This window comes from Bailinhaonella thermotolerans, assembly GCF_003594875.1.
GTDB lineage: Bacteria > Actinomycetota > Actinomycetes > Streptosporangiales > Streptosporangiaceae > Bailinhaonella > Bailinhaonella thermotolerans.
This window is the reverse complement of the sequence record NZ_QZEY01000025.1, coordinates 57,672-113,758: the sequence shown is the minus strand read 5'-3', so window position 1 is coordinate 113,758 and position 56,087 is coordinate 57,672. Positions and strand designations below refer to the sequence as shown.

General features: G+C 72.5%; 54 protein-coding genes and 1 tRNA gene (1 of these 55 only partly in view). 31 read left to right on the top strand and 24 right to left on the bottom strand.

The genetic code is table 11. The annotated features are described in order from the left end of the window. The first annotated feature begins 167 nt into the window (after positions 1-167). Positions 168-1,775, top strand: coding sequence for an alkaline phosphatase D family protein (locus D5H75_RS37650; protein WP_119931394.1), 1,608 nt, complete (start codon positions 168-170; stop codon positions 1,773-1,775). On the opposite strand, the gene D5H75_RS41060 is transcribed toward D5H75_RS37650, so the two are convergent. Continuing rightward, a complete protein-coding gene (locus D5H75_RS41060; RefSeq protein WP_147425415.1) occupies positions 1,756-2,028 on the bottom strand; it encodes a hypothetical protein in 273 nt (90 codons plus the stop codon). The genes D5H75_RS37650 and D5H75_RS41060 overlap by 20 nt on opposite strands. Positions 2,029-2,256: 228 nt before the next feature. Between D5H75_RS41060 and ddaH the strand changes: the two genes are divergently transcribed. Both ddaH and rocD read left to right on the top strand, forming a co-directional pair. Then, a complete protein-coding gene (gene ddaH / locus D5H75_RS37645) occupies positions 2,257-3,033 on the top strand; it encodes a dimethylargininase (protein WP_119931406.1) in 777 nt (258 codons plus the stop codon). Then, positions 3,030-4,259 (top strand): ornithine--oxo-acid transaminase, encoded by a 1,230-nt coding sequence (rocD, locus tag D5H75_RS37640; RefSeq protein WP_119931393.1) that lies wholly within the window; start codon positions 3,030-3,032, stop codon positions 4,257-4,259. The genes ddaH and rocD overlap by 4 nt, the downstream gene beginning before the upstream one ends. A 215-nt stretch (positions 4,260-4,474) precedes the next feature. Here the strand turns inward: rocD and D5H75_RS37635 are convergent, their stop codons facing one another. From D5H75_RS37635 to D5H75_RS37620, 4 genes are all read right to left on the bottom strand, one after another. Continuing rightward, positions 4,475-5,314 carry a sugar phosphate isomerase/epimerase family protein gene (locus D5H75_RS37635; protein ID WP_119931392.1) on the bottom strand — a complete coding sequence of 280 codons (840 nt, stop codon included), beginning with the start codon at positions 5,312-5,314 and terminating at the stop codon, positions 4,475-4,477. Positions 5,315-5,448: 134 nt separating this feature from the next. After that, entirely contained in the window at positions 5,449-6,285 is an 837-nt protein-coding gene (locus D5H75_RS37630) for a carbohydrate ABC transporter permease (RefSeq protein ID WP_119931391.1), read from the bottom strand. Next, positions 6,279-7,154 (bottom strand): carbohydrate ABC transporter permease, encoded by an 876-nt coding sequence (locus D5H75_RS37625; protein WP_119931405.1) that lies wholly within the window; start codon positions 7,152-7,154, stop codon positions 6,279-6,281. Before D5H75_RS37625 ends, D5H75_RS37630 begins: the two co-directional genes overlap by 7 nt. Before the next feature lie 24 nt (positions 7,155-7,178). Further along, positions 7,179-8,498: an ABC transporter substrate-binding protein gene (locus D5H75_RS37620; RefSeq protein ID WP_119931390.1), complete on the bottom strand. Its 1,320-nt coding sequence runs from the start codon at positions 8,496-8,498 to the stop codon at positions 7,179-7,181. Between the two features lie 336 nt (positions 8,499-8,834). On the opposite strand from D5H75_RS37620, the gene D5H75_RS37615 reads away from it, so the two are divergent. The 5 genes from D5H75_RS37615 (at position 8,835) to D5H75_RS37595 (ending at position 14,525) form a co-directional block, all read left to right on the top strand. After that, positions 8,835-9,839, top strand: coding sequence for an SIS domain-containing protein (locus tag D5H75_RS37615; RefSeq protein ID WP_242454751.1), 1,005 nt, complete (start codon positions 8,835-8,837; stop codon positions 9,837-9,839). Positions 9,840-10,034: 195 nt separating this feature from the next. Continuing rightward, entirely contained in the window at positions 10,035-10,910 is an 876-nt protein-coding gene (locus tag D5H75_RS37610) for a PfkB family carbohydrate kinase (RefSeq protein WP_119931388.1), read from the top strand. A gap of 47 nt (positions 10,911-10,957) precedes the next feature. Then, on the top strand, positions 10,958-12,046 hold the full coding sequence (locus D5H75_RS37605; RefSeq protein ID WP_119931387.1) for a LacI family DNA-binding transcriptional regulator: 1,089 nt from the start codon (positions 10,958-10,960) through the stop codon (positions 12,044-12,046). 206 nt (positions 12,047-12,252) lie between these two features. After that, positions 12,253-13,197 (top strand): DMT family transporter, encoded by a 945-nt coding sequence (locus tag D5H75_RS37600; RefSeq protein ID WP_119931386.1) that lies wholly within the window; start codon positions 12,253-12,255, stop codon positions 13,195-13,197. Between the two features lie 194 nt (positions 13,198-13,391). After that, positions 13,392-14,525: a serine hydrolase domain-containing protein gene (locus tag D5H75_RS37595; protein WP_202638899.1), complete on the top strand. Its 1,134-nt coding sequence runs from the start codon at positions 13,392-13,394 to the stop codon at positions 14,523-14,525. Positions 14,526-14,814: 289 nt separating this feature from the next. On the opposite strand, the gene D5H75_RS41055 is transcribed toward D5H75_RS37595, so the two are convergent. Both D5H75_RS41055 and D5H75_RS37590 read right to left on the bottom strand, forming a co-directional pair. After that, a complete protein-coding gene (locus D5H75_RS41055; RefSeq protein ID WP_147425414.1) occupies positions 14,815-15,279 on the bottom strand; it encodes a hypothetical protein in 465 nt (154 codons plus the stop codon). After that, positions 15,276-15,542 carry a hypothetical protein gene (locus D5H75_RS37590; protein WP_147425413.1) on the bottom strand — a complete coding sequence of 89 codons (267 nt, stop codon included), beginning with the start codon at positions 15,540-15,542 and terminating at the stop codon, positions 15,276-15,278. The genes D5H75_RS41055 and D5H75_RS37590 overlap by 4 nt, the downstream gene beginning before the upstream one ends. Positions 15,543-15,884: 342 nt before the next feature. On the opposite strand from D5H75_RS37590, the gene D5H75_RS37585 reads away from it, so the two are divergent. Both D5H75_RS37585 and D5H75_RS37580 read left to right on the top strand, forming a co-directional pair. After that, positions 15,885-16,898, top strand: a complete 1,014-nt coding sequence (locus tag D5H75_RS37585) for a hypothetical protein (RefSeq protein ID WP_147425412.1) — start codon at positions 15,885-15,887, stop codon at positions 16,896-16,898. Between the two features lie 19 nt (positions 16,899-16,917). After that, positions 16,918-17,847 carry an inositol monophosphatase family protein gene (locus D5H75_RS37580; RefSeq protein WP_119931382.1) on the top strand — a complete coding sequence of 310 codons (930 nt, stop codon included), beginning with the start codon at positions 16,918-16,920 and terminating at the stop codon, positions 17,845-17,847. 347 nt (positions 17,848-18,194) lie between these two features. Here the strand turns inward: D5H75_RS37580 and D5H75_RS37575 are convergent, their stop codons facing one another. After that, positions 18,195-18,662, bottom strand: coding sequence for an Lrp/AsnC family transcriptional regulator (locus D5H75_RS37575; protein ID WP_119931381.1), 468 nt, complete (start codon positions 18,660-18,662; stop codon positions 18,195-18,197). Positions 18,663-18,765: 103 nt separating this feature from the next. Here D5H75_RS37575 and recO point away from each other — a divergent pair, with 103 nt between their 5' ends. Further along, a complete protein-coding gene (gene recO / locus D5H75_RS37570) occupies positions 18,766-19,494 on the top strand; it encodes a DNA repair protein RecO (RefSeq protein ID WP_119931380.1) in 729 nt (242 codons plus the stop codon). 11 nt (positions 19,495-19,505) lie between these two features. Further along, positions 19,506-20,309, top strand: a complete 804-nt coding sequence (locus tag D5H75_RS37565) for an isoprenyl transferase (protein ID WP_119931379.1) — start codon at positions 19,506-19,508, stop codon at positions 20,307-20,309. A 192-nt stretch (positions 20,310-20,501) separates the two neighbouring features. Here D5H75_RS37565 and D5H75_RS37560 read toward each other — a convergent pair whose 3' ends face one another. From D5H75_RS37560 to D5H75_RS37535, 6 genes are all read right to left on the bottom strand, one after another. Beyond that, positions 20,502-21,029, bottom strand: a complete 528-nt coding sequence (locus D5H75_RS37560) for a CGNR zinc finger domain-containing protein (protein ID WP_119931378.1) — start codon at positions 21,027-21,029, stop codon at positions 20,502-20,504. A gap of 137 nt (positions 21,030-21,166) precedes the next feature. After that, positions 21,167-21,553, bottom strand: a complete 387-nt coding sequence (locus D5H75_RS37555) for a Fur family transcriptional regulator (RefSeq protein WP_119931377.1) — start codon at positions 21,551-21,553, stop codon at positions 21,167-21,169. Further along, on the bottom strand, positions 21,550-22,395 hold the full coding sequence (locus tag D5H75_RS37550) for a metal ABC transporter permease (RefSeq protein ID WP_119931376.1): 846 nt from the start codon (positions 22,393-22,395) through the stop codon (positions 21,550-21,552). Before D5H75_RS37550 ends, D5H75_RS37555 begins: the two co-directional genes overlap by 4 nt. Next, positions 22,392-23,132: a metal ABC transporter ATP-binding protein gene (locus tag D5H75_RS37545; RefSeq protein WP_119931404.1), complete on the bottom strand. Its 741-nt coding sequence runs from the start codon at positions 23,130-23,132 to the stop codon at positions 22,392-22,394. The genes D5H75_RS37550 and D5H75_RS37545 overlap by 4 nt, the downstream gene beginning before the upstream one ends. Before the next feature lie 35 nt (positions 23,133-23,167). Further along, positions 23,168-24,178 (bottom strand): metal ABC transporter substrate-binding protein, encoded by a 1,011-nt coding sequence (locus D5H75_RS37540; RefSeq protein ID WP_242454750.1) that lies wholly within the window; start codon positions 24,176-24,178, stop codon positions 23,168-23,170. A 197-nt stretch (positions 24,179-24,375) separates the two neighbouring features. After that, positions 24,376-24,786, bottom strand: a complete 411-nt coding sequence (locus D5H75_RS37535; protein WP_119931374.1) for a DUF6703 family protein — start codon at positions 24,784-24,786, stop codon at positions 24,376-24,378. Between the two features lie 102 nt (positions 24,787-24,888). Here D5H75_RS37535 and D5H75_RS37530 point away from each other — a divergent pair, with 102 nt between their 5' ends. Together D5H75_RS37530 and D5H75_RS37525 are read left to right on the top strand one after the other, a co-directional pair. Next, positions 24,889-25,173 (top strand): antibiotic biosynthesis monooxygenase family protein, encoded by a 285-nt coding sequence (locus D5H75_RS37530; RefSeq protein ID WP_119931373.1) that lies wholly within the window; start codon positions 24,889-24,891, stop codon positions 25,171-25,173. Between the two features lie 268 nt (positions 25,174-25,441). Then, positions 25,442-26,809: a glycine--tRNA ligase gene (locus tag D5H75_RS37525; protein WP_119931372.1), complete on the top strand. Its 1,368-nt coding sequence runs from the start codon at positions 25,442-25,444 to the stop codon at positions 26,807-26,809. A gap of 254 nt (positions 26,810-27,063) precedes the next feature. Here the strand turns inward: D5H75_RS37525 and qcrB are convergent, their stop codons facing one another. Then, on the bottom strand, positions 27,064-28,413 hold the full coding sequence (gene qcrB, locus D5H75_RS37520; protein ID WP_202638898.1) for a cytochrome bc1 complex cytochrome b subunit: 1,350 nt from the start codon (positions 28,411-28,413) through the stop codon (positions 27,064-27,066). A 247-nt stretch (positions 28,414-28,660) separates the two neighbouring features. On the opposite strand from qcrB, the gene ppdK reads away from it, so the two are divergent. The 3 genes from ppdK (at position 28,661) to D5H75_RS37505 (ending at position 34,039) form a co-directional block, all read left to right on the top strand. Then, positions 28,661-31,318, top strand: coding sequence for a pyruvate, phosphate dikinase (gene ppdK / locus D5H75_RS37515; protein WP_119931370.1), 2,658 nt, complete (start codon positions 28,661-28,663; stop codon positions 31,316-31,318). Positions 31,319-31,524: 206 nt separating this feature from the next. Then, positions 31,525-32,739, top strand: coding sequence for a deoxyguanosinetriphosphate triphosphohydrolase (locus D5H75_RS37510; RefSeq protein ID WP_119931369.1), 1,215 nt, complete (start codon positions 31,525-31,527; stop codon positions 32,737-32,739). Between the two features lie 109 nt (positions 32,740-32,848). Then, positions 32,849-34,039, top strand: a complete 1,191-nt coding sequence (locus tag D5H75_RS37505; RefSeq protein ID WP_119931368.1) for an NAD(P)/FAD-dependent oxidoreductase — start codon at positions 32,849-32,851, stop codon at positions 34,037-34,039. Between the two features lie 145 nt (positions 34,040-34,184). Here the strand turns inward: D5H75_RS37505 and D5H75_RS37500 are convergent, their stop codons facing one another. Further along, complete coding sequence (locus D5H75_RS37500) at positions 34,185-35,069, bottom strand: M23 family metallopeptidase (RefSeq protein WP_119931403.1); 885 nt, start codon at positions 35,067-35,069, stop codon at positions 34,185-34,187. A gap of 138 nt (positions 35,070-35,207) precedes the next feature. On the opposite strand from D5H75_RS37500, the gene dnaG reads away from it, so the two are divergent. After that, positions 35,208-37,058, top strand: coding sequence for a DNA primase (gene dnaG, locus D5H75_RS37495; protein ID WP_119931367.1), 1,851 nt, complete (start codon positions 35,208-35,210; stop codon positions 37,056-37,058). 145 nt (positions 37,059-37,203) lie between these two features. Next, the gene (rpoD, locus tag D5H75_RS37490) at positions 37,204-38,340 is read left to right on the top strand and encodes an RNA polymerase sigma factor RpoD (protein WP_202638904.1); all 1,137 of its coding nucleotides are present in this window, start codon (positions 37,204-37,206) and stop codon (positions 38,338-38,340) included. A 228-nt stretch (positions 38,341-38,568) separates the two neighbouring features. On the opposite strand, the gene surE is transcribed toward rpoD, so the two are convergent. Beyond that, the gene (surE, locus tag D5H75_RS37485) at positions 38,569-39,522 is read right to left on the bottom strand and encodes a 5'/3'-nucleotidase SurE (RefSeq protein ID WP_119931365.1); all 954 of its coding nucleotides are present in this window, start codon (positions 39,520-39,522) and stop codon (positions 38,569-38,571) included. Positions 39,523-39,673: 151 nt separating this feature from the next. On the opposite strand from surE, the gene D5H75_RS42370 reads away from it, so the two are divergent. From D5H75_RS42370 to D5H75_RS37460, 4 genes are all read left to right on the top strand, one after another. Next, a complete protein-coding gene (locus D5H75_RS42370) occupies positions 39,674-40,258 on the top strand; it encodes a TetR/AcrR family transcriptional regulator (protein WP_202638897.1) in 585 nt (194 codons plus the stop codon). A gap of 219 nt (positions 40,259-40,477) precedes the next feature. Further along, positions 40,478-41,656 carry an iron uptake system protein EfeO gene (gene efeO, locus D5H75_RS37470; protein ID WP_119931363.1) on the top strand — a complete coding sequence of 393 codons (1,179 nt, stop codon included), beginning with the start codon at positions 40,478-40,480 and terminating at the stop codon, positions 41,654-41,656. A gap of 162 nt (positions 41,657-41,818) precedes the next feature. Beyond that, positions 41,819-43,108 (top strand): MGH1-like glycoside hydrolase domain-containing protein, encoded by a 1,290-nt coding sequence (locus tag D5H75_RS37465; RefSeq protein ID WP_119931362.1) that lies wholly within the window; start codon positions 41,819-41,821, stop codon positions 43,106-43,108. Positions 43,109-43,117: 9 nt separating this feature from the next. Further along, positions 43,118-43,606: a hypothetical protein gene (locus D5H75_RS37460; RefSeq protein ID WP_119931361.1), complete on the top strand. Its 489-nt coding sequence runs from the start codon at positions 43,118-43,120 to the stop codon at positions 43,604-43,606. A gap of 109 nt (positions 43,607-43,715) precedes the next feature. Here D5H75_RS37460 and D5H75_RS37455 read toward each other — a convergent pair whose 3' ends face one another. Continuing rightward, on the bottom strand, positions 43,716-44,003 hold the full coding sequence (locus D5H75_RS37455; protein WP_119931360.1) for a YtxH domain-containing protein: 288 nt from the start codon (positions 44,001-44,003) through the stop codon (positions 43,716-43,718). A gap of 132 nt (positions 44,004-44,135) precedes the next feature. Between D5H75_RS37455 and D5H75_RS37450 the strand changes: the two genes are divergently transcribed. Both D5H75_RS37450 and D5H75_RS37445 read left to right on the top strand, forming a co-directional pair. After that, positions 44,136-44,211 (top strand) — tRNA-Asn (locus D5H75_RS37450). A 237-nt stretch (positions 44,212-44,448) separates the two neighbouring features. After that, on the top strand, positions 44,449-44,751 hold the full coding sequence (locus D5H75_RS37445) for a 4a-hydroxytetrahydrobiopterin dehydratase (protein WP_119931359.1): 303 nt from the start codon (positions 44,449-44,451) through the stop codon (positions 44,749-44,751). Here the strand turns inward: D5H75_RS37445 and D5H75_RS37440 are convergent. Beyond that, positions 44,720-45,814, bottom strand: a complete 1,095-nt coding sequence (locus D5H75_RS37440) for a VanZ family protein (RefSeq protein ID WP_202638896.1) — start codon at positions 45,812-45,814, stop codon at positions 44,720-44,722. The genes D5H75_RS37445 and D5H75_RS37440 overlap by 32 nt on opposite strands. Before the next feature lie 124 nt (positions 45,815-45,938). Here D5H75_RS37440 and D5H75_RS37435 point away from each other — a divergent pair, with 124 nt between their 5' ends. From D5H75_RS37435 to D5H75_RS37425, 3 genes are read left to right on the top strand one after another with little or no spacing between them, the layout of a single operon-like run. After that, complete coding sequence (locus D5H75_RS37435; protein ID WP_202638895.1) at positions 45,939-47,243, top strand: ABC transporter substrate-binding protein; 1,305 nt, start codon at positions 45,939-45,941, stop codon at positions 47,241-47,243. Beyond that, on the top strand, positions 47,240-48,088 hold the full coding sequence (locus D5H75_RS37430; protein ID WP_119931356.1) for a carbohydrate ABC transporter permease: 849 nt from the start codon (positions 47,240-47,242) through the stop codon (positions 48,086-48,088). The genes D5H75_RS37435 and D5H75_RS37430 overlap by 4 nt, the downstream gene beginning before the upstream one ends. Further along, entirely contained in the window at positions 48,085-48,924 is an 840-nt protein-coding gene (locus D5H75_RS37425; protein WP_242454749.1) for a carbohydrate ABC transporter permease, read from the top strand. The genes D5H75_RS37430 and D5H75_RS37425 overlap by 4 nt, the downstream gene beginning before the upstream one ends. Here the strand turns inward: D5H75_RS37425 and D5H75_RS37420 are convergent. Both D5H75_RS37420 and D5H75_RS37415 read right to left on the bottom strand, forming a co-directional pair. After that, a complete protein-coding gene (locus D5H75_RS37420; RefSeq protein WP_119931355.1) occupies positions 48,914-49,948 on the bottom strand; it encodes a YhgE/Pip domain-containing protein in 1,035 nt (344 codons plus the stop codon). The two genes, D5H75_RS37425 and D5H75_RS37420, sit on opposite strands and share 11 nt — an antisense overlap. Beyond that, positions 49,941-50,489 carry a DUF2165 family protein gene (locus D5H75_RS37415; RefSeq protein WP_242454748.1) on the bottom strand — a complete coding sequence of 183 codons (549 nt, stop codon included), beginning with the start codon at positions 50,487-50,489 and terminating at the stop codon, positions 49,941-49,943. Before D5H75_RS37415 ends, D5H75_RS37420 begins: the two co-directional genes overlap by 8 nt. Before the next feature lie 283 nt (positions 50,490-50,772). Between D5H75_RS37415 and D5H75_RS37410 the strand changes: the two genes are divergently transcribed. Both D5H75_RS37410 and D5H75_RS37405 read left to right on the top strand, forming a co-directional pair. After that, a complete protein-coding gene (locus tag D5H75_RS37410; protein ID WP_242454747.1) occupies positions 50,773-52,197 on the top strand; it encodes a nitric oxide synthase oxygenase in 1,425 nt (474 codons plus the stop codon). Between the two features lie 45 nt (positions 52,198-52,242). Continuing rightward, a complete protein-coding gene (locus tag D5H75_RS37405) occupies positions 52,243-53,010 on the top strand; it encodes an enoyl-CoA hydratase (RefSeq protein WP_119931352.1) in 768 nt (255 codons plus the stop codon). A gap of 16 nt (positions 53,011-53,026) precedes the next feature. On the opposite strand, the gene D5H75_RS37400 is transcribed toward D5H75_RS37405, so the two are convergent. The 3 genes from D5H75_RS37400 to D5H75_RS37390 form a co-directional block, all read right to left on the bottom strand. Next, the gene (locus D5H75_RS37400) at positions 53,027-53,389 is read right to left on the bottom strand and encodes a sporulation protein (protein WP_119931351.1); all 363 of its coding nucleotides are present in this window, start codon (positions 53,387-53,389) and stop codon (positions 53,027-53,029) included. A gap of 86 nt (positions 53,390-53,475) precedes the next feature. Continuing rightward, positions 53,476-54,429, bottom strand: a complete 954-nt coding sequence (locus D5H75_RS37395; RefSeq protein ID WP_242454746.1) for an ADP-ribosylglycohydrolase family protein — start codon at positions 54,427-54,429, stop codon at positions 53,476-53,478. A gap of 82 nt (positions 54,430-54,511) precedes the next feature. Further along, a complete protein-coding gene (locus D5H75_RS37390) occupies positions 54,512-54,808 on the bottom strand; it encodes an MTH1187 family thiamine-binding protein (RefSeq protein WP_119931400.1) in 297 nt (98 codons plus the stop codon). 382 nt (positions 54,809-55,190) lie between these two features. Here D5H75_RS37390 and D5H75_RS37385 point away from each other — a divergent pair, with 382 nt between their 5' ends. Then, on the top strand, positions 55,191-56,087 hold the 5' portion of the coding sequence (locus D5H75_RS37385; protein WP_119931349.1) for a Rossmann-fold NAD(P)-binding domain-containing protein. Its footprint extends 204 nt past the window's final position; only the first 897 of its 1,101 coding nucleotides appear in the window; it begins with the start codon at positions 55,191-55,193; the stop codon falls past the right edge of the window.

The following is a 56,087-nucleotide window of genomic DNA, read 5'->3' as shown; positions in this document are numbered from 1 at the left end:
AGGCCGCGCCTCCCCGCGGGTCCCCGCCTTCGCCGTGATCATGCAGTTTTGCGCACACGGTGTCATAAAAAGCGCGTGATCGGCGGGACGCGGGGGAGCGGGCGCGATGGGGCGGTGGGGGCGGGGGTAGAGTCGGGGCATCGCGGAGGACGATCAACGAGGCGGCGATGTCGCGACTGGTGCTCGGGCCCTTGCTGAGGTACGTCGACGAGACCTGCGCGGCCGTGTGGGCCGAGGTGGACCGGCCGGGGACGGTCCGGGTGACGGCGGGGGAGCACGTCGCCGAGGCCCGCACCTTCACCGTGCACGGGCACCACTTCGCGCTCGCGGAGCTGGACGGCCTGCCGCCGGGGGCCGCGCTGCCGTACACCGTGGACGTGGACGGCGAGCGGGTCTGGCCGGAGCCGGACTCGCCCTTCCCCGCCAGTGTGATCCGGACGCGCGGCGAGGGGCGGGGGCTGCGGCTCCTGTTCGGCTCGTGCCGGACCAGCGTCCCGCACGACATGACGCACATCCTGTCCCACGGCGTGGACGTGCTGCGGGCGTACGGCGTGCGCATGGCGGCCGAGCCGCCGGAGGAGTGGCCGGACCTGCTGCTCATGCTGGGCGACCAGGTGTACGCCGACGAGCCCGACGCGGAGATGAAGGAGTACATCGCGGCGCGGCGCGGGGACGAGGAGCCGCGTGGCGAGGTGGCGGACTTCGAGGAGTACGCCGAGCTGTACCGGCGGGCCTGGACGGACCCCGAGATCCGCTGGCTCATGTCCACCCTGTCCACCGCGATGATCTTCGACGACCACGACCTGCGCGACGACTGGAACACCTCACGGACCTGGCGCGAGGAGATGCTGAAGCTGCCCTGGTGGCGGCGGCGCGTGGTGGCCGGGCTCGGGGCCTACTGGGTCTACCAGCACCTGGGCAACCTCTCCCCCTCGGAGCGCGAGGCCGACGCCGTGTTCAAGGCGCTGCGCGAGAACGACGGGGACGGCGCCGCGATCCTGGACGAGTTCGCGCTCCGGGCCGACGAGGACCCCGCGTCGTACCGCTGGAGCTTCGCCCGGGACGCGGGCGGGTCGCGGCTGATCGTGCTGGACTCGCGGTGCGCCCGCGTGCTGGACCCGGGCGCGCGGTCGATGCTGGACGAGGGGGAGTGGGCCTGGCTGGACGCCCACCTCACCGGCGACGTGGACCACCTGGTCATCGGGTCGTCGCTGCCCGTGCTGCTGCCGTCGGGGCTGCACCAGATCGAGGGCTGGAACGAGGCGGTCTGCGCCGGGGCGTGGGGCGCGCGGGCGGCGCGCGTGGGGGAGCGCATCCGCCAGGCCGTGGACCTGGAGCACTGGGCCGCGTTCCGCAGGTCGTTCGACCGGCTCGCCGGGCTGGTGAAGGAGGTCGCGGCGGGGCGCCGCGGCGCGGCCCCGGCCACGATCCTGTTCCTGTCGGGCGACATCCACTACTCCTACCTCGCGCGGGTCCGCCGCAGCCGCGTCTACCAGGTGGTCTGCTCCCCGATCCGGAACCCGCTGGGCCTGGTCATCCGGATCGCGAACGCCGTGGCGAGCCTGGGCGTCGCCTCCCTCATCGGGGGCCTGTTCGCGCGCGCCGCCGGGCTGTCCGCGCCGCCGTACCGGTGGAAGATCCAGGAGGGGCCGTGGTTCCACAACTCGGTCGCCACCTTGGACCTGCGCGGCCGTGACGCCGTCGTGCGCTGGCACACCGCCAAGACCGCCACGGAACCCCCCGAACTGACCCCCCTCAAGACCGTCCCCCTCTAGCCGTACGGCCTCGGGCCGGGCCCTCCGTGACGTCGCCGCCCGGCCGCCGGGCCGCCGCGAACGGGGTCGGCGCCGGGGCCGGGACCAGCCCGGCCAGCACGGTCAGCCCGGCCAGCCCGGCCAGCACCGCGCGGAGAGCGGCGTCGGTCGCGCGGCCCGCGGCGTACGTGCCGGGCGGGCCGCCGGCGGTGGCGGGGGCGCGAGCCGTGCCGGGGAGGGGCGGGGGCGCGCAACGGATCGGTGTCGCGGGCACGGATCATGCAATGGATCGCGGCAATTGCGCAATGTCGCCTGCTTGGCTGGGACAAACCGGATTTCTAGGCTTTGGCTGCCACGGAACACCGTGGTCTCAAGGACCTCTCGATAGCCGCTGACATGCGGCTTCAGTCGAATTTCGGAGCTCTGCATGGTGTCACTGACGCTGCCCGCCGACGAGCGGGTCGCGCCCTCGGCCGGGGCCGTCCGGCCGAAGCACTTCCTCATGTGCCGTCCGGAGTTCTTCGCCGTCGAGTACGCGATCAACCCGTGGATGGACCCCTCCGCCGGGGCCGACCGCGACCGCGCGATCGCGCAGTGGGAGGCGCTCCGCCAGGCGTATCTCGACCTCGGGCACACCGTGGACCTGATCGACCCGATCGAGGGGCTGCCCGACATGGTGTTCGCGGCCAACGGGGCGCTGGTCGTGGACGGGCGGGTGTACGGCGCGAAGTTCGCCAACGCCGAGCGCGCCGCCGAGGGCCCGGCGTACGCCGACTGGTTCCGCAAGGCCGGCTTCGCCGAGGTCATCGACCCGCAGCACACGAACGAGGGCGAGGGCGACTTCCTCACGCTCGACGACTTCATCCTGGCCGGGACCGGTTTCCGCACCGACATCGCCGCCCACAAGGAGGCGCAGGAGGCGCTCGGCAGGCCGGTGATCACGCTCCAGCTCGTGGACCCGCGCTTCTACCACCTCGACACGGCGCTGTTCCCGCTCGACGGGCACAACGTGTGCTACTACCCCGGCGCGTTCTCCGAGGGCAGCCGCCGCGTCCTTGAGTCGCTGTTCCCCGACGCGGTGATCGCGGGACACGCGGACGCCGAGGTGCTTGGACTGAACGCTGTGGGGGATGGACGTAACGTTGTGATAAACGCCGAGGCCACAGCCCTGATCGAGGAGCTGGGACGCCGAGGTTACCAAGTCGTTCCCGTGGACCTGTCCGAGCTCCGCAAGGCCGGCGGTGGTCCGAAATGCTGCACTCTGGAGATCCGCCGATGATCCAGGCGACCACACGAACCAGCGAGCTCCTGGAGCTCTCCGAGGCCCGTACGGCCCATAACTACCACCCGCTGCCCGTCGTCATCGAGCACGCCGAGGGCGCGTGGGTGACGGACGTGGACGGCAACCGCTTCATCGACTGCCTGTCCGGGTACTCCGCCCTCAACTTCGGCCACGGCCACCCCGACATCATCGCGGCGGCCCGTGACCAGCTCGACCGCCTCACGCTCACCAGCCGGGCGTTCGTGCACGACCAGTTCGCCGCGTTCTGCGCCGAGCTGGGCGACCTCACCGGCAAGGAGATGGTCCTGCCGATGAACACCGGCGCCGAGGCCGTCGAGACCGCCGTCAAGGTCGCCCGCAAGTGGGGCTACGACGTCAAGGGCGTGCCCGCCGGGCAGGCCAACATCATCGTGGCCGAGAACAACTTCCACGGCCGCACCACCACGATCGTGTCGTTCTCCACCGACTCGGTCGCGCGCGACGGCTTCGGGCCGTACACCCCGGGCTTCACGATCGTGCCGTACGGCTCCGCGGACGCCATCCGCGACGCCATCGACGCCAACACGGTCGCGGTCCTGATCGAGCCGATCCAGGGCGAGGCCGGGGTCCTGGTGCCGCCGGACGGGTTCCTGTCCGACGTGCGCCGGATCTGCTCGGAGAACAACGTCCTGTTCATCGCCGACGAGATCCAGTCGGGCCTCGGCCGCACCGGCGACACCTTCGCCTGCGACCACGAGGGCGTCGTGCCCGACATGTACCTCCTCGGCAAGGCCCTCGGCGGCGGCGTCGTCCCGGTCTCGGCGGTCTGCGCGGACACGAACGTCCTCGGCGTCCTGCAGCCCGGCACGCACGGCTCGACCTTCGGCGGCAACCCGCTCGCCTGCGCTGTCGCCCGCTCGGTCGTCGCCCTCCTGAACACCGGCGAGTTCCAGGCCCGGGCCAAGCAGCTCGGCGCGCACCTGCACGAGCGCCTGGGCAAGCTGGTCGGGCAGGGCGTCGTCGCCGTTCGCGGCCGCGGGCTGTGGGCCGGCGTCGACATCGACCCCGCCCTCGGCACCGGGCGCGACATCTGCGAGGCCCTGATGCGGCGCGGCGTCCTCGCCAAGGACACCCACGGCAGCACCATCCGCCTGGCCCCGCCGATCGTCATCACCCAGGAGGACCTCGACCACGCGATCGACATGCTCGCCGAGGTCGTCCACGAGCGCAGGGCCAAGTCCTGACATCTCGCTCATTTCGTACGGCGCGCCGCCGTACCCGGGGGCAGCTCCCGGGTACGGCGGCGCGAGCCGTTCCGCCGGCGGCAGGCCCCCGGCCGGAGGCGAGACGCGCCCGGGGGCGAGACGCGGCCCCGAGGCGGGGCTCGCCCGGAGGCGGGGCTCGCCCGGAGGCGGGGCTCGCCCGGAGGCGGGGCTCGGCCTGGGGACGGGGTCCGCGCTCAGGCCGCCGGGAGGGCGTTCCTGACGGCCGCGAGGCACCGCTCGACCGCGGGCCGCGGGTCGAAGGCGTAGGTGCCGTCGCCGAACAGCTCGAAGGTCAGGTGCCCGGCGTACCCGCGCCGGTCCAGGGCGGCGAGGTAGTCCGCCAGCGGCAGTTCGCCGTCGCCCCACGCCAGATGACCCGTGGGCCGGCCGTCGATCAGGTGCACGTGGCGGACGCGGTCGCCGAGCGCGTCGAAGTAGTCGTCCACGGTGTCCCCGGCGGCGGCCATCGCCACGGTGTCCAGCACCGCGCCGAGGTTGGGGGCGCCCACCTCGCCGATCATGCGGGCGAGCCCGCGCGCGTCGTTGACGAGGTTCGACTCCACCCGTTGCAGCGCCTCCAGCACGCACGTCACCCCGAGGCCCCCGGCGTACTCGCAGATCTCGCCGATCGCGTCCGCCGACCGCCGCCACGCGGCCTCCGCGGGCTCGTCCTCGAAGCCCCGCCCCGGCGTGAGGAGGAGCAGCCCGGCCCCGAGCTCGGCGCACACCTCGGCGGCCCGCCGGAACAAGGCCACGCTCTCCGCCCGCAGCCAGGTGACCGGCGAGGCCAGGTTGACCGGGTACATCACCTGCTCGGGGGTCAGGCAGTGCGCGGTCAGGCCCCGCTCGGCCAGGCGCCGCCGTACGGCTCGCGCCTCGGCGTCGCTCAGCCGGGGGATGTGGAGCTGCGGGGCGATCCCCCACAACTCCACGCGTTCCCGGCCCAGGGCCTCGGCGTCGTCGAGGAACCTGTCGAACGGCAGGTGCTGGTAGGAGAAGTTCGACGCGGTGAACCGCCGCAGGGAGAGGGTCATCGTGGCCTCGCTTGCCGTCTGGTCGCGGATTCCGTCACTCGCCGGCCCGGCGCCCGGCCGCTCGCCGATGCCGTCACAGCCGGTCCCGTCGCGCGCGGGTCCCGTCGCGCGCGGGTCCCGTCACGCGCGTCCCGTCATTTGCCGATGCCGTCGGAGAGCCCCTTGACGATGTGGCGCTGGCCCAGGAAGAACAGCAGCACCACCGGGAGCGCGGCGATGGACATGCCGGCGAAGACGACGGGGAACTCCGTCCCGTGCTTGCTCATCAGGCTCGTCAGGCCCACGGGCAGGGTCTGCACGCCCGTCCCGCTGGTGAAGACCATCGCGAAGAGGTACTCGTTCCAGGTGAAGAGGATGTGCAGCATGACCGTCGAGGTGATGATCGGCTTGCACATCGGCAGGATGATCCGCCAGAAGGCGGTCCAGCGCCCCGCGCCGTCCACCTCGGCCGCCTCGTCCACCTCGCGCGGCAGGTCGATCATGTACGCGCGGATGAGGAACGTGGTGAACGGGATGCGGAAGGCCGTGTAGAGGATGAGCAGCGCCCAGAAGCTGTTGTAGAGCCCCATGGCCTGGAACATCTTCACCAGCGGCACGAGCGCGACCGTGGGGGCGAGCATGAGCCCGCCGAGGATCGCCGCCGAGACGCCCTTGCCGAAGGGGATGTTCACGCGGGTGAGCCCGTAGGCGGCCCAGGCGCTGACGAACACCGTCGTGATCGTCGAGGTGACCGTGACGAGCACGCTGGTGGTGAGGTAGTCGCTCACGCCGCGGTTCCACGCCTTGGCGTAGTTCTCGAAGCTCCAGTCCGCGGGGAGCGCGAAGGGGTCGCCGAACAGCTCGGCGTTGGTCTTGAACCCGTTGAGCGCCATCCACAGCAGCGGATAGAGCACCACCACGGCGAGGGCGATCAGGAAGGCCCACATGAAGGCGCGCGCGATCACGCCGAGGAAGCCGAGGCGAGTCACCATTCCACCCTTCTCCTGCGGGCGACCCAGAGCTGCCCGACCGCGATGGCCATCGTGATCACGAAGATGACCGTCGCGATCGCGGCGGCGTAGCCGAAGTCGTTGCGCACGAACCCGCTGCGGTACAGCCAGGTCCCGAGCACCTGCGTCGAGTTGTCCGGGCCGCCGCTGGTCATCACCATGACCTCGTTGAACACCTGGAACCCGCCGGAGATCGTGACCATCGTCATCAGCCCGGTCATCTCGCGCACGAGGGGGACCGTCACGGAGAAGAAGCGCCGCACCGGGCCGGTGCCGTCGATGAGGGCGGCGCCGTAGATCTCCGACGGGATCCGCTGGATGGCGACCGCGAACAGCAGGGTGGAGTACCCGAAGCCCTGCCACTGGCTCATCGCGATGATCGCGCCCATGGCCGTGCTCTCCTGCCCCAGCCACGCCTCGGCGAGCCCGCCGAGGCCCACGGCCCGCAGCGCGTGGTTGAGCGGGCCGATGCTGGGCTCGTAGATGAAGTAGAAGAGCAGGCCGGCGACCGTCAGCGAGATCGCCGAGGGGATGAAGTAGATCGCCCGCAGGGAGCGCCGCCACCGGTCGCTCCGGATGCTCTCGATGAGCGCGGCGAGCACGAGCGCGCCGAACACCTGGAACACGATCGAGACCGCGGCGTACAGCACGTTGTTGACGAGCGACGTCCAGAAGACCGGGTCCCTCGGCAGGCGGAGGTAGTTGCCGAGCCCGACGAACTCCTGGCCGCCGCTGTAGATGTCCCACTTGAGCGTGCTGAACCCGAAGTTCTGGACGAGCGGCAGGTAGACGAACACCCCGACCAGCGCGAGCGCGGGGACGACCCACGCCAGCCCGAGTGCCCTTCGCATGATGGCGCGCACGTGCTCCCCCGGCTACCTGACCGACGCCGAGGCCTGGCGCACGCTTTCGAGCACCTGCTCGGGGGTCTTGCCGCCGCTCACGAGCGCCTCGCCGCCGGCGAGCCAGGCGTCGGCGACCTCGGGCACGGTCACGGTGTCGAGCCACGGGACCAGGCGCGGCGCCTTGTTGACCAGCTCGATGCCCTCGTAGACCGCCTTGCTGGAGTTCTCGGGCGTGACCGCGCCGATCACCGTGCTGGGCTGGCCGTACGGCGGGGCGGAGAGCTTCTTGGCGTTCTCCACGCTCGTCACGAACTTCATGAAGTCGACGGCGAGCGCGGCGCGCGGGGACTTGGCGTTGATCAGGTAGCCCTCGGGGGCGCCCTCGATCGTCCCGGGGTCCCCGCCGGCGCCCTGCGGGACGGGGAGCGGGAAGATCCCGAAGTCCTCGGCCTTGAGCCCCTTGGCGTCGGTCACCGACTCGAACTCCAGGACCTCCTGGTAGTACATCGCCGCCTTGCCGCGGGCGAGCGCCTCCTGCGCCGAGGTGTAGAGCACGCCGTTGGTGCCGCCGCGCGTGTCGGTGCACTGGTCGACGAGGGTCTTGAACTGCTTCAGCGCCGTGACGTAGCCGGGGTGGTCGAGCTTGGCCGTGGCGGGGTGGAAGTCGGCCTGGAGCGTGGCCGGCGGCACGTTGTACGCGAAGAGCTGCTGGAAGTAGTGCAGGGCGGGCCACCCGTCCTTGTTGCCGAAGGCGATGGGCTCGTACCCGGCCTTCCGCAGCGGCGCGCAGCTCGCGATCAGCTCCTCGAACGTGGCGGGCACCTTGATCCCGGCCTTGGCGAACGCGGCCTTGTTGTAGCCCATGAACTTGCCGTTGTTGTAGAGCGGGATCCCGTAGTACTTGCCGTCGTAGGCGAAGGCGTCCAGCGAGGACTTGCCGAACGTCTTCCCCCAGGGCGTGCCCGGCCCGATCACCTTGGTCAGGTCGGCGGCCCGGCCCCCGCGGACGAAGTTCTCGGCCCAGTTGCCCGTCCAACTGAAGAAGACGTCGGGCAGGGCGTTGGAGGCCGTGAGCGTCTTGGTCTTGTCCTTGACGCTCTGGTCGGTCTCCTGGATGAGCTGGACCTTCACCCCGGGGTGCAGCTTGGAGTACTCCGCGGCGAGCCCCTCGAAGTACTTGCTGTCGGGGTCGCCGGCGAACTTGGTGAGGACGCTGAGCGTGCCGGAGTACTGCGGCGCGGCGGCGACGTCGGCCGCGGGAGTTTCCGGCTGACCGCCCGCGCAGCCTGTGACGGCGAGCAGCGAGGCCCCGGCGAGTGCCGCGAGCGTCGTCCGTGCGCGTGGGCGCATGGCTTTCCTTTCTCTCGGAGGAGAGGGGGACCGCCGGTGCCTGGGCACCTCGGATCCGCCAAGGTGTGGCCGGGGGACAAGCGCTGACCCGAACCCATTTGGTGTGGGCTGACTGTACAGATGATCTGATACCGGTACCAGACCCGTGTTCATGATCGTTTCAAGGAAATCTCCGGAGCTGGGGCGCGAGCACAAAAAGCTAGCTGACAGGAGTCGGTCGGGGAGGGTTGCCGGGCTGTTGACGTTTCCCGGCGCGTGTGTCAGCTTGATCTCTGCCTGATACCGGTATCACGGCTGCGGAGCGGCGCCGGTCGCAAGCATTCCCCGAAAGGACGCATGATGCTCGGATTCAACGAGCCGGAATTCCTCTCCCAACTGGCGAGCGCGGTCGCGCTGCGCCCCCGGATCGAGGAACTCGTCGATCGGCTCGTGGACGACGGGTTCGACAACCTCTTCCTCGTCGGCGCCGGCGGCACCTACGCGCAGATGTGGCCGTACGAGCACCTGGCCCGCCGTACCTCGACCCTCGACGTGCGCGCGGTGATCGCGGCCGAGCTGGTCGTCTCCGGGGACAGGCGCCTCGGTGAGAAGTCCGTGGCGATCTTCACCTCGGTGTCGGGCACCACCGACGACAGCCTGCGCGCCATCGAGTACTGCAAGGCCCGGGGCGTCCTCACGATCGGCTTCACCGGCTACCCCGAGTCGCCCATCGCCGAGGCCGTGGACGTCGCGCTGATCTCCGAGCCGAAGACGTGGCCCTTCGACATGCAGATGCTGCTCTTCATGGGCCGCCTGCTCTCCCGCCGCGGCGAGTTCGACGGCTACGAGAGGTTCGCCGCCGAGTTCGAGGGCATCCCGGGGATCCTGCTGGAGGTCGCCAGGCAGGCCGAGCCCGTGGCCGCCGCCTTCGCCGAGGCCCACAAGGACACCGACTACCACTTCCTCATCGGCGGCGGGAACCTGTGGGGCTTCACCTACCTGTACTCCATGTGCATCCTGGAGGAGATGCAGTGGCTGCGCACCACCCGCGTGCACAGCGCCGAGTTCTTCCACGGCTCGCTCGAACTCCTCGAAGAGGACACGAGCGTGATCATCTTCCAGGGCGAGGACGAGACGCGCCCCCTCACCGACCGCGCCGCGGCCTTCGCCAAGCGCGTCTCCAAGGACGTCACCGTCTTCGACACCCGGGACTACCCGCTGGAGGGCATCAGCCCCGAGTTCCGCGGCCTGCTCGCCCCGCTCGTCCTCGACACCGTCATGGACCGCGTCAGCAAGCACCTCGAACGCGTCCGCGACCACTCCCTCCAACTGCGCCGGTACTACCGCGTCATGGACTACTGAGCCCGCGTACGGCTCCCGCCCGTACGGCTTCCGCTCCCGCTCCGTGCGGCTTTCCGCCCGTGCGGCGCCCGCCCCGTGGACTGCTCGCGCCCGGGCGGGAGCCGTACGGGCGGCTCCGCACGACCGTCCCCTGCGCCGGGCCCGGCCCGGCGCGCCCCCGGTCCCCGCGCACCGGCCTGCGCACAGGAGAGACCCATGAGAGTGCTCGGCTTCGGCGACAACATCGTCGACCGGTTCGTCGACCGCGGCATCGACTATCCCGGCGGCAACAGCGTGAACGTCGCCGTCTTCGCCCGCCGCCTCGGCCTCGAATCCGCCTACCTGGGCGTGTTCGGCGACGACGACCTCGGCGGCTTCCTGCGCGAGTCGATCGCCGCCCAGGGCGTCGAGGTGGACCGCTGCGTCGTCCGCGCGGGGGAGACGGGACTGTCCACCCTGCGCGTGGACGACGGCGACCGCGTCTTCCTCGACTGGAACGGCGGCGGCGTCACCGTGCGCGAGCCGCTCGTCCTCGACGACGACCTGCTCGGGTACGCCGCCTCCTTCGGCCTCGTGCACTCCAGCGTGTACTCCCGCAGCGAGACCGAGCTGCCCAAGCTCGCCGGGCTCGGGCCCCTGGTCAGCTTCGACCTGTCCAGCGAGGAGGAGTACCGCGCCCCGGGCTACCTGGACACCGTCTGCCCCCACGCCGACCTCGTGCTGCTGTCCTGCTCCGGCCTCGACGCCTCCGCGACCCGGGACCTGCTGGCCGACGCCGTACGGCGGGGCGCCCGCCTCGCGCTGGCCACCCGCGGCGTGGACGGGGCGATCGTGCACGACGGGCGCGAGACCCTGGCCGTCCCCGCCCGGCTGGTCGAGCCGCCGAAGGAGATCGTGGACACGATGGGCTGCGGCGACGCCTTCCTCGCCGGGTTCGCCGTCTCCGCGCTGCGCGACGGGTGGGCCCCCGGCGTCCGGCTCGCGCGCCCGGTGATCGAGCGGGCCCTGCGCGCGGGAGCGGACGCCGCGCACGACCAGTGCCTCGTCGAGGGCGCCTTCGGCGGCGGGCGCCCGGCCGTACCGCGGAGTTAGCATGTGGCGAGCTTCGAGCCCCGACTCAGGAAAGAGGGACGCGATCCATGCCAGCAGACCGGGGCCAGTCGGGACCGCCGACGATCTCCGAGGTGGCCGCCGAGGCCGGTGTGGGCAGGGCGACGGCCGCCCGCACCCTCGGCGGGTATGGATACGTCGGTCCTGAGCTGCGCGAGCGGGTCCTCGCGGCGGCCGAGAAGCTCGGCTATCGCGCCAACGCGCTCGCCCGCAGCATGTCCACCGGGGTCACCCACACCCTCGGCGTGATCGTCGCCGACATCGGCAACCCCTTCTTCGCCGGCGTGCTGCGCGGCATCTCCGACACCTCCCGCGCCCGCGGCTTCGACACGATCGTGCTCAGCACCTACGAGGACCTGGACGAGGAGGTCGCCGCCGCCAACGTGCTGATCGACAAGCGCGTGGACGGCGTCATCATCGCCTCGGCCGCCGTGGACCGCCGCGAGGTCGCCCACATCAGGGCGGCGATCGACCGCGACATCCCCGTCGTGCTCGTGGACCGCATGGTCCCCTCCCTCGACCTCGACACCGTCGTCATCGACAACCGCGACGCGGCGCGCGAGGCCGTCGAGACGCTCATCGCCGCCGGTCACCGCCGCATCGGCTTCGTGTGGGGCCCGCCGATGGCAGAGGCCCCGGCGACCCGCCGCGACCTGCTGGCCGAGGCCGCCCGCAACCTCTGGAGCGACCAGGAACGGCTCCGCGGATACCTCGACGCCCTCGACGACGCCCGCATCCCCTTCGACCCCGAGCTGGTCATGGTCGGCGACAAGACCGAGGAGCACTGCACCCAGGAGGTCGCCCGGATGCTGGCCCTCCCCGACCGGGTGACCGCCGTGTTCTGCACCGAGGCCGAGGCCGTCACCGGCACGCTGCGCGCCCTGCGCACGGCCGGCCTGTCCTACCCCCGCGACATCTCGCTGATCGGGTTCGACGACAACCCCTGGGCCTCGGTCATGGACCCGCCGCTGACGATGATCGAGCAGCCCGTCCACGACCTCGGAGCCAAGGCCGCCGAGGTCCTCCTCGACATCCTCGGCGGCGCGGACCCCCGCCACGAGACGCACGTCCTGCGCTCCCGCCTGATCACCCGCGCCTCCGTGGCCGCCCCCTCCTGACCGGTACGGCGGGGCGGTCGTGCGGTGGGGCGGTCGTGCGGTGGGCCGGTCGTGCGGTGGGCCGGTCGTGCGGTGGGCCGGTCGTGCGGTGGGGCGGTCGTGGCCGTACGAGGGGGGTGTGCGGTGGGACGGGTGCACGGCGGACGGCGATGGCCGCTGGCCAATGGCCGGAGGCGGTGAAGATCCGTCGGCTGTTATCCTGATTTATGACAGATAAGAGTAGCGCTACCCTCCTCGCGCCCACGGCGCTATCCACGGTGCGGGCCGGTCTCTGGTGGGGACTGCTCGGGGTCGCGGCGTTCTCGTTCACGGTTCCGTTCACCCGCGTCGCGGTGTCGGGCGGCGGGATCTCCCCGCTGTTCATCGGGTCCGGCCGCGCGGTGATCGCGGCGCTGCTCGCCGCCGCCGCGCTCGCGCTCACGAGGCAGCGCCCGCCCCGGGGCGTCCAGTGGGCGCGGCTGGCCATCGTCGCCGGTGGCGTGGTCGTCGGTTTCCCGGTGCTGACCTCGTTCGCCCTGACCACCGCCTCCGCCGGGCACAGCGCCGTCGTGATCGCCCTCCTGCCCGCCGCGACCGCCGTCACCGCGGTGCTCCGCGGTCGCGAACGGCCCCCGGCCCGGTTCTGGATCACCGCCGCCGTGGGGGCCGTCGCGGCGGTGGTGTTCGCGGCGCTCCAGGGCGACGGGCTCGGCGGCCTGCACTGGTCCGACCTGCTCCTGTTCGGCGCGGTCGTCGCCGCCGCCATCGGGTACGCCGAGGGCGGCCTCCTCTCCCGCGAACTCGGCGCCTGGCAGACGATCTCCTGGGCGCTCGTGCTCGCCGCCCCCCTCATGATCGCCCTCACCGCCGCCTCGGCCGTACGGCAGCCGCCGTCGGGCACCGCGATCCAGTGGGCCGCGTTCGCCTACCTCGGCGTGGTGAGCATGTTCCTCGGCTTCTTCGCCTGGTACCGCGGCCTCGCGATCGGCCCCATGGCCCAGGTCAGCCAGATCCAGCTCGTCCAGCCCGTCATGACCATAAGCTGGGCCGCCCTCCTGCTCCGCGAGACCCTCACCTGGCCCACCGTCCTCGGCGGCGTCGCCGTGATCGCCTGCGCCGCCCTGGCCGTACGCACCCGCCTCTCCCGCGCCGATCCCCCGAAGCGGGACTGACCACCGGCCCGGCGCGGCACCGCGAGAGCGGGCGGCGTCCCGTGCGTGGAAAGGCCGGCCCGGAGGGCGGAAACACCCCGGAAACGGCCGATGCCCGAACGTGGGTCCCCGAACGCTTCGCGCTGGAGATTCCTTCGCAGGGCCTCCGCCCTGCGCTGCCGGCGCGTCCGAGGGAAGGGATCCTTGTGATACGAGTGACCGTTCCGCGCCTGACCGGTCTGGCCGGGGCCGTGCTGGCCCTGGCCACCGCGTTGCCCGGCACCGCGACGGCCGCGAGCGCCGCGGCCGAGAGCGCCGCCCGGCCACGGATCGCCGATGTGCAGAAGGCGCTGGAGGCCGTGGCCGCGACGCCGGGGGTGGTGGGCGCCATCGGCGAGGTGTACTACGACGGCAAGCGCATCGGCAAGGGCTCGGCCGGCTCGCGCCTGCTCGGCGGCAAGGGCGGCAGGATTCCGTCCGGCGCCCGCTACCGGATCGGCTCGCAGACCAAGCAGATGACCGCGACCATCGTGATGCAGTTGGTCAGGGAGGGCAGGCTGAGCCTGGATGACACGCTCGGCGAGATGCTGCCGCAGGTGGTCGAGAAGGACCTGGTCGAGCGCGCGTCCGAGATCACTTTGCGCCACCTCATCACCTTGACCAGCGGCATCCCCGAGTATCTCCCGGCCGCCCCCTTCGACTTCACCACCCACTACACGCCGACGCGGTTGCTGGAGATATCCCGGACGAGGCAGCGGCCGGTGGAGGTCGGGACGTTCAACTACTCCAACACCAACTACCTCCTGCTCGGCATGATCATCGAGAAGGTGACGGGCCGCGACCTGGCCGCCGAGTTCGACCGGCGCCTGTTCGACCCCCTGAAGATGACCGACAGTTACCTGCCGACCAAACCGCCGCAGGGCATCAAGGGCCCGCACGGGCACGGCTACTGGGCCGACGAGACGGGCAGGCTGCGCGATGTCGACCGGCTCAACGCCAGCACGCTCCTCGGCGCCGGTGGCGTGATCTCCACCGCGCGCGACGTCAGCCGGTTCCAGCAGGCGTTCCAGCAGGGCCGGCTCCTGCCCGCGGACCTGCGCAAGGTCATCACCGACCCCCCGCCCGGGCAGCCCCCGCTGCCGCCCGGCGGTCCCTGCGGGGGCAACCCCGAACTGCTCCCCGGGCGCGCCGGTGCCGCCCCGGGCTTCAGCGCCACCACCTACACCTCCTCCGACGGCCGCCTGCAGTACGCCGTCTCCACGACGGTGGCCGGCCGCGAGAAGGAGCGGGAAGCCGCGACGCGGGCCATCTCCCAGTCCGTCAAGGCGATCTTCTGCCCGTCGAGCTAGTACTCCAGCCGCATTCCGCGGCCGGGTGACGTCGTCGCGGTTCCCGCCGTTGCCCGTACGGCTCCCGCCACCCCCGCCGGCCCGAGATCCGGCGGGGGTCGCGGGCCGGGCGGGGAGGCCGAAGGCGTGGTCCTCGCGTGAGAGCGCTCCGCGCGTCCAAGCTCGGGCAGCGCCCAGCGGGGGCTTCGCCCCCACCCCCCCGGCGAGGGGGCCGCCGCCCCCTCCCGCACCCTCGCAAACCTCGGCGTGTGACCGATGCGGACCCGCAGAGGTGCGGTTGGCAGCAGGATCAGCGATTTTCAGCTTGACCGTCGCCGGGGCGTGCAGCGTCCCGTGCCGCACGTGACCGTGCACTCATCGCCCGGAGGGCCCGCTGCCATGCGGCGATGTCGGGGTTCGAGGACAGCGGGGGTTCGGCCGGACACGATGTGTCGGTCGCGGGCGGGCTGTTCTCATTCGTCGTCATGTCCTGCTCCTTCCGATGTCCCGCGAGTGGTCCAAGACGTAGGGCCGAGGCTAGGCGGTCTTGCTCGGCCAGCCGTTCCGACACCCGGGCGAGGCTGGCGTGGGCGAGTTCGCCGACGATCCCCTGCTCGCGCTGTCTCTGGGCGGGCGGACTGAGGCGGCTGGCGACCCATGTCCTGTCCGGACGGCGGGTGACCGCCCAGTGCGGATAGAGGGCCGCCAGCGCCTCCAGTCGACGTAGATCCTCTGGGGCGAGGACGATCTCTGGATCGTCCCACCAGCGCATCACGGCACGACCTTCGTGCGCGGCTTCGTCCGCCTGGACGCTGCGGCGACCTGCTGCTTCAGCTCCTGTTCGCGCAGCTTCTCGACCAGCGTGTCCAGGTCGTCGGCGTCCACCATCCGGTCGCAGCACCCGGCCATTTCGTACCTGGTCAGCTCCCGTCTGAGCGACGCCCAGAACCGACCCCGATCGCTGCGGAAGACCATCCAGTCCGGGAATTCCTCGGCGACCTCCTCCGCACGCTCCCTCGCGACAGCTTCGGGGACCATTGGGAAGTCGGCTCCCTGCTCGATCGGCTGGCCGCTGCTGCTTTCTCGTGTGTTGTCCGTGGCCATGCAGCGACGGTAGGCCGCGCCCGTCAACGCCCACACCTGACAACGAAGGGAGAACCGCACCGGAACAACGGTGCTCTGACCAGGGGTTTCTTGAAAAACCCAGCGACTGCCCATTGAGATGGGTAACGTCCGGGTCGAGAGGACGGCGAGGGGGCACAGATGCCTGCTCAAAAGAGCTCAAAGTCAAGCCCTCAGGCGCGAGGGCGCGAGCTGGCACGGCTAGGCACGTCGCTCTGGGAACGCTCCAGATCGGTCAAACTTGCCGCAATCGAACTTATGAATCGCTATCCCGATATACCCAGCCTTCAGGCGCACCGCTACGCATGCGGTATATCGCAAGAACAGGCGGCCTCGCGCTACAACCAGGTCACCGGTCACACCACATGCTTGGGTGGTACTTCTATCAACGCCTGGGAGACATGGGCGCGAACCCGCGGCAAGTCGGGATCACCCCCGACGTTTTCGAGCCTGCTGATTCTTTCGGCCGCCTACGGCAGTGGCCCTCTCGGTGTCTCTGACGAGACGATCTCACCCAGCGAGCTGGTTGCCGAAGCCTACGAACGGCTCGCACCGGAGGATCAGATCTCTCTGAGAGGCTTCACGGCAGCAAGTCCCGTAACGAGCATGAACGGTGACACGGCGCATGCGTATCCCGACACGGAGCTGAGGCAACTCCCCAGTGAAGATGTCGTAGGCCCGGACTTCATCCTCGATGCTCCGACGATGGAGTACGGCAATCCGGAACGGCTCGTCTATTCCTTGCCGAATCCGCGGCCGGGGCAACTGCTGAACTTGGGCTGGGCTTCCTTCGGGTACGGGGTGGAGCGGCTGGTTCATCAGATCAAGAACGTTGGCCGGCGGGTGGATGTGGACGCTTGCTTTGGTGTCAACGAGGCGGGATTGGTGATGGCCACGTTTCTGGCCTCTGCGCAGTTTGGGCGGTGCCCTATCGGTTACCTGAGGTGCAATAAGAGCCGGGACTTCATCGCGTTGGATCAAGCGTCGGCATTCCCGCACCTGCCAGAGGCTCCGTCGATCTTGTTGTGTGACTTCGAGGTCAAGCATGCCGATGTGGTGGGTTTCATCTCCCGTGAGATCAGGAACCGTTATCCCGGAGCCGAGCTGTACTTCGCCGTCTTCGGCGCGATGACCAAGGAGCGGGACCTGAACGTGAGCGGCTTCGACGATCTGACCGGTGCCGGCATCATGCGGGACGCCGGCTTCAAGGCGGTGTTCGTGGCCGCCACGATGGCCCCTCCCGGCATCGAACCGCCGCTGGAGCTGCGCTGAGGACATAAGGTGAGATGAGATGCAACAGCATCGGATGCCGGAACTGGCCGGGCGCATCGCCTCTATCGTGACGTCCCTAATGGCCGAGATCCGCCCGCGACTGATCTCGGCCGCGCTGTCCGGCAACCACGCCGATCGAGCCAACGAACGCCACGCGGACAACTTCCTGTCGGACTTCGATCTCCTGCTTCACGACCGGTATCGAACGCTGCTCGCTGACGCCCTGCCGTCATTCGTGTACGCGTCGGAGGAAGCCGATCCTCAGGTGATCGGCTCTGACCCGGACCCTGATCTCCTGGTCCTCGTTGACCCTCTCGACACCAGTGAGATGGCCGTCCGATCCCTGTACGGCTACACCCATGTCATGGTCTATTCGCGGAGCCTGGCACGGCCCGTGGCCGCCGTGGTGGGCGACATCTTCCACCACCTCCAGTTCTACGCCGCCGGCCTAGACGGTGACGGCGAGGATCGGGCCTTCCTGGTCGAGCGGAACGGCACGGCACACGAACTGCGCCTGGACCGGTCGGTTCCCCTGTCCGAGGCGCTCGTCACGAACTTCCTCATGAAGCCCGGCCGGTTCAAGGCACTGGCGCGGCAAGCCAAGCTGTTCGAGGAACTGGGCCGGGTGGAGGGCGACGAGAACCCCCGGGGGCGTATCGGCGTGGACTTCGGTTCGATCAGTCTCTGCCATGTGGCCGCGGGCTTCACCGACGCCACGGTGGAGTTCGACAAGGGCTTCGCCATCTGGGACCTTGCCCCTGGTCACTACATACTCGACGCCGCCGGCGGAGTGGCGGTCGATCTCACGGGGGAGACGATCTCGCTGGACTATCACCTTGCCACGCTCGACGACATCGGCAGGGCGATGGACAGAAGACAGACCTTCATCGCCGCCTCTGGCCACAACCTGGCTGAGGAGATCCGCACCGCCCTCCTCGGCCGTGTGTGACCCACCGTCCAAGCCCGGCCCGCCCTGTTGGGGAACCTGCTCTTTCGCTCGTGGGAGGTCCTTCTCCGTCCGGTCACATGCCGAGGTTTGCGGGGGAGGGGGAGGGGGCGGCGGCCCCCTCGCCGGGGGTGCGGGGGCGAAGCCCCCGCTGGGACTGCGAGCTTGGACGCGCGAAGCGCTCTCCTGCGAGGACCTTGCTTTTGGCCCGCGCCTCCTGAGGGGTGCGGCTCGCGCCATTGTCGGTGTACGGCCTTCGCCGTCGGCTGGCGTTGCCGTACGGCCTTCGCTGGCGGCTGGGCTCGCCGTACGGCTCTCGCTGGGCGCCGGGGCTGCGGAGGGGGCGGCGGTCAGGCGGGTGGGGAGGCGGCGTCGAGGGGGGTTGGGGCGTCTATCAGGCGGGACAGGACTATGACGCTTTTCGTGCGGACTACGAAGGGTTCGGCGGCTATGCGTTCTATGACCTGTTCCACGTGGCGCATGTCGGTGGCGCGGATGTGGAGGAGGGCGTCGGCCTCGCCGGTGATGGTGCAGGCGGAGACGACCTCGGGGTGGCGGGAGACGGCGGCGGCGATCTCGCGGGGGGTGGTCTTGCCCCGGCAGTAGAGCTCGACGTACGCCTCGGTGGTCCAGCCCAGGGCGGCGGGGTCCACGCGGGCGGTGAAGCCGGTGATGGCGCCGGTCGCCAGGAGGCGGTCCACGCGGCGTTTCACGGCCGGGGCCGACAGGCCCACCTGGGCGCCGATCTCGGCGTACGTGGCGCGGGCGTCGGCCACCAGCGCCCCGATGATGGCCTTGTCCAGCGCGTCGAGCTGCATACCCTCCCCTTTCACCCCGATTAAGCGTACAAATGCGGCGGACCTCGCGCTCACCTCCGCGCAGGCCGGACCCGCGTTCGCCCGTGGGTGAGACAATGTGAGGGTGAGCCTCTATCGCGACGAAGGCGTCGTTCTGCGGACCCAGAAGCTGGGTGAGGCCGATCGCATCGTCACGATCCTCACGCGGCGGACCGGGCGGGTGCGCGCGGTCGCCAAGGGGGTCCGGCGCACGTCCTCGCGGTTCGGGGCGCGGCTGGAGCCGTTCACCCACGTGGACCTCCAGCTCCACGCCGGGCGGTCCCTCGACGTCGTGACCCAGGCCGAGACGCTGCACCCGTACGGCGAGGCGCTGGTGTCCGACTACCCCCGCTACACCTCCGGCATGGCGATGCTGGAGACCGCCGAGAAGCTCACGAGCGGGGAGAAGGAGCCGGCGCTGCGGCAGTTCCTGCTGCTGGTCGGCGGGCTGCGCACGCTGGCCGACGGGTCGCACGACCCCCGGCTGGTGCTCGACGCCTACTTCCTGCGCTCCCTCGCCGTCGCCGGATACGCCCCGTCGCTGGACAAATGCGCCCGATGCGGGGCCGAGGGCGTGCGTTCCTTCGCGATCGTGACCGGCGGCATGGTCTGCGGGACGTGCCGCACACCGGGGGCGGCCTCCCCGGCCCCGCCCACGGTCGCGCTGATGGTGGCGCTGCTGCGCGGCGACTGGGACGCGGCCGACGCGAGCGAGACCCGCCACCGCACGGAGTGCAGCGGCCTGGTCGCCGCCTACCTGCAATGGCACCTTGAGCACGGCATACGCTCACTCCAGCACGTCGAACGAGTCTGAGGGCCAGTCACTTGAAGAAGCACTACGCTCAGCCGTCCCCGCATCCCTCCGGCGCGATCCCGCCGGCGCTGCCGCGCGACCTCGTGCCCCGGCACGTGGCGATCGTGATGGACGGGAACGGCCGGTGGGCCAAGGCGCGCGGGCTGCCGCGGGTCGAGGGTCACAAGATGGGGGAGGCCTCGCTCTTCGACGTGATCGAGGGCGCGATCGAGCTGGGCATCCCCTACCTGTCGGCGTACGCCTTCTCGACCGAGAACTGGCGGCGCTCGCCGGACGAGGTGCGGTTCCTCATGGGCTTCAACCGCGACGTGATCCGGCGGCGACGCGACCAGCTCAACGCGATGGGCGTGCGCGTGCGCTGGGCCGGGCGGCCGGGGCGGCTCTGGAAGAGCGTGATCAAGGAGCTGACCGACGCCGAGGAGATGACCCGCGCCAACGACCGGCTCACCCTGCAGTTCTGCGTGAACTACGGCGGCCGCGCGGAGATCTCCGACGCCGCCGCCCGCATCGCGCGGGACGTCGCCGCCGGGCGTCTCAACCCGGAGAAGATCACCGAGAAGGTCTTCGCCCGCTACCTCGACGAGCCGGACATCCCGGACGTGGACCTCTTCCTCCGCTCCTCCGGCGAGCAGCGCACCTCCAACTTCCTGCTCTGGCAGTCGGCGTACGCCGAGATGGTCTTCCTCGACACCCTCTGGCCCGAGTTCGACCGCCGCCACCTCTGGCAGGCCTGCGAGATCTACGCCAAGCGCGACCGGCGCTACGGCGGCGCCCTGCCGAACTCCGTCCCCGCCGTGTCCGGCCCCCTCTCCTAGGCCCCTCGCCGCGCGCGGGCCGTACGGCTCCCGCCCGCGCGCCGCTCAGGCCGTACGGCAGGCCGCGGCCGTACGGCAGGGCACGCGTGCCGTGAGCGGTCAGGCGGAGCGGTGGACGCGCGGGAGCGGGCCAGGGCGGAGCGGTGGACGCGCGGAAGAGCGTCAGGCGGAGCGGCGGCGCGCGGGCGCGGGTCAGGCGGAGCGGCGGCGGGCCCGGTAGGCGGCCACGTGGAGGCGGTTCCCGCAGGAGCGGCTGTCGCAGTACTGGCGGCAGCGGTTGCGGGACTCGTCCACGAAGACGTTGGCGCAGCCGGGGGCGGCGCAGGTGCGCAGGCGCTCCCACTCGCCGGCCGCGAGGACGGTGGCCAGGGCGACCCCGCCGTCGGCCGCGAAGTGCTCGGCGAGGGTGGCGCCGGGCGCGTGGTAGTGCAGGTGGAGCGGGAAGTCGTCGTGCTCGGTCAGGCGCGGCGTGATCCGGGCCTGCGCCATGATCGCGTTGAGGCCCTCGACGGCCTCCTCGCGGGACGCGGCGGCGAACACCGCGAGGAACTCCGAACGGCGGCGCGCCATCGCGGTCACGTCGCCCTCGTGCAGCGGGGGAACGTCGGTGATCGTGTGGCGGCGCACCAGCTCGGTCAGCGCGGCCACGTCGGCGGGCGCGCTGTTGATCAGATCCACGACCGCGGCCAGGGCGCGCGCGGTGTCGTGGCCGAAGGTCATGGCGGCTCCTGTCGCGGGCGGGGCGGGCGGGCCTGCTGCCGACAGTATCCCCCACGGCCCCGCAATGACGGAGGCCCGAAAACCCGGGAGGCCCGGAGACCTCAGGAGGTCCGGGGATCTCAGGAGGCCCGGGGACCTCAGGAGGCGACGCGCGCCGCGCAGGCCGAGCAGGTCCCGAAGACCTCGACCGTGTGCGTGATCTCGGTGAACCCGTGGTCGGCCCCGACGTTCTCGGCCCACCGCTCCACCGCGGGCCCCTCGACCTCGACGGTGCGCCCGCAGCGCCGGCACACCAGGTGGTGGTGGTGCCGGTCGGTCGCGCACGCCCGGTACACCGACTCGCCGTCGTCGGTGCGGAGCGTGTCCACCTCGCCGTTCTCGCTGAGCGTCTGGAGCGCGCGGTAGACCGTGGTCAGCCCGATCTTGGCGCCTTTCGCCCGCATGTCGGCGTAGATGTCCTGAGCGCTGCGGAAACCGTCGCTCGCGGCGAGCGCCTGACGAACTGCCTCACGACGTGAACTCAAGCCTTCGCCCCCGTGGTGTCAGTGGTACGGCTGCGCCGGACGAATCTACCGAAGACCAGCGCCACGACGAACGCCGCGAGCGCGATCAGCACGATCGCCGCGCCCGGCGCCACGTTGTCCTGCCCCGCCGCCACCTGGAGCCCCCCGACGGCGGAGACCACGCCGATCGCCATGGCCAGGAACATCGTGGTCCGAAAGCCCCGCGCGATCTGCTGACTCGCCGCGACCGGCACCACCATGAGCGCGCTGACCAGCAGCAGCCCCACGACCCGCATGGCCACGACGACGGTGAGCGCGGCGGTCACGGCGATGAGCAGGCTCAGCATGCGCACGGGCAGGCCGTACGACCGCGCGACCTCCTCGTCCTGGCACAGCACGAACAGCTCGCGCCCGAACGCCGCCACGATGATCAGCACGGCGGACGCCAGCCCGGCCACGACCCACACGTCCTCGGCGGACACGCTGCTCACCGAGCCGAACAGGTAGCCCAGCAGCGTCGCGTTGCTGCCGCCGGGCGCGAGCCCGATCAGCAGCACGCCCCCGGCGATGCCGCCGTAGAACAGCAGCGCGAGCGCGACGTCCCCGCTGGTCCGCCCGCGCTCCCGCACGAGCTCGATCGCGATCGCGCCGCCGACCGCCACGATGACCGCGGTCAGCGTGGGCGCCGTCCCCGTGAGGAACCCCAGCGCGACGCCGGTCAGCGCCACGTGGCCGATGCCGTCCCCGAGCAGCGCCAGCCTCCGCTGCACGATGAACGTGCCGACGGCGGGGGCGACCAGGCCGACGAGGAGCGCGGCCAGCAGCGCGCGCCGCATGAAGTCGTACTGCAGCAGATCCATCACGGGGTGGGTTTCCATCCTGACAAGGGGACCCGCACGTCCTCGTCGGCGTGGGGGTGGCAGTGCTCCTGTACGGCCGCCGCGATCGACGGCGGGCCGTCCTGCGTGATGAGGCCGTCGGTGACGACGACGGCGCGGGTGATGACGGAGGCCAGCGGGCCCAGCTCGTGGGCCACGAGCACAACGGTACGGCCTTCGGCGGCCAGCGTGCGCAGGGTTCCGGCCAGCGCCTGCTGCGTGGCGGCGTCCACCCCCGCGGTGGGCTCGTCCATGACGTACACGTCGGGCTCGCCGGCCAGCGCGCGGGCGATCAGGACCCGCTGCTGCTGCCCGCCGGACAGGGCGTGCACGGGGTCGCCGGCGCGGTCGGCCAGGCTCACCGCCCGCAGCGCGCGGTCCACCGCCGCGCGGTCGGCGGCGCTCGCGGGCCGGAGCCGCTTCTGCCTGGCGATACGGCCGGAGGCGACCACCTCGCGGATGGTCGCCGGAACCCCGCCGCCCGCCGTGAGCCGCTGCGGGACGTACCCGACGCGCTTCCAGTCGCGGAACCGCCGGGGCGGCACGCCGTACAGCTCGACGGAGCCGGCGGTGAGCGGGACGAGGCCGAGCAGCGAGCGCACGAGCGTGGACTTGCCCGAGCCGTTGGGGCCGAGCACGGCGACGACCTCGCCGGGCTCGACGGTCAGGTCCACGCCGCGCAGCACCTCGCGGGTGTCCAGGGAGACGCGGCCGCCGGTCATCCGGAAGACCGGGGTGCCGGTGCGCAGGGCCCCGCTCACCGGCACTCCAGCCCGGCGCGGATGTGGTTCAGGTTCTGGCGCATCGCCGTGAGGTAGTCGCCGTCCTTGGGCGGGCTCTCCAGCGGGTCGAGCACCTCGGTCCTGGCGCCCACCTCCTCGGCGAGCACCTGGGCGACCTTGGGGTTGACCAGCGACTCGAAGAAGATGGTCCTCACCTTCTCGCGCTTGGCCAGGTCCGCGACCTTGGCCAGCCGGGACGGCGTGGGCTCGCTGTCGGGCTCGACGCCGCTGATGCCCACCTGCTTCAGGCCGTAGCGGTTCGCCAGGTAGCCGAACGCGGCGTGGCTGGTCACCAGGGTGCGGGTGGCGCAGGTGGCCAGGGCGGTCTTGAACTCGCCGTCCAGGGCGCGCAGGGACGCGGCGGTCTTGGCGGCGCGCTCGCGGTATCCGGCGGCGTGCGCGGGGTCGGCGGCGGCCAGGCGCTCGCCCAGGCCGGTCGCCACGGTGGCCATGCGGTCGGGGTCGAGCCAGATGTGCGGGTCGACCCCGCCGTGCTCGTGCTCCTCGTTCCCGTGCTCCTCGTGGCCGTGCTCGCCCTCGTGCCCGCCCTCGTGGGCGTGCGCGTCGGACTCGCCCGCCGGGATGGTCTTGACCAGCGACGCGGCGTCCAGGGAGGACTTGGGGGCGTGCTCGGCCACGGCCTCGTCCACCGCGGGCTGGATGCCCTTGATGTAGACGACCAGCCTGGCCTCGCCCACCTGCACGACCTGGCGCGGCGTGAGCTCCAGGTCGTGGGGCTCGGCGCCCGGCTTGGTCAGGTCGCTCACGGTGATGTCCTGCCCGCCGATCTGCCGGCTGAGCCAGGAAAGCGGGTAAAAGGCGCCGAGGACCTCGGACTTCTCCCCGGTGGCGGCGCCGCCGGAGCCCGGGCGGCCGGACTCGGAGCCGCAGGCGGCCAGGGAGGCGAGGGTGAGAGTCCCCGCCACGAGGAGACCGAGTGTCCTGGTGACGCGGGAGCGCAGCCGTGGGGAGAAATCGTATGTCACCCTATGAGTGTGCCCGATAATGAAAACGGTTGTCAAAATCGGGCCAAGTCGCCACTCAGCCGCCGCGAGCCGACATGCGCCCCCTATCCGGCAAGCGCCGGCCACCTGGAGAGACACCGGCCATCCCACAGGCATCGGCTACCCCGGCAGGCACCCGCTACCCCCCGGCAAAGGCCCGGCTATCCGGCGAAGGCCCGCTATCCGACAAGCGGCACGAAGTGATCAACCATGAGCAATAGCAGAAAAGTCCCGAGGGCGACGCGCAGCAGCCGCCCGGGAAAGCGCAGCGACGGCCAGGACATGTAGGCCAGCCACACCACGAACGCCAGCACCGGCAGCACCGCGATCCCGCCCAGCGGCCCCCGCACGACGAACCCGGCGAGCATGAGCCCCGCCATCACCAGCGGCAGCACCCAGCGCGGCAGCCGGTACAGGTAGACCAGCGGGACCGCGCTCACCTCCTCCACCCGCTTGCGCAGCCCGGTCGCGCCGGGCGTGAAGAACCGTTCCCCCGCGGGCAGCGGGCGGCCCCGCGGCCTGCGCGCCCGCTCGGCCGCCTTGCGCGGGTCCCCTGACGTACGACTGCCGTCCCTGCGCCTGGTCGCCATGGGCGTGCTCTCCCTCGTGGTCCCGGTACCGGCCGCTCCTGGTCACATCCTGGCGGATCGGGGGCGTCCATCGGCAGTACCGCCGTCTGCGATCCTTGGTCCGTGCTCGCCATAACCAGGTTCTCCGTGCCCGACGACGCCGCCGCCGACTTCGAGAAGGGGGCGCGGGAACTCCTCGACCTCCTCGCGGCCCAGCCCGGTTACGTCACCGGGCGGCTCAGCCGGGCCGTGGACGACCCGTCGGTGTGGGCGCTGGTCACCGAGTGGGAGGGCGCGGGGTTCTACCGGCGCAGCATGTCGCCGTACGAGGTGCGTATCGCGGCCATGACGCTGATGTCCCGCGCGATCGACGAGGCCGGCGCGTTCGAGGTCCTGCACCAGAGGTAGCCGCGCTTCCCCCGGTACGGCCCGGCGGCCCGCGGCCCCGCCGTACCGCCGCCGGATCCGGGGACGCGGCCGGTCCGTCGTTGACCTGCCGCACCCCTTATCCGCGCGCGACCGCGGCCATGGGTCCTCTAAGCTGGTGCACCTAATCGAGGACGCGGCGATCGCGCCGCGCACCGGGCGGCCCCGCGCGGGCGCCCGCATAGATCGCACAGATCCCTCGCCGACCGCCAGCCGGATGGAGACTGCCTTGGCCCGCCGTACGGACAACATGGACACGATCGTCAGCCTCAGCAAGCGACGGGGCATCGTCTACCCGTCCAGCGAGATCTACGGCGGCCTGCGGGCGTCCTGGGACTACGGTCCCCTCGGCGTCGAGCTGAAGAACAACGTCAAGCGCCAGTGGTGGAAGTCCATGGTGCAGGGCCGCGAGGACGTCGTCGGCCTGGACTCCTCGGTCATCCTGGCCCGCGAGGTGTGGGAGGCCAGCGGTCACGTCAGCGAGTTCGTGGACCCGCTGACCGAGTGCCAGTCGTGCCACAAGCGCTACCGCGCCGACCACCTCGAAGAGGCGTACGCCGAGAAGCACGGCCGCCAGCCGGCCGCCGGCCTGGCCGACGTCACCTGCCCCAACTGCGGCACCAAGGGCGCGTTCACCGAGCCGCGCATGTTCAACGGCCTGCTCAAGACCTTCCTCGGCCCGGTCGAGGACGCCTCCGGCCTGGCCTACCTGCGGCCGGAGACCGCGCAGGGCATCTTCATCAACTACAAGAACGTCGAGCAGTCGGCGCGGCGCAAGGTGCCGTTCGGCATCGGCCAGATCGGCAAGTCCTTCCGCAACGAGATCACGCCGGGCAACTTCATCTTCCGCACCCGTGAGTTCGAGCAGATGGAGATGGAGTTCTTCGTCAAGCCGGGCACGGACGAGGAGTGGCACGAGTACTGGATCAACGAGCGCAAGAACTGGTACCTCGACCTCGGCATCAACCCCGACAACCTGCGGCTCTACGAGCACCCGCAGGAGAAGCTGTCGCACTACTCCAAGCGCACGGTGGACATCGAGTACCGCTTCGGCTTCACCGGCTCGGAGTGGGGTGAGCTGGAGGGCATCGCCAACCGCACCGACTTCGACCTGTCCACCCACTCCAAGGCGTCCGGCAGTGACCTGACCTTCTTCGACCAGGAGGCCGGCGAGCGCTTCACGCCGTACGTCATCGAGCCGGCGGCGGGCGTGGACCGCTGCACGCTCACCTTCATGATGGACGCGTACGCCGAGGACGAGGCGCCGAACGCCAAGGGCGTCATGGAGAAGCGCACGGTCATGCGCCTCGACCACCGCCTGGCCCCGGTCAAGGCCGCGGTGCTCCCGCTCTCGCGCAACCCCGAGCTGTCGCCCAAGGCCCGCGACCTGGCCGCCCAGCTCCGCAAGAGCTGGAACGTCGACTTCGACGACGCGGGCGCGATCGGCCGCCGCTACCGCCGCCAGGACGAGATCGGCACCCCCTTCTGCATCACCGTGGACTTCGACACCCTCGAAGACCACGCGGTGACGATCCGCTCCCGCGACACGATGGCCCAGGAGCGCGTCTCCCTCGACAAGGTCAAGGGCTACCTCCACGAGCGCCTCACCGACCTCTGACCGATCGGCCCGCCTCACACGGCAACCGGATCCTCAGGCCCCTGAACGCGCCGATCTCGCGATTCACGCCCGTGGGCCGTCACCCGATACCTCGGGCGGCACACGGGGAATCACGAGATCGGCGCAGGGGCCGGCGACGCCACCGCCGCTCCGCGCCGCTCCACCCCGTGTCGCTTCCGCTCGCGCCGCTTCCGCTCGCGCTGCTCCCGCTCCGTGTGGCAGCGCTTCCGCCTCGCCCGCAACGGCCCGGGGAGTCAGCCCGGGGAGTTCCTGCGGTGGCGGCGTCTCCTGGCCAGGGAGAGGGTGACGCCGTACGCCAGGGCGGGGGCGAGCAGGAGGGCCGCGCGGAGGGCCCAGATGAGGGGTTCGGGCGGGATCGCGAGGCGGTGGTGGAGCGAGCCGGCGCCCGAGGCCAGCCACAGGACCGCGAAGAAGGTGACGTAGGCGACGCCGATCGCCGTGCGCACCGGGGCGTCGCTCGGGTACTGGAGCAGGTGGTGCCAGTCCCGGCCGCCCGTGAACCGCCGTTCGATGAACGGGTAGAAGGTCAGCAGGGCGAACAGCAGGCCGAGCACGAGCATCGGGACCAGCGGGCCCAGGCTCAGGGTGTGCCCCAGCACGTTCACGTCCCACCCGGGCATCAGGCGCAGCGCCCCGTCGAGGAAGCCGAAGTACCAGTCGGGCTGCGTCTCCTGGGACGCGGCGGCGGGGGTGTACGGGCCGTACAGCCAGACGGGATTCACCGAGCCGAACGCCCCGAACAGCGCGATCACGCCGAACGTGAAGAGGAAGAACGCCGCCGTCTTGGCGATGAAGAACGGGTAGAACGGCCCGCCCACCACCTGGTCCTCCGAGCGGCCGCGCAGCGGGAACTCGCTGTGCTTCTGCACCCACACAAGCGCCAGGGCGTGCAGCGGCACCAGCGCGGCCAGCAGCCCGGGCACGAGCAGCACGTGCCCCGTGAACAGGCGCGGGATCACCACGTCGCCCGGGAACTCCCCGCCGAACAGGAACAGCGAGAGGTACGTCCCGACCACCGGCACGGCCAGCAGCAGCCCGTCCACCATCCGCAGCCCGGCCCCGGACACCTGGTCCAGCGGCAGGGAGTACCCGAGGAACGACTCCACCAGCGCCAGCGCCAGCAGCGCGATCCCGGTGAGCCAGGACAGCTCGCGCGGGCGGCGGAAGGCCCCGGTGAAGAACACCCGCATCAGGTGCGAGAAGATCGCGAGCACGAAGAACACGGCCGCCCAGTGGTGGATCTGCCGCATGAGCAGCCCGCCCCGCACCTCCAGGCTGAGCCGCAGGACCGAGTCGTACGCCTCCGGCATGGCCAGGCCGCGGAGCTGCGGGTACGCCCCCTGGTGCACGACGACGTCCATGCTCGGCCGGTAGAAGAAGGTCAGGAACGTCCCGGTCAGCACGAGCACGGCGAAGGAGTACAGCGCGATCTCGCCGAGCAGGAACGACCAGTGGTCGGGGAAGAGCTTGCGCAGTTGCGGCCGCAGCGCCCGCGACATCCCGAGGCGGTCGTCCAGCCGGCCGGCGGTGCCCCGGCCCGCCCGCGCGGACGCGCCGCCGACCGCCGCGTTGACCGCCCTCACCCGCTCACGCAGCGGTGTTCGCGCGCTTCTCGCGGACCTGGCCATGGCGGCTCCGGCGGGGGCTGGGACCTCGTCCTTCAGCCGATCACGGGATGCCCGCGCTGTCCAGGGAAAGGCACTGGATTAGACCGCTATATGCGGGTCTAGCTGGGTAAATGACACATGAACGACTGGGTGACGTTTGGCGGCGGATCTCGTCGGTAGAGTCGCGGCGAATGGGACCCGGTGTCGGTGTGAGGAGCGCGGCGTGCCCAAATATGTCTACGACTTCACCGAAGGCAACAAGGACCTCAAGGATCTTCTCGGCGGAAAGGGAGCGAACCTCGCCGAGATGACGAATCTGGGGCTGCCCGTTCCACCCGGATTCACGATCACGACCGAGGCGTGCCGGCACTACCTGGAGCACGGCGGCGTCCCGGACGGGCTCGTGGAGGAGGTCGCCGAGCACCTGGGCGCCCTGGAACGGGCCATGGGCAAGCGGCTCGGCCAGGCCGACGACCCGCTGCTGGTCAGCGTGCGGTCGGGCGCGAAGTTCTCGATGCCGGGGATGATGGAGACCGTCCTCAACATCGGCCTCAACGACGAGTCGGTCCAGGGCCTGGCCAAGCAGTCCGGCAACGAGCGGTTCGCCTGGGACTCCTACCGGCGGCTGATCCAGATGTTCGGCAAGACCGTGCTCGGCATCGACGGCGACCTGTTCGAGGAGGCCCTGGACGAGGTCAAGGGCTCTCGCGAGGACACCGCCCTCGGCGTCGAGGAACTGCGCGGCCTCGTCGAGACGTACAAGGGCATCGTCCGTGAGAAGACCGGCCGGGAGTTCCCCTCCGAGCCTCGCGAGCAGATGCAGCTCGCGATCAAGGCGGTCTTCGACTCCTGGAACGCCGAGCGGGCCATCCTCTATCGCCGCCAGGAGCGCATCCCCGCTGACCTGGGCACCGCGGTCAACGTCTGCACGATGGTGTTCGGCAACACCGGCCCCGACTCCGGCACCGGCGTGGCGTTCACCCGCGACCCCGGCTCCGGGCAGCAGGGCATCTACGGCGACTACCTGCAGAACGCGCAGGGCGAGGACGTGGTCGCCGGCATCCGCAACACGCTGCCGCTCCAGGAGCTGGAGCGCATCGACAAGCGGTCCTACGACGAGCTGCTGTCGATCATGGAGACGCTGGAGAACCACTACCGCGACCTGTGCGACATCGAGTTCACGATCGAGCGCGGCAAGCTGTGGATGCTCCAGACCCGCGTCGGCAAGCGCACGGCCGCGGCGGCGTTCCGCATCGCCTGCCAGCTCGCCGACCAGGGCCTCATCGACATGGACGAGGCCGTGACCCGGGTCAGCGGCGACCAGCTCGCCCAGCTCATGTTCCCGCGCTTCGCGTCCTCGGCCGAGAAGAACCAGATCGCCAAGGGCATGAACGCCTCCCCGGGCGCGGCGGTCGGCAAGGCCGTCTTCGACTCCGCCCGCGCCCAGGAGCTGGCCGCGGCGGGCGAGGACGTGATCCTGGTGCGGCGCGAGACCAACCCCGACGACCTGGGCGGCATGATCGCGGCGCGCGGCGTGCTCACCTCGCGCGGCGGCAAGACCTCCCACGCGGCCGTGGTCGCGCGCGGCATGGGCAAGACCTGCGTCTGCGGGGCGGAGGAACTGGACGTCTCGGTCAAGGAGAAGCGCTTCACCGCCCCCGGCGGCGTCGTCGTCAGCGAGGGCGACGTGATCTCCATCGACGGCACCAGCGGCGCGGTCTACCTGGGCGAGGTGCCGGTCGAGGACTCCCCGGTGGTGCGGTACTTCGAGGGCGGCCTGGACCCGGCCGAGGGCGACGAGCTCGTGGCCGCCGTCCACCGGATCATGACCCACGCCGACTCGCGCCGCCGCCTGGCCGTACGCGCGAACGCCGACAACCCCGAGGACTCCGCCCGCGCCCGCCGGTTCGGGGCCCAGGGCATCGGGCTGTGCCGTACGGAGCACATGTTCCTCGGCGACCGGCGGCAGCTCGTGGAGGACCTGATCCTCGCCGAGACCCCCGAGGAGCGGCAGCGCGCCCTGGACGCCCTGGAGCCGCTGCAGAAGGCGGACTTCCTCGGCATCTTCGAGGCCATGGACGGGCTCCCGGTGACGGTCCGCCTCATCGACCCGCCCCTGCACGAGTTCCTCCCGGACATGACCGACCTGGCCGTGCGCGTGGCCCTGGCCGGGGACGGGGCGTCGGAGAAGGACCGCAGGCTGCTCGACGCGGTCCGCCGCCTGCACGAGCAGAACCCGATGCTGGGCCTGCGCGGCGTACGGCTCGGCCTGGTCATCCCCGGCCTGTTCGCGATGCAGGTCAGGGCGATCGCCGAGGCCGCCGCCGAGCGCCGCGCGGCGGGCGGGGACCCCCGGCCCGAGATCATGATCCCGCTGGTCGGGGCGGTCCAGGAGCTGGAGGCCATCCGCGAGGAGACGGAGCGGATCCTGCGCGAGGCGGGCGTGGAGGCCCTGGTCGGCACCATGATCGAGGTGCCCCGGGCCGCCCTCACCGCCGGGCAGATCGCCGAGGCCGCCGACTTCTTCAGCTTCGGCACCAACGACCTCACCCAGATGACCTGGGGATTCTCCCGCGACGACGTCGAGGCGGCGTTCTTCTCCAAGTACCTCGATCTCGGGATCTTCGGGGTGTCCCCGTTCGAGACGCTGGACCGGGACGGCGTGGGCCGCCTCGTGAGGATCGCGGTGGAGGAGGGCCGCGCCACCCGCCCGGACCTCAAGCTGGGCATCTGCGGCGAGCACGGCGGCGACCCCGAGTCCATCCACTTCTGCCACGAGGCCGGGCTCGACTACGTGAGCTGCTCCCCGTTCCGCATCCCGGTGGCCCGCCTGGAGGCCGCGCGCGCCGCCGTGGAGTCCGGGCACTCCGACAGCCGCTGACGCCGGGGGAGGGGCGCGTCCCCGGCGCGCCCCTCCCGAGGCGTTCCCCGCGGGCGTACGCCCCGGAGACCTCGCGGGCCGTACGCCTCAAGGGCCTGGCCGGGGCGTGCGCCGGGGGCTCGCCGTACGCCTCGGGAGGCTGGACGGGCGCGGGAGCGCGGGCGTGAAAGGGCGGGTTGTCGGGGGTGGCGCATAGGCTCGATTCAGTGGACGTCGATGCGTGGGTTCGTGAGCGGTGGGTCCCCGAGGAGGGTGGGAACCCCGAACGGGGGCCGTTCGAGCGGGATCGGGCCCGGGTGCTGCACAGCGCGGCCCTGCGGCGGCTGGCCGCCAAGACGCAGGTGGTCACCGGGGGCGCCGATGAGGGGCTGCACAGCCCGCGGACGCGGCTGACGCACTCGCTGGAGTGCGCGCAGATCGGACGGGAGCTGGGGAAGGCGCTGGGGTGCGACCCCGACCTGGTGGAGACCGCGTGCCTGGCGCACGACCTGGGCCATCCGCCGTTCGGGCACAACGGCGAGGCGGCGCTGGACGAGGTCGCCGCGCCGTGCGGCGGGTTCGAGGGCAACGCGCAGAGCCTGCGGCTGCTGACCCGGCTGGAGGCCAAGGTGGTGGCCGCCGACGGCCGGTCGGTGGGGCTGAACCTGACCCGGGGCTCGCTGGACGCGTCGCTGAAGTACCCCTGGACCAAGGAGCGCTCGCCGAAGTACGGCGTCTACGCCGAGGACCTCGACGTGTTCCGGTGGATCCGCGACGGCCGCGGCGACGACGGGCGGGTCCGCTTCGAGGCGCAGGTCATGGACTGGTCCGACGACGTGGCCTACTCGGTCCACGACCTGGAGGACACCCTGCACTCGGTGCGCGAGGTCCTGCCGGCGCTGCGCGACCCCGCCGAGCGGCGCGACGTGCGGGACCTGGCCGTCCGGTGGTACGCCCCTGACGCGTCGGCCGGCGAACTGGACGAGGCGTTCGAGGGGCTGCTGCGCGAGCCGTTCTGGCCGGAGGCGTACGACGGGTCGATGGGCTCGCTGGCCGCGCTGAAGAACCTGACGAGCGAGCTGATCGGGCGGTTCTGCCGGGCGGCCCAGCACGCGACCGAGGAGGCGGGGACGCGCGGCGTGAGGCTCGTGGTGCCCCGCCGCACCCGGCTCGAATGCGCCCTGCTCAAGGGGGTGACGGCGCGCTATGTGATGACGACCGACGAGCACCACGCGCGGCAGGCCAGGCAGCGGGAGCTGATCTTCGAGCTGGCCGGGATGGTCGAGGCGGGGGCGCCGGAGACGCTGGACCCGTCCTGGCGCGAGGCGTACGGCACGGCGGACGGCGACGCGGCGCGGCTGCGCGTGGTGGTGGACCAGCTCGCGTCCCTCACCGACGTGTCGGCCGTCGAGCTGCGGCGGCGGCTCTCCCGCCGCCGCTGAACCGGCCGGACGCGGTCTCACGTGTCTACGGCGTGGCCTTTCCCGCGACGCGGTTGTGTGGATGGATCGGCTGTGAGGACGGATCGGTATCGGGCGCAGGAGGCGAGTGATGACGACGTACGTGATCATCGGTGGCGGGCTGGCGGGGGCCAAGGCGGCGCAGACCCTGCGGGAGGAGGGGTTCGACGGCGAGGTCGTGGTCATCGCGGCCGAGGCGGAGCGGCCGTACGAGCGGCCGCCGCTGTCGAAGGACTACCTTCGCGGCAAGTCGGAGAAGTCGGGCATCTACGTCCATGAGCCGTCCTGGTATGACGACAACCGCGTCGACCTGCGGCTCGACGTGGTGGCCACCGAGATCGAGCGCGCCGCCCGGGAGGTGCGGCTGTCGGACGGCACGCGGCAGCCGTACGACAAGCTCCTGATCGCGACGGGGGCGACGCCCCGGCCGCTGCCGGTGGCGGGGGCGGAGCGGGCCCTGTACCTCCGGACGGCGGCCGACAGCGAGGCGCTGAAGGAGGCCTTCGCGGCCGGCGGCGAGGTGGTGATCGCGGGCGCCGGGTGGATCGGGCTGGAGACCGCGGCGGCGGCCGCCGAGGCGGGGTGCTCGGTGACCGTGGTGGAGAGCGCCCCGGCGCCGCTGGTCCACGCGCTGGGGCCGGAACTGGGGGAGGTGTTCGCGGGCGTGCACCGCGGGCACGGGGTGCGCCTGCGGACGGGCGAGGAGATCGCGGAGGTGCGGCGCGGCTCGGTGCTGCTGCGCGGCGGCGAGGAGCTGGCGGCCGACCACGTGATCGCGGGCATCGGCGCCGCGCCCAACGACCGGATCGCGCGGGCGGCAGGTCTCGAGGTGGCCGACGGCGTGCTGGTGGACCAGTCCCTGCGCAGCTCGGACCCGGACGTCTTCGCCGCCGGGGACGTCGCCAACGCCTTCAACCCGCTGTACGGCCGGCGCATCCGCGTGGAGCACTGGGCGAACGCGCTGAACGGCGGCCCGGCGGCGGCGCGGGCGATGCTCGGGCGGGAGGTCGTGTACGACCGGGTGCCGTACTTCTACACCGACCAGTTCGAGCTGGGGATGGAGTTCTCCGGGGACGTCGCGGGGCACGACGAGGTGGTCTACCGGGGGTCCGTCGCCGACCTGGAGTTCATCGCGTTCTGGCTGCACGCGGGCCGGGTGGTGGCCGGGATGAACGTCAACGTGTGGGACGTCGCCGGCGACGTCCAGAAGCTCATCCGCGCCGGGACCCCCGTGGACGTCAAGCGCCTGACCGACCCCTCGGTCCCCCTGTCGGACCTCTGACCCGCTCCTGACCCCTCCCGTGGGGCGTCCTCTCCCCGTGATCACGCGGTTTCGGGCGCCGGGTGCGCTTGAGACCGCATGATCATGGCATGATCACGGCGCGGGACGGCGGGGCGCCTGTTCGGAGACGTCTACTCGGGGGCGTCTATTCGGGGGCGAGGAGGCCGAGTTTGCCGGGGCGGCGGGCGTCCGGGGTGGTCTCGGGCAGCGGAGCTTCATCCTCCTTCTCCGGGCGCTCGCGCTGCTTGGGCTCCTCCTTGTCCTTGCACAGGACGGTGCAGCGCGGGGTCAGGCCGACGCGGTTCTGCACCTCCTCGATCGCCGGGGCGGGGGAGAGGGTGCGGTTGCCGTTGCGCCAGGCGTCGAGGTAGTCCCAGGGCTCGACCATCCCCCTGCGCACCCACCAGTAGCGGGCGTCGGTCTCCCAGGAGAGGGCGAAGTACAGGTTGGGGCCCTCGCGGCGGCCGGTGCCGGAGGTGCCGACGCGGCCGAGCGGCTGGCCCGCGCGGACCTCGGCGCCCGGCTTGATCCCCTCGGCGATCGAGTCGAGGTGGCCGCCCAGGTAGCGCACGCCGTCCACGCCGATGACCGTGACGAACTTGCCCTCGCGGTCGGCGCCCTTGTCGGTCGCCGGGCGCCAGCGGTCCTTCGCGCGGACCTCGTGCACCCGCCCGGCGATGGGGGAGACGAACAGGCAGCCCTTGCCGGTCCAGATCGTGCTCTTGGGAAGCACCAGCAGCCGCCGGGCGTAACTGGTCTTGCAGCCGCTCACCGGGAACACGTAGCGGTGCGGGGACAGCTTGGGCGGCGGGAGCTTCACGGGTGGCGCGGCCGAGGGCCGTACGCCCCCGGGAGAGGCCTCGGGCGTGGGGACGGGCGTCGCGGCGATCGCGTCCACCACGGGCGGCGGGGCGGCGGGGCGCAGCGCGCCATGGGTGCCCTGCGTGGCCGCGCAGGCGCTGAGCAGCGCCGCGAGCCCGGCGAAGGCCGCGGCCAGACCGGCCTTCTGCGCCCTTTGTCGCGTTCGCATGATCTCCACCCACGTGAGCTTACGGATGCCGTGTCGTTCTTTTGTAACCGACCGCGCCTTTCGCCATGGTCGAAACGCCTAGATCGGTACGGCGGGCGGGGGCACGAGACGTCGTACGCACCGAATAGACTCCACGGCGTGGCAGGCCGGATCAGTGACGAGGACATCGCGCTCGTACGCGAGCGGTCGCCGATCGAGGAGATCGTGGGCGAGCACGTCCAGCTCCGCAACGCGGGCGGGGGCTCGCTGAAGGGGTTGTGCCCCTTCCATGACGAGAAGACGCCGTCGTTCAACGTCAGCCCGGCCCGGGGCTACTACTACTGCTTCGGCTGCGCCGAGGGCGGCGACGTGATCACGTTCGTGCGCAAGCTGGAGCACCTGTCGTTCGCCGAGGCCGTCGAGCGGCTGGCCAACCGGGCCGGCATCCAGCTCCGCTACGAGCAGGGCGGCTACGTCCCCGGCCGCGAGCAGGGGGAGCGCACCCGCCTGGTCGAGGCGCACCGGGTCGCCGCCGAGTTCTACGCCTCCCAGCTCGTCTCGCCGGGCGGGGCCCTCGGGCGGCGGTTCCTGGCCGAGCGCGGGTTCGAGCGGGCCGACGCCGAGATGTTCGGGGTGGGATACGCCCCGGCCGAGTGGGACGCCCTGTCCAAGCACCTGATCGCGCGGGGGTTCACCCAGGCCGAGCTGATCAAGGGCGGGCTGGCCAAGGAGGGCCGGCGCGGTCCCATCGACCGGTTCCGCAACCGCCTCATCTGGCCCATCCGCGACATCACCGGCGACGTGATCGGGTTCGGGGCGCGGAAGCTGGCCGAGGACGACGACGGCCCGAAGTACCTCAACACGCCCGAGAGCCCGATCTACAAGAAGGGCAGCGTCCTCTACGGCATCGACCTGGCCAAGCGCGAGATCTCCAAGCGCATGCAGGCCGTGATCGTCGAGGGCTACACCGACGTGATGGCCTGCCACCTGTCCGGCGTGCCGACGGCGGTGGCCACCTGCGGCACGTCCTTCGGCGACGAGCACATCAAGGTGCTGCGGCGGCTGCTGATGGACCAGGCCGAGTTCCGCGGCGAGGTCATCTTCACCTTCGACGGCGACTCGGCCGGGCAGAAGGCGGCGCTGCGCGCGTTCGAGGGCGAGCAGAAGTTCGTCACCCAGACCTTCGTGGCCGTGCAGCCCGACGGGCTCGACCCGTGCGACCTGCGGGCCAAGCAGGGCGAGGCGGCCGTGCGCGACCTGGTGGCCCGGCGGCAGCCGCTCTACGAGTTCGCGATCCGCAGCAAGATCGCCGAGCACGACCTGAACAGCAACGAGGGCCGGCTCCGCGCGCTCGACTCGGTGGCCCCGCTGGTCGCCGCGATCAAGGACCCGGGGCTGCGCAAGCGCTACGCCGTGGACCTGGACCGCTGGCTCGGCTTCCTGGACGAGCAGTTCGTCCTCCAGCGCGTCGCGAGCCACGCGGGCGCGCCCCAGGGGCGCGCCCCCCAGAAGGCGCGGCAGCAGACCGACCTGTCGGACCCGGCGGTCCGGGTCGAGCTGGAGGTGCTCAAGCTCGCGGTGCAGCGGCCCGCGCTGCTCGGCCCCGGCTTCGACGAGATCGGGGTGCGCGGCTTCGTCGCCGCCGAGCACGCCGCCGTCTACGAGCTGATCCAGGCCGCCGGCGGCGTCTCCTCGGCGGGGTCCGGCGGGCGCGAATGGGTGGACCGGCTGCGCGACGTCACGCCCGACGAGGCGCTGCGCTCGCTGGTCACCCGGCTGGCGGTGGACGCCGCGCAGGCCGACGGGGAGCCCGACGAGCAGTACGCCGCGGCGATGCTGGCCCGGCTGGAGGAGTTCGGCGTGACCCGCGCGATCGTCGAGGTCAAGTCGCGGTTGCAGCGGCTCAACCCGGTCGACGAGCAGCTTGAGTACAACCGCCTGTTCGGCGAGCTGATCGCGATGGAGCAGCAGCGACGGGTGTTGCGGGAGCGCGCCGCCGGGGGTCTGTAAAACTCGTGTGAATGAAAAACAAGATCACGGGGAATGATAAGTAATTCAGGTCTATACCACCTGATCCGCCCTTACCTTGGGTGACAAAAATAGGCCCCCCCTTTTTACGGCCGCATGGCGCAGACTGTACTCCGTGGGTGCATCGGTGCTGCCTAGCGAACCGCCGTCGGTAGACCAGGTGGCGGATCTCGTCGCGCGGGGAAGGGAGCGGGGGAGCGTCACCGTAGATGACGTCGCCGCCGCTCTGGACCGTTCTGAACTGCCGGCCGACACGCTTGACCGTGTCGTGCGGATGCTCGCAGAACAGGGGGTGGAGGTCCTCGAGCCGCAGGGCGACGAGGACCTCACGCGAGCGGACGAGGAAGAAGCCGGCAAGCGGGCCCCGACCAGCGACCTGGTCCGTATCTACCTGCGTGAGATCGGGCGCGTGCCGCTTCTTACGGCAGAAGAGGAAGTCGAACTCGCCAAGGCAATCGAGGCCGGGCTGTTCGCCGACGAGAAACTCGGCAACGGCGCGTCGCGGCTGGCCAGGCCGGACCTCGAGCAACTCGTCTGGGACGGAGGCAGAGCGAAACAGCGGCTCATCGAGGCCAACCTGAGATTGGTGGTTTCGATAGCGAAACGTTATGTCGGGCGCGGGATGCTGTTCCTGGACCTTATCCAGGAGGGCAACCTCGGACTGATCCGCGCGGTGGAGAAATTCGACTACACCAAGGGATATAAGTTCTCCACCTATGCGACCTGGTGGATTCGTCAGGCGATCACCCGGGCGATCGCCGACCAGGCGCGGACGATCCGGATTCCCGTCCACATGGTCGAAACGATCAACAAACTGGTGCGGGTGCAGCGTCAGCTCCACCAGGACCTCGGCCGGGAGGCGACCCCGGAGGAGATCGCCAAGGAGATGGACCTGCCGGCGGACCGGGTGGTCGAGATCCAGCGCATCGCGCAGGAACCCGTCTCACTCCAGTCGCCCATCGGCGAGGAGGACTCCGACCTCGGCGACTTCATCGAGGACGCGGACGCCGTCGTCCCCATCGAGGCCGCCGCGTTCATCATGCTCCAGGACCAGTTGGAGGGCATCCTCGCCACGTTGTCCGAGCGGGAGCAGCGCATCATCCAGTTGCGCTTCGGCCTGACCGACGGGCATCCGCGCACGCTGGAGGAGGTCGGCCGGGAGTTCGGGGTCACCCGTGAGCGCATCCGGCAGATCGAGTCCAAGACCCTCGCCAAGCTGCGCCATCCCTCGCGGGCGCAGATGCTGCGGGACTACCTCGACTGACCGCGCACGACGGCGAAGCCGCGATCCCGCGCGACCTCCGAGGTCGCGCGGGATCGCGGCGTTCCGCCAGGTTCCGCCAGGTTCCGTCCGGTTCCGTCCGCCCCGTTCCAGCCCATCCGGCCCGGCTCCGGCCCGCGCCCGCCGGGGCGTACGGCGTGAGCCCCCGCCTCGTGAGGGCGTACGGCGGGCCCGCCCCGCCGTACGCCGGAGGGGCGGGCCGGGGAGAGGTCAGGGCTTGAGGCCGGCGAGGCGGAGGCGGAGCGGGGCGGTCGCCGAGGACGGGGCCTCCCAGTCGCCGTCGAGGGGGGTGATGGTGACGTGGCCCTTGTCCAGGAGCGTGCGGTCGGAGCCGGGGTCCGGGTCGGGGGCGGTGACCACGACCGGGAGGACGCGGTGGCAGTCGGCGCACTGGTCGGGGGCCGGGGCGTAGTCCACGTCGATGAACGAGGTGGTGCCGATGCCGGCGAACGAGACCTCGCCGGACGGGCGGAGCGGGTAGTTGACGTTGAGGGCGGTGCGCGGGGGCAGGACGGCGCCGCCGCGGGACGTGGCCGACAGCCGGTCCACCACGCGCACGGCGAACGCGATCGACCTCTGCAGGGAGGGGAACGACGGCGGGTTCGCGGTGATGTCCACCGCCGTGCTGAACGCGACCGCCGGGACTCCGCCGTCCAGCGCGGCGATCGTCGCGCCGACGGTGCCGGAGTGGTTGACCAGCGCGCCGACGTTCTGCCCGGCGTTGGGGCCGGACACGACCAGGTCCGGCCTGCGGTCCCGGTAGACCGCGCGCAGGCCGAAGTACACCGCGTCGCCCGGGGAGCCGTCCACCGACCACACGCCGGGGGAGACCTGCCGCGCCCGGATCGTGCCGCCGAACCTGAAGTTGACGCCGGTGCCGCCGCCGCTGGAGTCCCCGGCCGGGGCGACGATCGTCACCTTGTGCCCGGCGGCGGTGAGGGCCTGCCGGAGGGCCTGGACGAAGGGGAAGGAGTACCCGTCGTCGTTGGTGAGCAGGATGTCCAGCGGGCGCGGCTGCCACGCCGCCGCCGGGACGCCGCGCTGGATCGGGGGCTGGGGGCTGTGGGGGCTCGCCGGGGCGGCGCCCGCGAGCGGGCCCGTGATCGTCGCCGCCGCGAGGACGAGGGGGATCAGGGCGCGCCGCACTCTGCTCGACTTGGCCATCTCGGCCTCCTGTGGGGGTCTGTCCGGGTGGTTTCAGGCCACCGCCCGCCGGTGTCGGCGCGCCTCCGGCCGGACGGGTGGTTCCCCGAGGAGCCTGCTGAGTTTCCATTACGTTACAGCTTGGAATGGTTATCGGGAAGGCGGCGACCGGATGAACGTCGAGACCGCGCGCGGCCGTCCGCGCGACCCCCGGGTGGAGGAGGCCGTCACGCGGGCGACGCTCGAACTGCTGGGCGAGGTGGGGTACCGCCAGACCACGATCGAGGCCATCGCCCGCCGCGCCGGGGTCGGCCGTCCCTCGGTCTACCGGCGCTGGCGCAGCAAGGCCGAGATCGTCGCGCACGCGCTGTTCGCCCGGTCGCCCGCCGAGACGCCGCGCGACTCCGGAGACCTGCGCGAGGACCTGCGCGCCTGGGTGGACGCCGTGCTGGCCCGCCTCGGCCGCCCCGAGGCCGCCGCCGCGTTCCCGGGCCTCGTCGCCGACCTGCGCGAGGAGGCGCGCGCGCAGGCCCGGGACTTCCACCTCGACCTGGTCCGCCCCCGCCGCGCCCACTTCGCGCGCACGCTGGCCGCCGCCGTGGCCCGCGGCGAGGCCCGCCCGGAGGTCTCGCCCGACGTCCTGTTCGACCTGCTCGTCGGCGCGCTCCTGGTCCGCCTCATCAGCGGCCGCGACCTGGCCGACCCCGCCTACGCCGGCGATCTCGTGGACCTCCTCCACCGCGCCGCCCGCCCCTGACCCGCCCCCATCCCGTACGGCTCCCGTCCGCGCCCGCCGTACGGCTCCCGCCCGCGCCCGCCGTACGGCTCCCGCCCGCGCTCGCCGTACGGCCGCGCCCTTTCTCCGGGTGAGGGGGTGGCGGGACTCACAGCGGGCGGGGGGCCGGCCGCCTTGACGGGCCGAGGTTAGGTAAAGCTAAGTTGGGGACGGCTGAATCTGAGCGAGGCTGGAGTAGGAATGCCCCCCGTGTCCCGAGTCCTCCCGGCCGCCGGCGTCCTCGCCGTGGCGATCACCGCCCTCGCGGCCTGCGGCGGCGGGGGCACGACGCCCGGCGCGACCGGCGGTGAGGGCGCCGCCAAGTCCGGCGCCAACACCCTCGCCGTCCAGGCCACCGACACCACCTGCGTGCCCGACAAGGCGAGCGTGCCCGCGGGGACGCTGACGATCAAGGTCACCAACCGGGCGAGCAAGGCCAACGAGGTCCACGTCCTGCGGGCCGACGGCAGGACGATCGTCAGCGAGCGCGAGGACATCGGCCCCGACTCGACCGTGGACGACTTCACCGTCGAGCTCGCGGCCGGGAAGTACCAGCTCGCCTGCAAGCCCGGGATGAAGGGCGACGGCATCCGCGCCGACCTCACGGTGGTGGGCGGGCCCGCCGCGGGCGCCCCCGCCGACGCGCGGCTGTCCGCGGCCGTCGAGGACTACAAGAAGTACGTCGCCGAGCGGGTGGACGACAGCCTGAGGAAGACCAGGAAGTTCGCCGCCGCCGTCAAGAAGGGCGATGTGGCCGGGGCCAAGGCGCTCTACGCCCCGAGCCGGGTGGGCTGGGAGTCGATCGAGCCGGTGGCCGAGTCGTTCGGCGACATCGACGCCAAGGTGGACCTGCGCGAGGCCGACCTGGAGAAGGGCGACGAGTGGACCGGCTGGCACCGCCTGGAGAAGGCGCTGTGGGCCGAGCCGGAGACGCTGAAGGACGAGAGGGAGTACGCCGACCGGCTCGTGGCCGACCTGGAGGACCTCAGGCGGCGGGTTCCGGCGGCCGAGATCACCCCGGCGAAGATGGCCGGCGGCGCCAAGGAACTGCTCGACGAGGTCGCCCACATCAAGATCGACGGCGAGGAGGAGTTCTTCTCGCACACCGACCTGTGGAACTTCAAGGCCAACGTGGACGGCGCGAGGAAGGTGCACGAACTGCTCAAGCCGGTGCTCCGGGACAAGCGGCCGGAGCTGGCGGCCACCCTGGACGCCGAGTTCGGCAGGCTCCAGACGGTCCTGGCCGAGTACGAGGAGGGGGACGGCTACGTCTCCTACGAGAAGATCAACAAGGACGCGGCGGCCAAGAAGCGGCTCCAGGACGCGGTGAACGCGCTCGCCGAGCCGCTGTCCGGCCTGGCCGCCGCCGTCGCGCAGTGACGCCGGACGCGCGGACGCCGCGCGACCCCATGAGTTCCGAGGACGGCGCCCGCGACATCGCGGGGACCGGACCGGGCCGCGCTGGGGCAGACCCGCTTCACCTGAGGCGTCCGCCCGTGTCCGCCTATGTCGCTCCGGGCATCTCGGTCGTACTCTTGGTCGATGGAGGCGCGGCAGGGTCTTGATGACGCCGCGCTCGGGCGCGACGCGCTGGCTGTGCTCGACGCGAACTGGACCGGGCGCGCCACCATGCCGGCGCCCGGGATCTACCCGCACCAGTGGAGCTGGGACTCGGCGCTGGTCGCGCTGGGGCTCGCCCGCTCCAGCCCGGCGCGGGCCCGGCGGGAGCTCCTCGGGCTGTTCCGGGGGCAGTGGGCCTCGGGGATGGTCCCGCACATCGTGTTCAACCCCGCCTACGACCGGGCCTACTTCCCCGGCCCCGAGGTGTGGCGGTCGCACGAGCACGCGGGCGCGCCCCGGGGGGTGGCGACGTCCGCGCTGACGCAGCCGCCGCTGCACGCGTTCGCCGTGTGGTGGTCGTGGCGGCACGGCCGGGGGGACCGCGAGGACGCGCGCCGGTTCGTGCGCCGTATGTGGCCGCTCCTGGCCGCCCAGCACGCGCACCTGGCCGCGACGCGGGACCTGGGCGGGGCGGGGCTGGCCGCGATCGTGCACCCGTGGGAGTCGGGCATGGACGACAGCCCGGCCTGGGACGCCCCGCTGGCCGCCGTCCCCGCGGGGGGCCGCCCGCACCACGCGCGCAGCCCGCACGAGCGGTACGTCTGGCTGGCGCTGGGCTACCGGGAGTCCGGGTACGCCGACGGCTACCTGCGCGACGAGCACCCGTTCGCGGTCGAGGACCCGGTGTTCAACGCCGCCTGGCTGGCCTCCTCCGCCGCGCTGGCCGACCTGGCGCCGGTCGCCGGGGCCGACCCCCGTCCGTACGCCGAGGCGGCCGAGCGCATCCGGGCGGCGCTGATCGACCGGCTCTGGAGCGCGCCGGGGTTCTTCGCCGCGCGGGACCTGCGCACCGGGCGGAAGATCCCGGTGCTGACCGTGGGCGGGTTCTGCCCGCTGCTGGACCCCGGCCTGCCCTCGGCGTACGTCAACACGGCGGTGGAGGTGCTCCAGTCGCCGAGGTTCATCGGCGCGTCCGGGTACCCCGTCCCGAGCTGCGACACGCGCACCCCGGAGTTCGACCGGTCCCGGTACTGGCGGGGGCCGTCCTGGGCGGGCACGAACTGGCTGCTGTGGCGGGCCGCCGTGGTGCACGGGCAGCCGGTGCTGGCCGACCTGCTGGCCGCCAGCACGCTGCGGCTGGTGCGGCAGTCGGGCTTCCGGGAGTGCTTCGACCCCTTCGACGGGACCGGCCGGGGCTGCCGCGACTTCTCCTGCACGGCGGCGCTCACGCTGGACCTCCTCGCCGCGATGGAGGCCAGGGAGGCCGGATAGGTTGAGGCCATGAGGTTCTTCCGCGGCCTGCCGGCCGAGGCGCGCGCCGGGCTCCGGCTCGAGCGGGGGGAGCGGCCCCTCGCGCACGCCGTCACCCCCCAGGGCGGCCACGTGGTCGCCACCACCCTCGCCCTGCACCTGCCCACCGGGGCCCGCCTGCCCTGGGAGACCGTCGAGCGCGCCCAGTGGAAGGACGACTGGGTGCACGTCTTCACCACGGACGGCGAGGAGCACCACGTGAGGCTGAGCGAGGCCGGGCGGCTGCCCGAGGTCCTCCGCGAGCGCGTGACCGCCTCCATCGTGGTCAACCGGCACGTGCGCCTGGACGTGGGCGGGCCGGAGGAGCGCGGCGTGCGGATCATGGCGCGGCGGGCCCCCGGCTCGGACCGGCTCACGTGGACGTTCGCGTTCGACGAGGGCCTGGACCCGGAGGACCCCGGGCTGCGCGCGGCGGCCGAGCAGGCGCTGGAGGACCTGCGGCGGCGCATGGCGGGATGATCCCCGCGCGAGGTGTGTACGCTCTGCGCGAACAGCCGGGGCCCGGACGCGGATCGCGCCGGGCCTCGGCTGTGTCCGGGGTCACAGATCCCGGGGGCTCGGGGACGGTCTAGTGCGGCGGCGGGGGAGCGGAACGGTCCGCGGGGGAGTCGTCCTGATCGTTCAGGGGGCGCAGCGCGGGAAATTTTTCGCCCAGGGTTCCGCCCAGTCGTTCCCTCGCGGTGCCCAGCAGACGCCCCGCCTGAGCCTGCAGGACACCGGCCGCCTCCTGCATCGACGGGTTGTCCGCCAGACGCCCCGCGGCCCGCTTGATCTGCTCATATCTCTCTCGTCCCGCCTTGCTGCCCAGGACGTAGCCGACCGCCGCCCCGGCCAGGAAGGTCACTCGATACCGCATCAGCACCTCCGGAGGTCACGGCGAGGAGGACCTACCCCCCAGCCGGGTGCGCAACACGCACTCTCTCAGTGCGCTAACCTAGTTCCGCGCCGCAAGGAAAGGCACACGGGTGCCGGACCGAGCGGAAGCCGATCCCGCGTAGCTCAATCGGCAGAGCGTCCGGCTGTTAACCGGCAGGTTATAGGTTCGAGTCCTATCGCGGGAGCCACAAGACGCCGGGCCCCGGTCACCACGACCGGGGCCCGGCGCGTTTTCCGGGCGTCCCCGGCTCAGGCTCTCCGGGAGTTCCCGGCTCCGCGCTTCTCCGGGCGCCCCCGGCTTCACGTTCCCCGGGAGGTCCCGCGCGGCCCCCCGGGGCGGGGCGCGGGATGAGGGCGCCGGCCGTGTGAAACGGCGCAGGGATGGTAAGCCTCTGCGACGACGGCAACGACGTGAGGGGGACACCATGGCGGAGCGGCTGACCGACGACGAGATCGACACCGCCCTGGCGGGGCTGGAGAACTGGCGGCGGGAGGGGAACGCGCTGGTGCGGGAGATCCCGGTCGCGGACGACACCTACGCCTGGCTGAGCGAGGCGGTGATGAACGAGGCGAACATGCTCGACCACCACCCGGACATCGAGAAGACCGGCGACGGGATCAGGTTCCGGCTCCAGACGCACAGCGAGGGCGGCGTCACCTCGAAGGACATCGAGCTGGCCGCGCACATCGACCAGGTCATCGACGGAGCGGCGCGGGACCGGGGCTGAACTCCGCGGCCAGGTCCAGCGCCCGGCGGGTGACCACCTCGGTCCCCGTCCACTGCGCGAGCAGGCCGCGCCGCTCCAGCTCCAGCACGCCCACGAGCCCGGCGAGCGCCATGGCCGCCAGCGGAGAGGACGCGGCGGCGACCACCCCGCCGGCCACGATCGCCAGGTACGGCGGGGCCAGCCGCGCGCGCCGCCGCCACCCGGTCCCGGCCACGGCCACGTGGACCGCCGCGAGACCCGGGGTGGCCGCGTCACGCCGTACGGCGGGCACGACGACGAACAGCGCCAGCCCCGTGACCGCGTACGCCAGGGGCGGCGTGAACGGGGGCGCGCCGCCGGTCGCCCACGTCCAGGCCCGGGCGAGGAGCATCGTGACGAGCGGGGCCGCGAGCAGCCACAGGACGCCGTCGAGCAGCAGCCCCGCCAGCCGCCGCCCGGCCCCCGGCGGGGAGAGGTCAGGGGAGGGCGGGATCGGCCACGCCGACGGCAGCCCGCGCGCGAGCGGCACCGCCACGGCCCACCCGAGCACGGCCCCCGCCGTGTTGATCACCAGGTCGTCGGCGTCGAACAGCCGGTAGGCGCACGGATACAGCCCCCAGAGCCCGGTGAGCTGCGACGTCTCCACCAGCGCGGACCCGGCGAGCCCGGCCAGGGCGGTGCGGGCGAGCCCGGCGCGGTACCGGTACCACAGCAGGAAGCCGAGTGGCGCGAACAGCAGCACGTCGAAGACGATCCGCAGGGCGGCCCGGCCGGCCGGCAGGCCCCCGAGGCCCCCGGCGCTCTCCCGCAGGATGTCGCGGACGCTCGCCCCGAGCTCCCAGCGAGGCCGCAGCAGCGTCTCCCGCGCCTGGCAGAACCCGGGCGTGACCTCGGGCAGCGGGAAGAGCGCGAAGGCCGCCACGCCGCAGGCGTACAGGACCATCGCGGCCGCGACCAGCCCCGGCCACAGCCCGACGCGCCCGAACCGCCGGTACTGCCGCGCCACGAACGGCAGCGCGCACACCACGATCGCCAGCGGCGTCAGGAAAAGTGCGATGCGGCCCTGGGAGACGTAAACATCCACAGAACCGGCAGCATAGCGGCGCGTCCACGCCGTGCTGATCATTCGCGCGCACGTCCTCGCCCTCGGCCCCCGGACCGCGTAAGGTCGTCCTCGCTCCCCCTCCGTGACCGTCCGGGGGAGGCCCGTGACCCGCCGTCCATCAGCAGCCCTGGCCCTGCCGCTCGCGCTCCTCCCGTTCCTGGCCGCGCCCGCGAGCGCCCCGGCGCGTGGCGAGCGGGGGACCCGGCCCGCACCCGCCGAGCTGTCGTTCTGGAGCTGGACGCCGGGGGTGCGAGAGGCGGCCGGGATCTGGAACCGGGAGCACCCCGGCGCGCGGGTGCGCGTCCAGGAGGTGGTCCCGGGGATCAAGGGCGGGTACGCCGCGCTGCGGACGGCGCTGCTCGCGGGGGATCCGCCGGACCTGGCGCAGATCGAGTACCAGGTGCTGCCGGGGTTCCTGCTGGGGGCGCTCGGCGGCGGCGAGGACGGCCGGGTCCCGGCGGAGCTGTCCCGCCTGCTGCCCCCCGGCGCGGGGCGGCGCTTCGCGGGCTGGGCCTGGGCGCAGGTGTCGCTCGGGGACCGGGTCTTCGCCGTCCCGGTGGACCAGGGGCCGATGGCGCTGCTCTACCGGCGCGACGTGCTGCGGCGGCACCGGATCGCGGTGCCGCGGACGTGGGCGGAGTTCGAGCGCGCCGCCGCCGTGCTGCGGAGGCGGGACCCGCGGGTCCACCTGGCCTCGTTCGACCCCTCCGACGCGGGGTGGGTGGCCGGGCTGGCCTGGCAGGCGGGGGCGCGGTGGTTCCGCACCGGCGGCGGCCGGTGGTCGGTCACCCTCGACGACGCGCCGACGCGGCGGGTGCTCGCCCTGTGGGGCCGGATGATCCGCGCGGGCACCGTGAAGTCGCAGGCGGCCTACACGCAGGCGTGGACGGCCGACCTCAACCGGGGGCGGGTCGTCGCCTGGCCCGCCCCGGCGTGGGGGACGGCGCTGGTCCGGACGGCCGCGCCGGAGAACGAGCGGAACTGGGCGGTCGCGCCCCTGCCCACGTGGGGCACGCGGTCGGCGGGGAACCACGGCGGCTCGGCCACGGTCGTCTTCGCCCGCTCCGGGGCGCGGAAACGGGCCGCGGCGGCGTTCGCCTGGTGGCTGAGCACCGACCCCCGCTCGCTGGCGGCGCAGGCGGAGAAGGCCGGGATCTTCCCCGCCGCGCTCGGCCGCCATCCGCTGCGGTTCGGCGGCGCGGACGCGCACCCCGTCTTCGCCGAGGCGAGCCGGCGCATCGACCCCCGGTTCCGCTGGGGCCCGGCCATGCTCCAGGCGTTCTCCCGCGTCGCCGACGCCCTCGGCGAGGCCGCCGCCACCCCCGGGGCCGACCTGGCGGGCGCGATGTCCGGGGCGCGCGACCGGGTGGCCGCGGACATCCGGGCGCACGGGATCGACGTGCGGTGAGGCGGGCCGCCTGGGGCTTCCTGACGCCGTTCCTGGCGCTGTTCGCCCTCTTCTTCGTCCTCCCGCTGGGCTACGCGCTCGTCCGCAGCCTGTACGCGGTCCGCAGGCCCGGGCTGGGGTTCGGGCCCGCCTCCGTCGAGTTCGCGGCGCTGCGCAACTACGCGGCGGTCCTGGCCGACCCGGTGTTCCGGTCGGCGCTCGGGCGCATCGCCGTACTCGGGCTCGTGCAGATCCCGGTCATGCTGGGGCTGGCCGCCGTGCTCGCGCTGCTGCTGGACGCGGGGCTCGCGCGGGCCGTCCGGTGGTTCCGGCTGGGGTTCTTCCTGCCGTACGGCGTGCCCGGGGTGATCGCCGTGCTGCTGTGGGCCAACCTCTACGTGCCGCAGGTGTTCCCGCTCGCGTGGACCGACCTGCTGGCGCCGCCGTACGTGCTCGCCGCGATCGGGAACATCGTGACCTGGGAGTACGTCGGCTACAACACGCTGATCCTGGTCACCGCGCTCCAGGCGGTTCCGCGCTCGCTCATCGAGGCGGCGGCGGCGGACGGCGCGGGGCCCTGGCGCACGGCGTGGAGCGTGAAGCTGCCGCTGCTGCGGCCGGCGCTGGTGCTCACCGCCACCTTCTCGATCATCGGCACGCTGCAGCTCTTCAGCGAGCCCGCGGTCCTGCGGACGATCACCCCGGCCGTGTCCGCCGGGTACACGCCGAACCTGCACGTCTACAACACGATCTTCACCGACGACCTGCCGCACCTGGGCGCGGCGCAGGCGGTGCTGCTCGCCGCGGTCACGTTCGCGCTGTCCATCGCCTTCCTCCGCGTGACCCGCCGCTGGAGCGCGGCGTGAGGGGCCGCGCGCTCGCCTGCGCGGTGCTCGCGGCCGCGCTCGTGTACTGCCTGTTCCCGCTGCTCTGGCTGCTCGCCGCCGCCACCAAGAGCCCGTCCGAGCTGTACGGCACCGCCCCGTTCGGGCTCACGCCGCACGCCGGGGAGCGCCTGGCGGGGAACCTGCGGGCGCTGTTCTCCCGGGACGGCGGGGTGTTCGCGCGCTGGCTGCTCAACACCCTGGTGTACGCCGGGGGCGGGGCGGCGCTGGGCACGCTGCTGGCGGCCCTGGCCGGGCACGCGCTGGCGTGGTACCGGTTCCCCGGGCGCGGCCTGGTGTCCGTGCTGATCCTGGGCGGGGTGATGGTGCCGCCCGCCGTGCTCGCCGTGCCGGTGTTCCTGCTGATGAGCGAGGCCGGGCTGACGAACACGATGTGGGCGGTGCTGCTGCCGAGCCTGGTCAGCCCGGTCGCCGTGCACCTGATGCGGCTGTTCTCGGCCGCGTCGGTGCCCGGGAGCCTGCTGGAGGCGGCCCGGCTGGACGGCCTGGGCGAGGCGGCGATCTTCGCGCGGGTGGTGTTCCGGCTGCTCGCGCCGGGGCTGACCACGGTGTTCCTGTTCCAGCTCGTGGCGGTCTGGAACAACTTCCTGCTGCCGCTGATCGTGCTGAGCGACCAGGACCTCTACCCGGTCACGCTGGGCCTGGTGGCCTGGCAGGGCAACGCCGTGCGGGACGCCGCGCTGACCACCTTGGTGATCACCGGTTCCCTGGTGGCCGTCCTGCCGCTGATCGCCGCGTTCCTGCTGCTCCAGCGGTACTGGCGGGCCGATCTCGCGGCCGGCGGGGTCAAGGACTGACCCGGTGGCGCGGCGGCCGCCCCGCCCGTCTGAGGGCGCTCCCGATCACCGCGACCACGACCCCGCCCAGGGCGTACGCCGCGAGCACCCACAGCGGCCCGGCGGTGCCGTGCCCGGCGAAGTAGACGGTGTTGCGCACGGCGGTGGTGCCCGCGCCCGGCGGCAGGGCGGGCCCGACGCCCGCCCAGAACGGCGGCAGCAGCGAGGCCGGGTACGGCCCGCCCGCGCTGGGGTTGCCCAGGATCACGAAGAACAGGATGGCCACGCCGATGCCGACCAGGCCGAGCAGGACCTGGAGCGCGGTCGTGGCGGCGGCGACGGCGAACACCAGCAGCGCCCCGATCGCCGCGACCTGCCAGAAGTGCCCGGGGAGCGCGCCGAGCACGGGCCCCACGACGACCGCGCCGCCCAGCCCCGACACGATCGCGTACACCGCGAGCGCGCCCAGCCGGATCGCCGCGCGGCGCGGGTTGGCCGGGCGGGCGGACGCCGCGACCCCGATGATCGCCGCGGCCAGGTATCCGCCGACCATCCACCCGATCACCAGGTAGAACGACGACAGGCCGCGCCCGTCGCCGGGGGCCGGCGGCAGCACGTCGTCCACGCGGACGTGCCGCCCCTGCCCGGCGCCGATCCGGTTCGCCAGCTCCGCGGTGACCTGGGTGACCGCGGGGCCCGCCGCCGACGCCGCCAGCAGCGTGTCCGTCGTGCCGCGCGGGTTCACGACGTACACCGCGTCGGTCTCCCGCCGCAGCAGCCGCCGCCGCGCCGTGGCCTCGTCCGGGGCCGCGTGCGCCCGCACCGGGTGCCCGGGCAGGTTGTCGAGCCGGTCCACGAGCTGCCGGGACACCTGCGGCGGCGCGACCACGTCCACCGGGATGCGGTGGGGCGACGGCGAGTGGAACGCCCCGACGTAGGACAGGATGAACCCGAGCTGGAGCACGAACACGCCGGCCACCAGCAGGACCGCGCGCGGCCGTACGGCGTCGCGGAGTTCGGCGGCGAGAGACCGCCCTCTACTCACGGTCCGTCACCGGCACCCGGGTGTCGTTGCGCAGTGACAGGTAGATCAGGACGATCCCGATGTAGGTGCACAGCCGCACGGCGTCCGGGATGCCGTTCCAGGTGGCGTTCATCCACATGCCGAACCACTCGCCGCCCACGGCCTGGAAGCCGAAGAACCACAGGAACAGCCCGGCCGTGCAGCCGACGATCCCCCAGAACTTGGCCCGCGTGAACTCCCCGTCGCTCCCGCGCACGGCGCGCGCCTGCCGGTACGCCGAGTACAGGCAGGTGATCAGGATCAGCGTCTCCATGAGGATCACGCCGATGTAGGCGACGTGGTGGGCCCACGTCCACGGGATCGCCCGGTAGTTGATGTTGCTCACGGCCTTGAGCTCGGGCTTCTGCGCGTCCATCGACAGCACGTGCTTCACGAACTCGAAGTTGGTCCAGTAGTCGGTGACGTTCCCGAAGACCACGAAGAACGCGAAGCCGCCCACCGTGAAGGTCAGCAGGGCCTTCGTGGCCCGGATGACCTCGACGGTCCCGAATCGGCCGGCCATGTCCATCCCCCCGCTCGCTTCCTGGTACGGGGGGACTCCCGATCACTACCCGGACGGGGCGCTCATAACGCGCGGCCCGGGCGGAATAGCGGACCCGGAACCCGTGGCGGCGCGGAGCGGGCGGTATGCCGGTGACGCGCATTGGCGGGACAAAAGCGCCCGATGCGGTCAAGATGGGGGAACCGCGGAAAACGTATAGGGCGGCGCGGGTGGGGCGCCGCGACGAGGGCCGCCGCGCCGCCCGGAACCGGCGCGCCGCGCTCGCCGATGCGAAAGGTGTCGCGTGCTGATCTGGCACCGTTCTCCGCGTCCTGCCCCCGATCCCGGCCCCGCCGATCCCGTGGACCGCTCCGCGCGCCCAGGGGGCGATCCCGGTCGCCACGCCCGGGGATGTCCCGTCCCCGGCGACTCGCCGGACCCGTCGTCCCCCGCCCCGCACGGCGCGCCCCGCCCGTCCGCCGGCGCGCGCCGCGACGGGGCCTTCTCCTCGGCCGTACGGCGGGCCGGGGCGTTCGCGTCAGCCGTACGGCAGGGGCCCGGAGCGCCGGAGGCGGACCCGGGCGGCGTGCCGGACCTGAACGGGGACCTCTGGGGCGGGCCGGGGGAGCCGGGGGAGGTGGAGACGCCCCCGGCCGACCCGGCGGAGGCGGAGGCGTTCCTGCGGCTCTACCACGCGGAGAACCCGGCGGCGGGGCCGTTGCGCACGCGGCTGCGGGAGGTGCTCCGGTCGATCGCGCGCACCGGGACGTACACCCACACGCCGGACGAGCTGGTGTACGGCGCGCGCGTGGCGTGGCGGAACAGCGCGCGGTGCATCGGGCGGCTGTACTGGCGGGCGCTGCGCGTGCGCGACCTGCGGGACGTCGGGAGCGTCGAGGGGGTCGCGGTCGGGTGCGTGGAGCACCTGCGGGAGGCGACGGGGGACGGGCGCATCCGGCCGACGATCACCGTGTTCGCCCCGGACCGGCCCGGCCGGCCCGGGCCGAGGGTGCTGAACGAGCAGCTCATCCGGTACGCCGGATACCGGCGGGCGGACGGGAGCGTGTACGGCGACCCGCGCAACGCGGACCTGACGGACCTGGCGCGGGGGCTGGGGTGGACCGGGGGAGCGGGCACGCGGTTCGACGTGCTGCCGCTGGTCGTGCGCGCGGGGGACGGGCCGCCGCGCGTGTGCGCGATCCCGGGGGACGCGGTGCTGGAGGTGCCGCTGCGGCATCCGGACCACCCGTGGTTCGCCTCGCTCGGCCTGCGCTGGCACGCGGTGCCGGCCATCTCCGGGATGCGGCTGGAGATCGGCGGCGTGCGGTACCCCTGCGCGCCCTTCAACGGCTGGTACATGGGCACCGAGATCGGCGCGCGCAACCTCGGCGACGCCGACCGGTACGACATGGTGCCCGCCGTCGCCGCCCGGCTCGGCCTGGACACCTCGCACGACCGCACGCTGTGGCGGGACCGGGCGCTGGTCGAGCTCAACGTCGCGGTGCTGGCCTCGTTCGCCGCCGCCGGGGTGACGATCACCGACCACCACACCGAGTCCCGCCGCTTCCTCGCCCACCTCGAACGCGAGGAGCGCGCCGGGCGGATCTGCCCCGCCGACTGGAGCTGGATCGTGCCGCCGATCTCCGGCTCGGCCACCCCGGTCTTCCACCGCTACTACGACGAGGCGCGGCTCACTCCGGCCTTCGTCCAGCCGGGGGCGGGGGTATAGAACATCATTCGGGAAAGGGTGTAGAACGTCATTCGGAGGTGTCGCATGGATCTGGTGCTCACCGAGCGCGACGAGGGCGTGCTCGTCCTGACGTTCAACCGCCCCGACCGGCTCAACGCCTGGACCGACGAGCTGGGGCGGCGGTACTTCGACCTGCTGGAGGAGGCCGAGAAGGACCCGGAGGTGCGGGTCGTCGTGGTGACGGGCGCGGGGAAGGGCTTCTGCGCCGGGGCCGACTTCCAGGCGCTGCGCGGCATCCAGGCCGGCGACTACGGCGAGCCCGACCCGCGCCCCACCACGTTCCCCACGACGATCCGCAAACCGATCATCGCGGCGGTGAACGGCGCCTGCGCGGGCCTCGGGCTCGTCCACGCCCTCGCGTGCGACCTGGTCTTCGCGGCTGCCGAGGCCAAGTTCACCACGGCGTTCTCGCGCCGCGGCCTGATCGCGGAGTACGGCCTGAGCTGGCTCCTGCCCCGGCTCATCGGGCAGGGCAGGGCGATGGACCTCCTGCTGTCCGGGCGCACGTTCACCGGGTCCGAGGCGTACGAACTGGGCCTGGTCAACCGGGCCGTGCCCGGGGAGTCCCTGATGGCCGAGACCCTGGCGTACGCCCGGGACCTTTCGGTCAACGCCTCCCCGGCGTCCATGGCGGTGATCAAGCGCCAGGTCTGGGGGGACGCCGGCCTCACGCTCGCGGAGGCGGAGAAGGCGGCGGTGCGGCTCATGCTGGAGTCCTTCGGCCGCCCCGACTTCGCCGAGGGCGTGGCCAGCTTCCTCGAACGCCGCGAACCCCGGTTCCCCCCGCTCTGAGCCCCCCTGGCGGGGCTCAGGACCGCCCGGCCCCGCGCTCGCGGCGGCTCTTGATGATCGAGCGCAGGGCCAGCATCGAGACGATCCCGACGAGCTGGCCGCCGAGCACGATGAGGTTCACGTTGACGGCGGGCTCCCAGCTCACCTTGCCGTCCTTGATCACGAACACCCCGATCCCGGTCGAGAAGGTCCCGAACCCGAACCCGGACCCGCTCCCCTCCTTGTCGTCGGGCTCGATCATGTCGCCCCCGCCGCCCCCGCCGATCACGGTGGCGACCGGGATCACCGTCACGCCCTCGCGCTCCACCGGCTCCCCGAACACCCGCCGGACCGTGAGCACGTCCTTGGCCCGCTCCATCATCCCCATGATGTCGCCCATGCCACGCCCTTCCCGTCGACTGCCTCCCCCCATGCTCACCCCACCCCCCGTCCCTGACCAGACCCCTTCACCTCCGTGATCGCCCGTCACCCCCCGGCCGCCCGCACCCCCATCCCGGCCAGCTCGTCCCCCCGCACCCCCGGCCACCCATGCACGGCCTCCCGCCACTCCCGGGGCACGTCCCCCGCGCCCCAGTACGCCCCCGCCAGGGCCCCGGCGATCGCCGCCACCGTGTCCGTGTCGTGGCCCGCCCGCACCGCGTCCTCCACCGCCGCCCGCAAGCCCCTCGCGCCCGCCGTACGGCCCGTGGCGGCCCGGCTGACCGCGGACCACGCGGCCTGGAGCGCCGGCACGACGAACCCGTTAGGGGAGAAGTGCCACGGCGGGTTCTCTTCCGCCGCGTCCAGCCACCCCGCCCACCGCCCCCGCCGCTCCGCGGGAACCAGTTCCAGGCCCCCGCGGACGCCCGAGAGAGTCCCCTCCGTCACGGCCCGCCGTATCCCCTCGCACCAGATCACGCAGGCGTCCCCGGCCAGGTCGTCGAAGTGCGTCAGCGAGCTCACCGCACGCGCCACCCGTGCCGTCTTCACCGGGTCGCCGAGGGCGGCCAGGCCCACCGGCCCGGTCCGCATCAGCGAGCCGTTCCCCGCGCTGAGGCCCGTCACCCGGTGCAGTCCGGCCGCCGCCTCCCGCAGCCGGCGCGCGGGCGGGCCGTCCGCGGCCATGGCCGCGTTGAGGACCCGGCCGGTCTGCACGCCGATGTCGCCGGCGCCCTCCCGGCACCAGCGCAGGAAGTTGAGCGCGACCGCGTCCAGCGCCTCCTCGGCGTCCAGGTCGCCGCCGGAGGCCATGACCTCCGCGACGCACACGGCCATCTGGGTGTCGTCGCTGTACTCGCCGGGGGCGTACGGGCCCAGGCCGCCGCCAATCATTTCGGGGGTCTCGTCCGCCGAGAGCCTCGCGCCGAACTCGTACGGCACGCCGAGGGCGTCTCCGCAGGCCGCTCCCAGCAGGACCCCGCCGGCCCGATCCTCGTCCACGTCACCCTCCAGCGCTCCGCGCCGGCCGGACCGGCCGGCGGCTCTGTGGTTGCGAACGCGGGCGCGGGGGGCGGGGTTCCGGTCAGGAGGTGGAGAGGTGCCGTTCGACGCTCTCCACCTTGGCGGTGAGGGCGTCGGTCACGCCGGGGCGGACGTCGGCCTTGAGGACGAGGCTCACGCGGGGGGCGACCTCGGCCACCGCGTCCACGGCGGCCCTGATCACGGGCATGACCTCGTCCCATTCGCCCTCGACCGAGGTGAACATGGCGTCGGTGCGGTTGGGCAGGCCGCTGTCGCGCACCACCTTGACGGCCCGGGCGACGTACTCGCCGACGTCCTCCCCGACCCCGAGCGGGGTCACCGAAAACGCCACGATCACGACGACCACTCCTTCCCGTCGGAACCAGGGCTTCAGCCTAGGCGGGCGGGCGGCGGCGCGTGCGCGGCGGGTCCGGCCCGGCCCCCCGGCCGTACGGCGGGGCGTCGTGGGAGGGTGCCCGGCCGTACGGCGCGGGCGTCGTTGACGGGGTCCGGCCGTACGTCCGGGGCGTCGTTGACGGGGCCCGGAATCTGCTCTGACAGCGAGAGGAAAGGGATGTTATCGCTTCCGCCCCGCCGATTGGCAGGCTTTCGAAACATGCGTAAAACCCCTTGTGGGAAGGGGTTTTTAGGTTGATTGACAGGGATGTCACCGGATGCTCAGAATGATCCGCGCTTGGGACCCCGGGCGCTGGAAGACCAACTGTTGATGACCTCAGCCGTTGCGCGAGGAGCCTCCCGTTCTCACCGACACCCCTCCCTCCGCGCGCGGCGGGCCCACCCTTGTCGTCATCGGCACGGGGGGCCTCGCCCGCGGACTGTGCTACGCGCTGGCCGTCACGGCCGGCGCCCCCCTCGACGTCGTGGTCGTGGGCCGCTCTCCTGAGCGGGCGGCCGAAGTGTGCTATGTCGCCTCGGCGCGCGCCGCGCTGGCCGGCGCCCCGGTGACCTTCCGTCCCCGGGCGACCGACCTGTCCGGCGGCGACGCCCTGGCCGAGCTGCTGTCGGCGCTGGCCCCGGCGGGCCTGGTCCTGGCCGCCTCCAGCCAGTCCCCCTGGGAGCGCGCGACGGCCCCCTCGGCCTGGACCGCGCTGGTCCAGCGCGCCGGCTTCGGGCTGACCCTGCCCTTCCAGGCCGAGTCGGCGCTGCGCGCGGGCCGGGCGCTCGCCGCCGCGCGCCCCGGCGCCTGGTTCCTCAACGGCTGCTTCCCCGACGCGGTCAACCCGATCCTCGCCGCCGCGGGCGTGCCCGTGCTGTCCGGCATCGGCAACGCCGGCCTGATGGCCGCCGGGATCCAGGCCGCGCTGGGCCTGCCGGACCAGCGCGACCTGCGCGTCCTGGCCCACCACGTCCACCTGCACGCCCCGCACGGCGACTGCGAGGAGGCCCGGGCCTGGGTGGGCGGCGAGCCCGTCCCCGGGGTCGGGTCCCTGCTGGCCGCCCAGCGCGCCGCCGACCGGGCCGAGCTGAACCACGTCACCGGCCTGGCCGCCGCCGTGGTCGTGCGCGGCCTGCTGACCGGCGAGGAGACGCACACCAGCCTGCCCGGCCCGCTCGGCCTGCCCGGGGGCTACCCCGTGCTCCTGCGCGGCGGCCGGCTGGAACTGCGCCTGCCCGCC

Bases quoted from the DNA above. Each gene is read 5' to 3' on its own strand.
- D5H75_RS37650 (WP_119931394.1), top strand. From the start codon at position 168: ATGTCGCGACTGGTGCTCGGGCCCTTGCTGAGGTACGTCGACGAGACC.
- ddaH (WP_119931406.1), top strand. From the start codon at position 2,257: ATGTGCCGTCCGGAGTTCTTCGCCGTCGAGTACGCGATCAACCCGTGG.
- rocD (WP_119931393.1), top strand. From the start codon at position 3,030: ATGATCCAGGCGACCACACGAACCAGCGAGCTCCTGGAGCTCTCCGAG.
- D5H75_RS37635 (WP_119931392.1), bottom strand. From the start codon at position 5,314: ATGACCCTCTCCCTGCGGCGGTTCACCGCGTCGAACTTCTCCTACCAG.
- D5H75_RS37630 (WP_119931391.1), bottom strand. From the start codon at position 6,285: ATGGTGACTCGCCTCGGCTTCCTCGGCGTGATCGCGCGCGCCTTCATG.
- D5H75_RS37625 (WP_119931405.1), bottom strand. From the start codon at position 7,154: ATGCGAAGGGCACTCGGGCTGGCGTGGGTCGTCCCCGCGCTCGCGCTG.
- D5H75_RS37620 (WP_119931390.1), bottom strand. From the start codon at position 8,498: ATGCGCCCACGCGCACGGACGACGCTCGCGGCACTCGCCGGGGCCTCG.
- D5H75_RS37615 (WP_242454751.1), top strand. From the start codon at position 8,835: ATGATGCTCGGATTCAACGAGCCGGAATTCCTCTCCCAACTGGCGAGC.
- D5H75_RS37610 (WP_119931388.1), top strand. From the start codon at position 10,035: ATGAGAGTGCTCGGCTTCGGCGACAACATCGTCGACCGGTTCGTCGAC.
- D5H75_RS37605 (WP_119931387.1), top strand. From the start codon at position 10,958: ATGCCAGCAGACCGGGGCCAGTCGGGACCGCCGACGATCTCCGAGGTG.
- D5H75_RS37600 (WP_119931386.1), top strand. From the start codon at position 12,253: ATGACAGATAAGAGTAGCGCTACCCTCCTCGCGCCCACGGCGCTATCC.
- D5H75_RS37590 (WP_147425413.1), bottom strand. From the start codon at position 15,542: ATGGTCCCCGAAGCTGTCGCGAGGGAGCGTGCGGAGGAGGTCGCCGAG.
- D5H75_RS37585 (WP_147425412.1), top strand. From the start codon at position 15,885: ATGAATCGCTATCCCGATATACCCAGCCTTCAGGCGCACCGCTACGCA.
- D5H75_RS37580 (WP_119931382.1), top strand. From the start codon at position 16,918: ATGCAACAGCATCGGATGCCGGAACTGGCCGGGCGCATCGCCTCTATC.
- D5H75_RS37575 (WP_119931381.1), bottom strand. From the start codon at position 18,662: ATGCAGCTCGACGCGCTGGACAAGGCCATCATCGGGGCGCTGGTGGCC.
- D5H75_RS37560 (WP_119931378.1), bottom strand. From the start codon at position 21,029: ATGACCTTCGGCCACGACACCGCGCGCGCCCTGGCCGCGGTCGTGGAT.
- D5H75_RS37545 (WP_119931404.1), bottom strand. From the start codon at position 23,132: ATGACCGGCGGCCGCGTCTCCCTGGACACCCGCGAGGTGCTGCGCGGC.
- D5H75_RS37535 (WP_119931374.1), bottom strand. From the start codon at position 24,786: ATGGCGACCAGGCGCAGGGACGGCAGTCGTACGTCAGGGGACCCGCGC.
- D5H75_RS37525 (WP_119931372.1), top strand. From the start codon at position 25,442: ATGGACACGATCGTCAGCCTCAGCAAGCGACGGGGCATCGTCTACCCG.
- D5H75_RS37505 (WP_119931368.1), top strand. From the start codon at position 32,849: ATGACGACGTACGTGATCATCGGTGGCGGGCTGGCGGGGGCCAAGGCG.
- D5H75_RS37500 (WP_119931403.1), bottom strand. From the start codon at position 35,069: ATGCGAACGCGACAAAGGGCGCAGAAGGCCGGTCTGGCCGCGGCCTTC.
- surE (WP_119931365.1), bottom strand. From the start codon at position 39,522: ATGGCCAAGTCGAGCAGAGTGCGGCGCGCCCTGATCCCCCTCGTCCTC.
- D5H75_RS42370 (WP_202638897.1), top strand. From the start codon at position 39,674: ATGAACGTCGAGACCGCGCGCGGCCGTCCGCGCGACCCCCGGGTGGAG.
- efeO (WP_119931363.1), top strand. From the start codon at position 40,478: ATGCCCCCCGTGTCCCGAGTCCTCCCGGCCGCCGGCGTCCTCGCCGTG.
- D5H75_RS37465 (WP_119931362.1), top strand. From the start codon at position 41,819: ATGGAGGCGCGGCAGGGTCTTGATGACGCCGCGCTCGGGCGCGACGCG.
- D5H75_RS37460 (WP_119931361.1), top strand. From the start codon at position 43,118: ATGAGGTTCTTCCGCGGCCTGCCGGCCGAGGCGCGCGCCGGGCTCCGG.
- D5H75_RS37455 (WP_119931360.1), bottom strand. From the start codon at position 44,003: ATGCGGTATCGAGTGACCTTCCTGGCCGGGGCGGCGGTCGGCTACGTC.
- D5H75_RS37445 (WP_119931359.1), top strand. From the start codon at position 44,449: ATGGCGGAGCGGCTGACCGACGACGAGATCGACACCGCCCTGGCGGGG.
- D5H75_RS37415 (WP_242454748.1), bottom strand. From the start codon at position 50,489: ATGGCCGGCCGATTCGGGACCGTCGAGGTCATCCGGGCCACGAAGGCC.
- D5H75_RS37405 (WP_119931352.1), top strand. From the start codon at position 52,243: ATGGATCTGGTGCTCACCGAGCGCGACGAGGGCGTGCTCGTCCTGACG.
- D5H75_RS37400 (WP_119931351.1), bottom strand. From the start codon at position 53,389: ATGGGCGACATCATGGGGATGATGGAGCGGGCCAAGGACGTGCTCACG.